This window comes from Roseovarius dicentrarchi, assembly GCF_003316635.1.
In the GTDB taxonomy this organism is placed as follows: Bacteria; Pseudomonadota; Alphaproteobacteria; order Rhodobacterales; family Rhodobacteraceae; genus Roseovarius; species Roseovarius dicentrarchi.
The window spans coordinates 57,672-112,115 of the sequence record NZ_QNQP01000004.1 but is presented as its reverse complement, the minus strand read 5'-3'; the positions used below and the strand labels follow the sequence as shown (position 1 = coordinate 112,115).

Here is a 54,444-nt window from a genome sequence, read left to right as displayed (position 1 = left end):
CGCGAATGGGCGCGCCGCCATTGACGCGCCCGGTAAAGCTGCCGTCGACGCCGCGCGCCAGATCCAGATTGGCGCGGAACGCCGTCAGCGCCAGCGTATCCGTCACGGTCAGCCGGTCCAGCGCCAGCGCCACGGGCCCGCCGGCATTTGCCCCCGCGCCGCCGCCTGACAGATCCGCCTGCCGCAGATCAATCGTGCCGCCCGTCACCTCGATCCGGGGCGCCGCGCCCTTGCCGCGCCCCACAAGCGCAACCGGCGCGTCCAGCCAGCCGCCCACCCGCACGCGCGAGAACAGCGCGCGCCCCAGCTGGCCGCCGGGCGTCAACGTCACGCTGCCCAACGCGTTCAGCCCCGGCGCGTTCAGCGAAAGCCTGTCAATCTGTGGCGGCGTGCCCAGCCGCCCCCGCACCTCCAGCGCGCCGCGCGTGTCGCGGCCAAGGCGCCAGTTCAGCTGCGGCAGGGACAGGCCCAGCCCCGCCAGATCGGATGTCAGCGTGAATTCCGCCGCACCTTCCGGCCCCAGATCAACCCTGATCTGCCCCGGCGCGCTGCCCGTAAAACTGCCCGGCGGCAATCCGATACCGAACGCATCCGCAAAGCCCTGACTTAGCAGGATCGTCCCGTCGACCCGGCTGCCCTTGGCATCAGGGCCCAGCGCCGCGGTCCAGTGCCCGTCAAACGGCACACCGTCCAGCTGCCCCTCGCCGCCCACGCGCAACTGGCCATCGGCAAGCCGCAGCTCCATCTTGTCGGAGGTCAGAATTCGGCCCGGCACCAGCACATCGCTGCGCATATCATAAATGTGGCCGGCCACAGCCACGCGCACATCTTCGGTCTTCAAATCCCGCACCAAGGGGAACCCCAGATCCGCCGCCACCTCGGCACGCCCTTGCGCCAATGTAACGGGACGGCCTTGCTTGGTCAGGAACCTGAACGGTTCCTGATCGATCAGCGACAATGCGGCGGTGATGGTGCTGGCGGTTCTTACCGCGACCTCGGCAGGGCTTCCCTTGATATCAATGTCCGGCACGACAAAGCTGGTGCCGGCGATATCGATAAACCCGTCCCGAGGCGCCTTTACCCGGCCTGCCTCTGCCTCGATCGCAAAGCGGTTGCCCACCAGCACCGCCTTGCCGGACATCCCCTCGATCATCGGCATCTGTTTCATGAACCGGGTATCCAACCCGGCAAAATCGAATGACAGCGCCACCTGCGGCGGCTGCTGCGGGCGCACCCGCACCGCCAGGTCAATGTCGCGCAAATCGGCGGTCTGCACATTTTCATCCACCCATCTGCGCGTATTGGGCACCGCCGCTTCCGGCCAAAGCTGCAACAGCCGCGCGCGGCCCATGCCATCCAGCCGCCCGTCCAGCGCCAGATCCCAGCCGACGTTGCTGCCGCGCAATTCGCCGTCCAGCACCAGATGGCGGCCCTGATCGGACAGGCTCAGCTGCCCAAGGCTCAGATGAAACGGATTCAGCCGCAGCCGCAGATCCAGCGCCGCACTGTCCACATGCACCGGCGCATCATATAGATCGGCCGGATCGGCGGTAATATCGCTGACACGCAACTGCGCCTGCAATTCGTCCGGCCAGCCATCGGCGCCGCCAATCAGATGCGCGGTGCCTTCGGCGCTGGCCTTGACCCATTTGCTGTCAATGGACAGCGTGCCGATTTCAATCTTCTGATCCACCGGATCATAGGTAAAATAGGCGCGCGCCGCCTCGAAGGCGATGGGCTTGGTCGCGGGGTTGGGTTGCAGCACGCCGCGCCCGATCTGAAGCGTCGCGTTAAGCGGCCCCAGCCGGCCCTGCGCATCCAGCCGCGCCCGCAGCGCGCCCGAAATCGGCGCGTCCAGTGCATCCAGCACCGTCAGCGCCGGCGATTGCATCGCCACCTCGCCGGCCGGCAAATCCGAGAAGTTCAGCCCCAGCTGCGCCGCCGTGCTGCCGATACGGCTGGAGAAGTTAAACTCCAGCGTGCTGGGATAGGATCGCGCACCCAGCACGGTAAAATCGCCGCGCGCGCGCAAAACACCGCTCTCGCGCGTCACGGCCACCTTGCCGCCATCCACCGTCCAGGCGCGGCCCGTGCGGGCATCTTCATAGCGCAGCGTCATGTTGTCAGCGCGCACCTGATCCAGCGACGCCAGCGCCGGGCGCCCCAGCGCCGCATCGATCTGCGCAATCAGCGATGGCACATCTCGCGCGCGCCCGGCGCCGCCCCCCATCCCCATATCCGCGCCCAGCTGAACGCCCAGGCTGCCGCTGTCATCGCGCCGCAGATGCACCTGCAACCCGGACAGCCGGATCCCGCCCGGCTGCACCTGACCCTGCAACAGGGGCCGCAGCGCAAACGTCCCGCCCAGCTCGCCCAGCGTCGCGATCACGCGCCGGTCCGCGCCGCGCAGCGTCACGGCCCGCAGGGCAAGCCGCGGAGTCCATCCCTTCTCGATGACCACCACCATCTGCCCCAGCTCGACCTGCATCGCACCCGTCTGGCTGTTGATCCGTTCGGTGATGCGCGCTCGCAGCCAGTCCGGCAGCACTATCGGCGTGCCCAGATAGGACAGCACGACCAGCGCCAACGCGCCGGAAAGCGCGGCCATGCTCAGCAAGGACCACAGCCCGGCCTTGCGCCGCCTGCGCCGCCGCCGGGCGCGGTGCGCGTCTGCCGATCGCGCATCCGGCGCGTCTGCATCCGCACCGGGCGGCTGTGGCTTCTTGTCGCTCATCTGCTCCTGCGGAGGCTTCTTGCGCCTCTCTTGACTGTATCGCTGCGAATTCTCAGCCACGTCCCTTTCATCAGGCACGCGCTGCGGTACTATAGCACCCTTGCAGCCATGACCAAGGACACCCAATGCCCGATATCTCTGACTTTGCCCCTGATTTCACCCTTCCCGTCACCGGGGGCGGCGAAATTCAGCTTAGCGCACTGCGCGGCGCACCAGTCGTCATATTCTTCTACCCGCGCGATGACACCTCCGGCTGCACCCGCGAGGCGCTTGATTTCACCGCGCTCGCGCCTGAATTCGCGCAGATCGATGCGCGCGTCGTCGGCATATCCAAGGATACGCTCACCAAACACGACAAGTTCCGCGAGAAACACGGACTGACCATCCCCCTCGCCTCTGACGCCGATGACACCACCTGCGAGGATTACGGCGTCTGGACCGAAAAGAAGATGTACGGCAAAACCTTCATGGGCATCGAGCGCAGCACATTCCTGATCGCGGCAGATGGCCGGATCGCCCGCGTCTGGCGCAAGGTCAAGGTGCCCGGCCACGCCGAAGAGGTGCTGAAAGCCGCCCGCGCCGAGGCGGAAAATACCGCCACGTCCTAGCGCGAGCGCACCTGTTTTTTCTTGGTTGAAATACCCAGAATCGCAACGCGCGTCTCGAAGCGCACCGATAGAGGGTAACGCGCAAACCCCTGCGCCCTGCGGCATCCGGGCGCAGGGCAACATGCAAAACGCCGCCCAGTGCGTTGCAAATCGGCGATAATCTGCCGTTATCGGCGCTCATGCGGCGATTCCGGGAACCGCTTTGCCCAAAACTGTTGCTCACAGTCCGCGCGCTGTCTAAGCAAAACCCGCAAGGCGCCGCGCCACGGAACGAATGCGCGCCACGATGGGATGGACACGGATAATGTAAGGACGGGACACTTGCGGACACTGATCGCAATAAAGATACACTCTTTTCTAGAGCGCCACTTTCCTGAACGCCGCCTTTTTCTGCGTTCCGATACCGACACGCGCTTCATCCGGCTGCGCCCTGCCACTCAGCTGATTGCCTTCAGCGGCATATCCCTGGTTGTCGCATGGTCGATCATCGCAACGGCGATCCTGCTGATGGACAGTATCGGATCGGGCAATTTCCGCGAACAGGCCAAGCGGGATCAGCGCACCTACGAAGCCCGTCTGAACGACCTGAGCACCGAGCGCGACAAGCGCGCCGTCGAAGCCCGCGAGGCGCAAGAGCGTTTCAACTCCGCGCTTGAGCAGATCTCGATCATGCAATCCGAACTTTTGGCCTCCGAAACGCGTCGCCGCGAGATGGAGACCGGCATCGGCGTGATCCAGTCCACCCTGCGCCGCACCATGCGCGAACGCGACGAGGCCCGCGGCAAGGCCGAGACCCTGACAGCCGAGCTGGAGACATCCGGCGAAGGCGATGCGCTCTCCTCGGCCAATGGTGCCGCCGGCAATGCCGTCGATTTCCTGACCCAGGCGCTGGCCGACACCGCCGCCGAGCGCGATCAGGTGACAGCAGACGCGCAGGATGCGCTGACACAGGCCGACGAGATGCAGCATCAGATTCGCCTGATGCAGGACCAGAACGATCAGATTTTCCGCCAGCTTGAAGATGCCATGACAATCTCGGTCGAGCCGCTGGACAAAATGTTCCGCTCCGCCGGGATGAGCACCGACACGATCCTGAACACTGTCCGCAAGGGATATTCCGGTCAGGGCGGCCCGCTCATGCCGCTCAGCTTCTCCACCCGCGGCGAGGAACCCTCCCCCGATGCGGTACGCGCCAATCGCCTGCTGAACCAGCTGGACCGCCTGAACCTGTATCGCATCGCCGCCGAAAAAGCGCCGTTCGCGATGCCTTTGAAGGGCGCATTCCGCTACACTTCCGGCTACGGTCAGCGCTGGGGCCGCATGCATAGCGGCACCGATATGGCCGGCGATCACGGCTCGCCCATCTATGCAACCGCCGATGGCGTCGTCACGCATGCGGGCTGGCAGTCGGGCTATGGCAGGCTGGTCAAGATCCAGCACGCCTTTGGGATTGAGACACGCTATGCGCATCAATCGAAAATCCGCGTGAAGAAGGGGCAAAGGGTCTCGCGCGGGGATCATATCGGTGATATGGGAAACTCTGGACGATCCACCGGCACCCATCTACACTATGAAATCAGGGTGGACGGCAACGCCATCAACGCAATGACATTCATCAAGGCTGGTAGAAATGTTTTCTAAGAGCAAAATCAACGAACCTGCCCCGCAAAAGGGCGACGCGCCCAAACCGGCAGGCTATGACAAACCTCTGGACGCACCCAAGCCTGCGGTGCCTCAGGGCGGCGATTTCAAGGCGGCTGCGCCCAAGGCGAAACCGCCGGCGTCGGTGCTGTCCTCGGATCTGCATGTCACCGGCAACATGAAGACAACCGGCGACATTCAAGTCGAAGGCGTGGTCGAGGGCGACATTCGCGCCCACCTGCTGACCATCGGCGAAACGGCCACGATCAAGGGCGAAGTGGTTGCCGATGACGTGGTCATCAATGGCCGCATCGTTGGCCGTGTACGCGGCCTGAAGGTGCGCCTGACGTCCACAGCGCGGGTTGAGGGTGACATCATCCACAAGACGATCGCGATCGAATCCGGCGCCCATTTCGAAGGCTCCGTTCAGCGCCAGGACGATCCGCTCAACCCCAAGGGCAAGGCACCCGAAGCAAAACCGGCCGAGCCCAAGCCCGCTGCGGCCGACCAAAAGCCCGGCTGATTCGGGCAACAGTTCCGCAACCGCGCTGTGGCTAACACGCGCGGGCAAGCCTACCGGCCCGCAAGGCAAAGATTGATCGCCGGAAACAGCTGCTGCCCCTCACCGTTCGGTTTGGGGCAGTTTTCATTGGGCATACGGGGCGCCTGATCGCCACACCAGACCTCGCCACAAAAAAGGACGGCCCAGCCGGACCGCCCTTTTCGTGTCTGTCAGCTGAGCAACACCAGCAACCGCGCTCAGTAGCACCCCTTGGCACCCGCGGGGCAATTCGGGCGGGCGCTGTAGTGACGCACCTTGCCATGCCGCTTGCGCTGCACCGGATGCTTCATCGCCTGCTGGTATGTCTGGTAGCGATTTGGCGTGCCGCAGCTGAACGATCCGTCCATCGAAACCGGCTGCAACCCGGCCGGGCAATGGTTTTCATGTGTCTCGTAGCGGCGAATGCCCAGCTCCCCCGCGGAAGGCGCCATGAATGCCGGCGCGTAAGCTTGGTTCGACGTAATCACTACAACCCGCTGATGCTCAATTATAGTAACTTGCTGCTGTGCCATCGCCGGCGCGCCCAGCAGCATCGCTGCTGCTCCCGTCATCACCACGCGCGCTGCGCTTCCAATTATATTCATTCTGTCCCTCTTGATCTGGCCATGCAGCCTTGGCTTGCTACCCGATATGGTACGCACGCAGGCGCAGCTGTCAATTTTAATTGGGCGTTTCAGCAAATCAGGCGAAGATCAGCGATTGTCCCACAACTGCCGTGCGACAAGCCAAGTCACTGGAAAACTGACGATAAAGCCGAGCGCTGCGGCAATCAGCACCCCGTTCATATCGTCATATCCCATAACCAGCCCGGCGACGATGGCGCTCCCTGCAAGGGTCGAACCGATGAAAAGATGTAGAATACCGGCCAATCGCCACATGGTCCCGCTCCGTCTAAGGGGTCAATTTTCGCTACCTTGATCGGTGCAGCGCATTGTCGCCTTGATCCATGTCAGACCAGGAAAACAATGCTGTCCGATCGGAACCCATTCCTAATCCGGGCGTTCATATCTGGCAACGATAAAGGGAATGTGAAAATGTTGAAAGCAACCTTTGTGCTGATAGCCGCTCTGGGCCTTGCAGCCTGCGAGACGACCGAAGGCTTTGGTCGTGACGTCCAGAAAGCAGGTCAGGCAATCGAAGAAGAAGCCGATTGAAGCTGCCGGACCCCATCGCAGTTTGTACCAAAGATCAAAGGCGATCCCTCCGATGGGTCGCCTTTAATTTTTCGGATCAGCATCAAAAATAACCGTCGGTTAAGATGCTTGCGCGATGATGGGGCATGATCAATATCCAAACACCACGCTGCGGCAGCGTGACGGTCCACCTCACGCTGCGCGCCCGCTGCCCTCGCAGGTTGCACCGGCATCTATGGATGGCGGCGCTCTGGGCCGCGCAATGCGATGTCTCCTTGAAACACGGCGCGATCTGCCACGCTGCGACGGCACTTCCCGACAGGGTGATTGCCGTTTGGACCCTACCCCAACAGCATTTGAGGCCGGACTTTGGCCAGTTCGAAGGCGATTTCGCCGCGAGCATTCATGCCAGCGACAACATCGGCGATATAGAGAGGATAGCGCTGAAGCTAAGGCCCATTCGGCACAAGTCACACATCCTGCGTTACGTGGACGACTGCCATTTCGCGCCGGTCAGGTATGGCTGGGCCAAAACCCCTGATGACTGGCCCCTGTCGACATTCGACAAGGCGCGTTCCTCCGAGATGATCCTGTCGTGAGACGCCTGCGCGCCTCAGCTATCCATCTTGAGCGCCGAGATGAACGCTTCCTGCGGAATGTCGACGCGACCAAACTGGCGCATCTTCTTCTTGCCCGCTTTCTGCTTCTCCAGCAGCTTCTTCTTTCGGCTTGCATCGCCGCCGTAACATTTTGCCGTCACGTCCTTGCGCATCGCCGAAAGCGTTTCCCGCGCGATCACCTTGCCACCGATGGCGGCCTGGATCGGTATCTTGAACATATGCCGCGGGATCAGATCCTTGAGCTTTTCCACCATCGCGCGCCCGCGCGCCTCGGCCCGGTCGCGGTGGACCATCATGGACAGGGCGTCGACCGGTTCGTCGTTCACCAGTATCGACATCTTTACCAGATGATCGGTGCGGTAGCCGATGATCTGATAATCAAAGCTGGCATACCCCTTGGTCACCGATTTCAGCCGGTCATAGAAGTCGAACACAACCTCGTTCAGCGGCAGATCGTAAACCACCATGGCGCGGCTGCCCGCATAGGTCAGGTCCATCTGGATGCCGCGGCGATCCTGGCACAGTTTCAGGACGTCGCCCAGATATTCATCAGGCACCAGAATTGTCGCCTTGATCCGCGGCTCTTCCACATGTTCCACAATCGACATATCCGGCATATCCGCCGGGTTGTGCAGCGGCAGCAACGTGCCATCGCGCATGTAGACGTTGTAGATGACCGAGGGCGCCGTCGTGATCAGCTCGATGTCATATTCACGCTCCACGCGGTCGCGGATCACTTCCAGATGCAGCAGCCCAAGAAATCCGCAGCGAAAGCCAAAGCCAAGCGCCGCGGATGTCTCCATTTCATACGTAAAGGAGGCGTCGTTCAGCGCCAGCTTTTCAATGGCATCGCGCAGGTCTTCGAACTCGGACGAGTCGACCGGGAAAAGCCCGCAAAACACCACCGGAACCGATGGCTTGAACCCCGGCAACGGCGCGGCGCAAGGTGCCTTGTCCAGCGTGATCGTATCGCCGACCTTGGTATCGCGGACCTGTTTGATCGACGCGGTGATGAATCCGATCTCGCCCGGCTCGAGCTGATCGACAACCGTCATCGCAGGGCGGAATACCCCGATTCGCTCGACCTGATGCACGCTGCCGTTCTGCATCATGCGGACGCGGTCGCCTTTCTTCAGGATGCCGTCCATGATGCGCACCAGAACGATGACGCCCAGATAGGCATCATACCAGCTATCGACCAGCATCGCCTTGAGCGGTGCATTGCGGTCACCGGTGGGCGGCGGCAGATGGGTGATGATCGCCTCCAGCGTTTCGACGATGCCCTGCCCCGTCTTGGCGCTGACGCGGATCGCGCCGCTGGCGTCGATGCCGATCACATCCTCGATCTGCTCGGCCACGCGGTCGCAATCTGTGGCGGGCAAGTCGATCTTGTTCAGGACCGGAATAATCTCGTGGCCCGCGTCGATGGCGGTGTAGACATTGGCCAGCGTCTGCGCCTCGACCCCTTGGGTCGAATCCACCACCAGCAGCGATCCCTCGACCGCACGCATGGAGCGGCTGACCTCATAGGCGAAATCGACATGGCCGGGCGTGTCGATCAGGTTCAGCACGTATTCCTCGCCATTCAGCGCGGTATAGTTGATGCGGACGGTCTGCGCCTTGATGGTGATACCGCGCTCGCGCTCGATATCCATGCTGTCCAGCATCTGTTCTTTCATGTCGCGCTCGGCAACCGTATTGGTCTGCTGGATCAGCCGATCGGCAAGCGTGGATTTCCCGTGATCGATATGTGCCACGATCGAGAAATTGCGAATATGTGCGAGGTCTGTCATGGCGCTGATATGATGCGTTACGCCCATTTGGTCAAGCTGGATCGCGTGGCGCGATACGATTGGGCATGGCCATCTTGTGAATTGAAAAATGCGGCTGAATCGGGCAGACAAGGCGCAAACAGGCAAGCCGGGGAGCGAACCCCGCATCAAAAACGAGGCAGCAGCGATGAAGAATCTCCTAATCCTTGGCATGATAGTGGTACTGGCCGGGTGTGGCGGCAACCGGTCCAAGGGCAACTCCGGGCGCGGCGCCGCGCCGCTATATGCGCCAACTGCGAGCGGCCCGATCAAGTCTGCCTGCCTTGCGTCGGATCGCAAGGCGCGCTCGAACCACCTGTGCGGCTGCATTCAGGCGGTTGCCGATCGCCACCTGACAGGCGGCGAGCAAAGACGCGCCGTTTCATTTTATGCCAACCCGCAATCCGCGCAGGACATTCGCCAATCCAAAAGCGCAAATGACGAGCGATTCTGGAAATCCTACTCCGAATACGCCAAGCAGGCCGAACGTATCTGCACCTGACCCTGCGCTGTCTTGAGCTGTCAGAGAGTGGCCGCACGGCCCGCTATGGCAACCGCACATCGCGGCCAGTGGCGCCGCACACAAAGCTGCGATATAGCGGCCCAATCACAGCAGGGAGCGCCGGACATGACCGATCAAGAGCAGCCACAGATCTATCTGATTACCCCGGCGGAGTTTGACGCGCGCCAGTTTCAGGACAGTCTGGCCAGCGTACTGGATGCGCATCCTGTCGCCTGTCTGCGCGTTGCCCTTTCCACCCATGACGAGGACCGCATTGCGCGTGCCGCCGATGCCTGCCGCGAGGTTTGCCACGCCCGCGAGGTCGCCGTCGTGATCGACAGCCACATCGCGCTGGCCGAGCGTCTGGGCCTTGACGGCGTCCATCTGACCGACGGCGCGCGCTCGGTCCGCAAGGCGCGCAAGACGTTGGGGCCCGACGCGATCATCGGCGCGTTTTGCGCCCAGTCACGGCATGAGGGCATGAATGCTGGCGAGGCTGGCGCGGATTACATTGCGTTTGGTCCGGTGGGCGCCACCGGCCTTGGCGATGGCGCACAGGCCGAGCCTGAGCTGTTCGGCTGGTGGAGCGAGATGATCGAGCTGCCCGTGGTGGCCGAGGGCGCGCTGACCGCCGATCTGCTGGCCGCGCTGGCACCGGTCACGGACTTCTTCGGCATCGGACAAGAGATTTGGGGTCGGGACGATCCCGCTGCCGCCCTGGGCCAGATGATCCGCGCGATGGGCTAGCCCGGTCAGCCTTGCCGCTCCGGCGGCATCGCGCTGCGCACTGTTCTCTCCGCTTCAGCGGCCAGCACCTTGCGGTTGGCATAGTCTGCCACGCGCAAGGGCGGGTGGTACGTCAGCGCGACACCCCCGCCGCGCCGTGCGGCAAAGACCCGCGCGGCATGCGGGGCAAAATCCATGTCGCCATACCAGCCATAAAACGCCGCATCTTCGCCCTTTGGCGCGCGATAGACCACCGTCACCGGCTGAACATACAGCGCATGTTTGGGGGCAAAAAACGCCTGAAACAGCGTCGGCTTGAAGGCGAGTACACGCAGGCCGTCGGTTGATGTCCCTTCGGGAAAGAACGCCAGTTGTTGGCCGGCCTCCAGCCGCGCCTCCAGCGCGGCGGTCTGGGCCTGTGCATCGCGCGCGTCCCGGCGGATGAACAACGTGCCGGCCGCGCGGGCCAGGTAGCCGATGACGGGCCAGTCGGCGACCTCGGATTTGGACACGAACACAATGCGGTGCCGGGCGTTCAGAACGAAAATATCCAACCACGATGCATGGTTGGCCACCACCGCACCCGGCTGCGCCATTGGCGTGCCAATGACGGTCAGCCGCAGCCCTGCAATGGCAAGGCAGGCCCGAAAGAAGCCCTGCACGACATAACCCGATACTGGCCTGCGCAGCCCTGCCAACGGACGCTCGACCGCGCGGACGAGCAGCAGGAGCGGCAAAAGCACGGCCAGCACGACCAGCAGCAACACGATGCGCAGCGCGATGCGCAGCCGCCCCGCCATACCGGGCGGCGGCAGCTCCGGCTCGGGCCGCGGCCAAGGGGGGACAGTCACGGGCGGCCCGCCGGGGCATAGAGCGCCCGATGCAGCGGCCCCAAACGTGCGGTATCCATGATCAGACAAACATCCGTTGTGTTGAATTTATGGTCGATGAATGCCCCGTCGCCCGCATATCCGCCAAGCCGCAGATAGGCCTTGATCAGCGGCGGCATCTGCAACATCGCGGCCCGCCTGTCCAGATCAGGCGGCGCGATCAGGTTCATCGGCTGGTAGCACAGCGACCGCGCGGTCAGATGCTCAGGGGCGCTGTGGCGGTGATGCAGCAATGACAGCGGCGCAGCCAGCGCGCCCGGATCCGTGCCGTGAAAACTGGCCACGCCAAACAACACCTCGGCGCCGTGATCGGCAACGTAATTCGCCAATCCCTGCCACAGATGCAGCAAGGCCGGCCCGCCGCGATACCGCGCATCCACGCAAGAGCGGCCCAGTTCCAGCAGGCGGCGACCGGAGGCGCGCAGCGTTGTCAGGTCATATTCGTCCTCGGAATAAAACTGACCGGCGCGCGCCGCCTGATCGGCGCGCAGCACGCGGTAGACGCCGATGACCTGATCGTCCGGCCCCTCCGGCAAGGTCCGGTCGCGCAGCAGCAAATGGTCAAACCATGCGTCGAACCGATCCGCCTCGATTCCGGCGTCATGGTCGACCATCAGGCCGCCGCTGCCCAGCTCTTGCACAAAGACACGGTAACGCAGGCGCTGCGCCGCGCGAATATCAGGCGCGCCGCTGGCCAAAGTGACCTCGAAGTCAGGAGAGGGGCTGCTGCGGGCCGCGCGCGTTGTCATTCTGTCCTCGGGGAGCGGGAAGCTGGCCGCTTTCTATGGGCCATGACGCTCAAAGGCAAGATCGGGGGATTGCAACCGTCAGGGTTGAACAGATCGGCGTTAATCATATGGTAACCCGGATCATGGATCAAAGACAGGCAGCAGCATGACGCGGCTGGTCTCTATCACCATCTTGCCGGTATCGGGGAAATTGACCGTGACCTTGCCCGCCACATTCGACTGCACCTGCCCCACGCCCCATTCGGGGTGGTCCGGCGCCTCGACCCGCATGCCGGGTTCCAGAAATGCCGCGAAATCACTCATCCATTGCCCTCGATGCCGAAAGGAATACCATGACCCAGCCTAACCGCAATTTTGGCGCGCTGATAGGCTCGCGTATATGCCACGATCTGATCAGCCCCGTCGGCGCCATATCGAACGGGCTGGAGCTGCTGGGATTGGCCGGTGTCCCCGACGGGCCAGAGCTGGCGCTGGTGGCCGATAGCGCGGCCCATGCCAACGCCCGGCTAAGGTTTTTCCGCGTGGCCTTCGGGCTGTCCAGTGATGCGCAGACAATGGGCGTGCAGGAAATCCGCAGCATCCTTGGCGATGTCTATACGGCCAAGTTGCGCTGCGACTGGCAGGTTGAGGCCCCCCTGCCCCCGCCGCGTGGTGCAAGCGGCCTTTCTGGCGCTGCTGTGCGGCGAACAGGCGGCGCCGTTTGGCGGTGTCATGGCCGTCACGGGGACGCCGGACGCGCTGTCGCTGGTCGTGACCGGCGACAAACTGGCACCAAGACCCGAACACTGGGGCTGGCTGACGGACGCGTTGCCGGGGGATCTGGATGATCTGCCGACCGCGCAGGTGCAATTCGCGCTGTTGCCGGATCTGCTGGCGGATCTTGGCCGCCCGGCGTCCGTCTCGCTGGGCGATCCTGTCACGCTGGCGTTTTAGCGGCGATCAGGCGCGCACGGCGCCATCCCCGGTTACCAGATACTTGAAGCTGGTAAGCTGCGCCGCCCCGACCGGGCCGCGCGCATGCAGCTTGCCGGTGGCGATACCGATTTCGGCACCCATGCCAAATTCGCCGCCATCTGCAAACTGGGTCGAGGTGTTGTGCATCAAAATGGCACTGTCGACCTGCGCAAAGAAGGCCTGCACCGCTGCCGGATCTTCGGAAATGATGCAATCCGTGTGGTGCGAGCCATATTCCTCGATATGGCCAATCGCCAGACCCAGATCGCCGACGACACGCGCGGCGATGGTGCTGTCCAGATATTCGTGGCCCCAATCATCCTGCTTTGCCGGCACAGTCCCGTCGATTGCCGACAGCGTTTCGTCCGCGCGCACCTCAACCCCCGCCGCAATCAGGGCGCGGATCAGATCACTGGCAAGGCCGCCCACCAGATCGCGGTGAAGCAACAGGCATTCGGCAGCGCCGCAAATGCCGGTGCGCCGCGTCTTGGCATTCATCACCACGCGCATCGCCTTTTCCGCATCCGCCGCCGCGTCCACGTAGACGTGAACGATGCCCTCGAGATGGGCAAAGACCGGCACGCGCGCCTCGCGCTGCACCAGCCCGACCAGATCCTTGCCGCCGCGCGGTACGATCACATCGATGGTGCCGGTCATCTTCAGCATTTCATGCACGGCGGCGCGATCGCGGGTCGGAACCAGCTGAATCGCCTCCTCGGGCAGGCCGGCCTCGCGCAAACCCTGCTTCAGGCAGGCGTGAATGGCCCGGCTGCTGTGATAGCTTTCCGATCCGCCGCGCAGGATCACCGCATTGCCCGCCTTCAGGCACAGCGCGCCGGCATCCGCCGTGACGTTCGGACGGCTCTCGTAAATGACGCCGATCACGCCCAGGGGCGTGCGCACGCGCCGGATGTGAATTCCGCTGGGCTGGCTCCATTCGGCCAGAACCTCGCCCACCGGATCGGGCTGATCGGCCACGGCCCGCAGGCCGTCCGCAATGGCGCGAATGCGCGTCTCGTCCAGCAGCAGGCGGTCGATCATCGCGTCGCTCAGGCCCTTGTCGCGGGCGGCGGTGACGTCCTTGGCGTTCGCCTCGATAATGGCGGCGCGGCGGGCCCAGACGGCATCGGCGGCGCCGCGCAGGGCGGTATCCTTGCGGTCGGGCTCGGTCACGGCCAACTCGGTGGCGGCGGTGCGGGCGCACGCGCCGATGCGGGCCATCAGGGCGGGAATATCAGGGGTATCGGTCATGGAACGGCTCCTTGCCGGATCTTTGGTCGGCGCGTCAGAACGCCATGTCATCACGGTGAATCAGCGCGGCACGCGCAGGGTAGCCCAGAACCGCGGCAATGGCATCCGAGCGCAGGCCGCGCACCGACGCCGCCTCCTGCGCGTCGTACCGCGTCAGGCCAAGGCCCAGCCGCGCGCCGTCGGGGCCGCTGATCTCAACCGGGTCGCCGCGCCCAAAATCGCCCTCCACCCCGGTCACGCCGGCCGGCAGCAGGCTGCTGCCCTGCGCCATTGCCTGCGCCGCGCCCGCATCGACGTGCAGCCGGCCGCGGGCCTTCATGCCGCCGATCCACGCCTTGCGACGCTGCTGCGGCGTGCCTTGGGCGGTGAACCATGTTGTCCGTGCGCCGCCCTCGATTGCGGCCAGAGGTTGCAGGACAAAGCCATTGGCAATCGCCATATCGCATCCCGCCGCCATGGCCGTCTTGGCCGCCATCAGCTTGGTCTTCATGCCGCCCTTGCTAAGCCCTGATTCGGCGTCGCCGGCCATAGCCTCGATTTCGGGCGTGATGGCGTCGATCGTATCGAAATGGCGCGCGTTGCTGTCCTGCGAGGGGTTGCCGGAATAAAACCCGTCGATATCGCTCAGCAGGATCAACTGATCCGCGCCCGCCGTTACCGCCACCTGGGCGGCGAGCCGGTCATTGTCGCCATATCGAATCTCGTCCGTGGCAACGGTGTCGTTTTCATTGACGATTGGCACGGCGCCCAGACGCACCAGCTGCTCCAGCGTGGCGCGGGTGTTGAGGTATCGGCGCCGGTCAATGCTGTCCTCCAGCGTCAGCAAAACCTGCGCCGAAATCAGCCCGCGCGCGGCCAGCGCGGCGTCATAGGCCCCGGCCAGCCGGATCTGTCCCACGGCTGCGGCGGCCTGGCTTTGCTCCAGCGTCAGCGTGCCGGGGGGCAGGCCCAGCGTGCCGCGCCCCAGTGCGATGGACCCCGACGATACGAGCAGCACATCGGTGCCGCGCCGACGCAGGCGTGCCACATCCTCGGCCAGACCGTTCAGCCATTCGGCGCGCAGATCGCCGGTGTCCCGGTCGACCAGCAGCGCCGAGCCGATCTTGACCACCAGCCGTTTGGCATCTGTCAGGGCTGCCACGGTGCGGGCTCTTCTTCTGTGTCGGTGCGGTGGCGCAGCCGATCGTCGTCAATCTCGGCGCGCAGCGCGCGCAGCACATCTGTCACGCCCTCGCCCGAGACGCCTGACATGGTCATCACCGGCCCGCCGGATGCCTGCTCCAGCGCCGCTTTCGCCTCGGACAGTTCATCCTCGTCCAGCGCGTCGATCTTGTTCAGGACGGTCAGGCGCGGCTTGGCGGCCAGCGGGCCGTCATAGGCTTCGATTTCGGTAATGATGGTCTGATAATCCTCGGCAATGGTTTGGGATGTGCCATCGACCAGATGCAGCAGGATCGCGCAACGCTCCACATGGCCAAGAAACAGATCCCCCAGCCCCTTGCCCTCGCTTGCGCCACCGATCAGGCCGGGAATGTCGGCAACCACGAATTCCACCTTGTCCACGCCGACAACGCCCAGATTGGGATGCAGCGTGGTGAAGGGGTAATCGGCGATTTTAGGACGTGCATTCGATGTGGCCGCCAGAAACGTCGATTTACCGGCATTCGGCAGACCCAGCAGGCCGACATCGGCAATCAGTTTCAGGCGTAGCCAGATTGTCCGCTCGACCCCCTCCTGCCCCGGATTGGCGCGGCGCGGCGCTTGGTTGGTCGAGGATTTGAAGTGCAGGTTGCCCCAGCCGCCATTGCCGCCGCGCGCCAGCTCGACCCGCTGGCCCAGTTCGGTCATGTCCGCGATGACGGTTTCCTGATCCTCGTCCAGGATTTCGGTGCCGACGGGCACGCGCAGCACGATGTCGTCGCCTGTCTTGCCGGTGCGCTGCTTGCCCATGCCGGGCTGTCCGCTGCGGGCAAAGAAATGCTGTTGATAGCGAAAATCAATCAGCGTGTTCAGCCCATCCACCGCCTCGGCATAGACCGAGCCGCCATTGCCGCCATCGCCGCCATCGGGACCGCCGAATTCAATGTATTTCTCGCGGCGAAAGCTGACGCAACCGCCGCCGCCGCCGCCCGAGCGGATGTAAACTTTGGCGAGATCGAGAAATTTCATGGCCGGTTCCCTACATGCGCGGGCAGAAATGCCCGGCGCCTTGCTGTGCCCTCCATACGCAATGCGCAGGCGCGGCTCAATCCAGTTTTCGGCAATATGTCCATGTCGGAACCGTGTGACCCCGCGCAAGGCAATACGATTCCGCATCCCCCAGATAGACAAAGCCGCAATTCGTCAAAACCCGCGCCGATGCCGGGTTGCCCTGCTGCACCATGGCAAAGATCGTCCTGCACGCCTGAGGATTTGCCGCAACCAGCGCGCTGACCGCCGCCGATGCCACGCCCGAATTCCAGAACAGCGGCGCGACCCAGTAACCGATTTCCGATTGCCCCACATCCAGCCGGGTCAGGCTGATCACGCCGACCAGCTCGCCCGTGCCGGCGCGCGTGCCGTCAATGGCCCACGCATCCTCGATCCGGTTGTCATCCATGCAGCGGGCGATGAATGCCTCGGTCGCGCCGGGCGGCAACGGGTGCGCAATGGAGGAGGTGGTTTGCGCAACGCGAATGTCGCTGGTGTACAGCGTCATCAGCCCTGCATCCGAAGGACGCAAGGGCCGCAGATCGTAAAGGCCTGCCGAAATGACAGGCTGCGAATAGATAGAGGAAAGACCCATTGAGAGTCTCCTTTCCGGAAACTTTGCTCAAAACACTGCTGCATTCGCCACATTTCCCGCGTGACGCGGTCATGTGCGCTTCGCTCCACGCGAAGGATTAGCAGTAATGCTTCAACCATCAAGTGTGAAAAAGGTTTCACATACCTGTATCAAATATAGGCGGGCATCAGGAAAAATGCAGCCCGAACAACAAAAAGGACCGGCAGTTGCCCGCCGATCCTTAAAACCTTGGGCCTGTATCAGGCGCTCTTTATTCTGCGGCCTCGGCCACCGGCTGAACCGAGATAAACTTGCGGCCTTTGAACCCGGTGTGAAACTTCACGTTTCCCTCAACCGTGGCATAGATCGTGTGATCCTTGCCCAGGCCAACGCCCTCGCCCGGCCACATCTTTGTGCCGCGCTGGCGCATGATGATGTTGCCCGGAACAACGGATTCGCCACCGTATTTCTTGACGCCAAGACGACGACCCGCGCTGTCGCGGCCGTTACGGGATGAACCGCCTGCTTTTTTATGTGCCATCTGGTCTCTCCTTAACCTTTGGTCAGTTCTTTGGCCTGGTCGATCCAGCCTTCACGCTCGATCCGGCCCTTGAACGACAGTTTTTCGTCCATTTCCGCCACGTCTGCATCGGTCCAGCCGGCGATCTGTGCAAAGCTGGTCACGCCAGCCTCGTGCAGTTTCTTCTCAAGCGCGGGGCCAACGCCCGACAGCTTTTTCAGATCGTCGCCACCAGCGGAAGCAGCCGCCTTGGACTTGGCTTTCTCGGCTGATTTTTCTTCGGCCTGACCTTCGACCACGCGCTTGGCCATTTCGGCCTGCTGGGTCTTGTTCTTGGCATACTGGCCGTCCGACTTGACAGCCGCGCCAGACACGGACCCCGCGCCGATCGCTGCCTTGACGCCGGATTTATCCGCGCCCTCGCCCAGAATATCGGTCACGCGCAGCAAAGTCAGCTGCTGGCGGTGGCCCTTCGTGCGCTGCGAGCCGTGCTTGCGGCGGCGCTTGACGAAGTGGATGACCTTCTCGCCCTTGATCTGGTCGATGACCTCGGCCTGTACGCCGGCGCCGTCAATCATCGGTGCGCCGACAACAGGGCTGTCGCCGCCCAGCATCAGAATCTCGTTGAACTGAACTGTCTCGCCTGCTTCGGCAGCCAGTTTCTCGACACGCAGCATATCGCCGGACTTGACCCGATACTGCTTGCCTCCGGTTTTCAGAACCGCAAACATTCGTCATTCCTTCAAATTTCCGCGTCCGTTGGTCCCCTTGCGGGTGTTCGCGGCCTGTTTGGCCACCTTGGACAGCGCGCCGTTCATGGCGTCATGTAATATAACCCGGTGCAAGGCTCGCCCTTGCCGGGATGCGGGCTTATCGGGCGCCAGCCGCCCGGAGTCAACCCTGTTATGCCCAAATCAGAGCGGCGCGCTGTTCATCCATGCGCCGGTGGCGCGGCCCAGAAGATAGGCCATCTGGTCATACATCGCGTTGAATGCGTCAAACAGCGCCGCATTCAGCACGCGGCCATCGCTAGATTGAAAAAACGTCGCGTATTCATCCATCTGCGCGGGGGTAAGCGGCCCGCAGGCCACCATAAGGAAGGCTGTGATCCAGATTTCCGTCTCGCGGCGCGTCTCCTCCAGCGTTGCGGTTACGATATCGGCCAGATCGGCCTCTTCGCCCTCCTCACCTGCCGGGGCGGGGCCGCCGCCATCCATGACGCCGCGCCAGAACATCATGTCGGCGTTCAGCGATGCGGTCACGTTCCGCTCGATCAGGTCGCCCCCTTCGATCAGGCGCCCGGCGCGATGCAAAAGCTCGGGCTGCGCGCTTGGGGGTTGCTGCATGGCGCGCAGGGCGGCTTCCCGCGCCGCATCCTCGGCCGCGGGATCAAGGAAGGCGCGCCGCGCCGCCAGCTCCAGCTCGACAGCACGGCGGCCGGCCTCGCTGTTATAAAAGGCCAGCATCGGCGCCAGATCTGCGCCCTCCAGCGCCTTTTCCAGCCCCTGAAGCACCAGCGCCTCCATGCGGCCGGCATCATACAGCTGCTCGATCTGCTGCTGCCAGCCGGCGGTCGGCCCGCCCTCCAGCATCGCCTCGGCGACCTGATCGGCATAATCCAGCCCCTCGTCATACATGATGGCGATCGTATCGGTGAGGCGCAGCGCGTCCGCCAGCGCCGCGATGTCATCGCTGTGGTCCTGCGCAGCGGCCGGGGCGGCGATCAACGCAAACGCCGCAAGCGCGATCCAGCGAAGCGCACGCGCCGGAAGTTCCGTGTGGCACCGGGCCATGTTCATCGCAGCTCTCCCTTTCCGTCAGTGCAGCTTGCTCGGCTATCATAGGCATGCACGGCTGGCGGCGCACCCGGAAAAACGGCAGCAGCTTATGGGGGCCGCGCGGGCGGTAATGATTGATCTGGACATATCAACGCGATACCCAGATCCCGATAACCAAACGCGGCACGCACCCCGAAAGGCCGGCGGCACAGCAACAGGCCAGCCTCTCTCACGCGCCGCCAGGCACCGGAGCCAGACGATGAACAGCATCCTGAAAATCCCCCTGTACCTATCCGCTGTGCCGCTGGCGTTTCTGGCCGCCTGCGGAACGCCGGAATATCGCGCCGAGCGGCAACATTGCGAGGCGGAATGGATGATGAAGATCCCGCCAGTGTACCGGCAGGAAATCGTCACAAAGTACCGCAGCGAAGAACGGCTGACCGGGCAGACCACCTGCCAGACGGTCGGCACCGTCACCAACTGCACGCAGTTGACGCGGACAGTCACGGTTCCCTATACCGATGTTGAAACCGTCGACATCCGCGCAGCGCAGCGCAATCCGCAGATCGCCTCCTGCACGGCCCGCGCCTGCACCGCAAAATACGGCAACAGCAAATGTGAATAGCGCCTGCGCTTGATCTCTGCGGCGGGCGCGTATAGGAACGAAGGCGGAACATGCGCCTAAGCCGCTCGTGTCACACCCCGCAAAACCCGGCCCCGCCTACGGACAAAAGGAACCTGCCAGATGCTGACATCCGTGGAATTATGCGCCGGCGCGGGCGGTCAGGCCCTCGGGCTGGAGGCGGCGGGATACGCCCATACCGCGCTGGTCGAAATTGACAAGCATTGCTGCAACACCCTGCGCCACAACCGCCCCGAATGGAACGTGCTGGAAGAGGACGTGCGCCTGTTCAAGGAACGCGCCGCAGATTACCGCGGCATGGACCTGCTGGCCGGCGGCCTGCCCTGCCCGCCGTTTTCGGTCGCGGGCAAGCAGCTGGGCGAACAGGACGAGCGCAATCTGTTCAACGACGCGCTGGATATCGTCGACGCCGCCCGCCCCCGCGCGGTGATGATCGAAAACGTGCGCGGCTTTCTGGACGCGGTATTTCACGACTACCGCGAGCGGCTGAAGACCCAGCTTGGCAAACTTGGCTATGTGACGGACTGGCGCCTGCTGAACGCCTCTGACTACGGGGTGCCGCAACTGCGCCCGCGCGTGGTGATCGTGGCCGTGCAAAAAGAGCGGGCCGATCTTTTTGGCTGGCCCGAACCGAACCCCCACAACCCGCCCACCGTGGGCGAAACGCTGCGCGATCTGATGGCAGCGGGCGGCTGGCAAGGGGCGGATGACTGGGCGAGCAAAGCCGACGAGATTGCGCCGACCATCGTTGGCGGTTCGAAAAAACATGGCGGCCCGGACCTTGGCCCGACGCGCGCGCGCGCGGCATGGGCCAGCCTGGGCGTCGAGGGGCGCACGATCGCGCCTGCGCCGCCCGAACGCGGCCACAATGGCATGCCCCGCCTGACCGTGCCAATGGTGGCGCGGATTCAGGGGTTTCCCGATGACTGGCATTTTACCGGCGCCAAGACGAACGCCTACCGGCAGGTCGGCAACGCCTTTCCGCCGCCCGTCGCGCAGGCCGTTTCGGCACAGATCGCCGGCGCGCTGCGCAAACGGGTGCTGCACCGCGTTGCCGGCTGAGCGCGCGGGCCGATGAAGCAGACCCTGCCCGATAGCTGCGTTTTGCCGGGGCATCCCGATCACGCTCTGCTCGGCGCCATTGCGGGCGATATCACCGCGCGCGCGGGCGGCGCCGAGGCACTGGCCGGCGCGATGGGCAGATTGCTGCGCGGCTGCATTGACGACGTGATCATGACCGCCAAAACCGGGCGGCGCAGCTACGACGAGCTGGAGAAGACCGAAAAGACCTATATCGGCACCCGCGTCGAGATCGAGCTGCGCGCGCTGCTGGGCTTATCCAAGGGGCGGCTGGACACGGTCATCCTAGGCCATGACGTTGACATCAAGCACACTTGCGGCGGCAACTGGATGATCCCGACCGAGGCGGTGGGCCATCCCTGCATCCTTGTTGCCACGGATGAGGCGCGCGCAATCTGCCATCTGGCCCTGATCGTGGCGCGCCGCGACTACCTGACCGAAGGGCAGAACAAGGACGCCAAGCGCACGATCTGCGCCGCTGCATTTGCCAACATCCTGTGGCTGTTGGCGCAGCAGCCCTATCCGCGCAATTTCTGGCAGACCGTGCCGCCCGACGCGGTGGCGCGCATCTTTGCGGAAAAATCCGGCAACCGGCGCATGGCCGCCCTGTTCCGCGAGGTGCAGGGCCGCCCCATCGCGCGCAATATCGTCGAGGCGGTCGCGCAGCAGCGCGATTTCATGCGCCGCATCCGCGCCGATGGCGGCAGCGGCACGCGCGACCAGCTGGCGCGCGAGGGCGTTCTGCTGCTGTCGGGGCAGTATGACGCCGCGCTGATCGCCGCATTGGGCCTGCGCAGCTGCACCGGCGCCGAGTTTATCTCGTACCGGCCCAAATCAGGCGCGCAGGCGCAGATGGCGGCGGATCATGGCCTTGCGCTGACCCCGACGGGCATCTAGCCGGTCGCCCCTTGGCGGCGCGGCATCATCTGCCTATAACGCCTGCAAACCTGAAAGCGAGACAGCGACATGCGCAGCGCCACCATCACCCGCCAGACCGCCGAAACCGATATCAGCGTGACCATCGCGCTGGACGGCACCGGCAGCTATGACAACCAGACCGGCGTGGGGTTTTTCGATCACATGCTGGACCAGCTCGCGCGCCACGCGCTGATTGACATGGAGGTGCGCTGCACCGGCGATCTGCATATCGACGACCACCACACGGTCGAGGATGTGGGCATCGCGCTGGGTCAGGCGCTCGCGCAGGCGCTGGGGGATAAACGCGGTATTCGCCGTTACGGCGCCTGCCTGTTGCCGATGGATGACGCGCTGGTGCGCGCCGCGCTGGATCTGTCGGGGCGGCCCTACATGGTGTGGAACATGGACCTGCCCACCGCCAAGATCGGCACGTTCGACACCGAACTGGTGCGCGAGTTTTTCCAAGCGTTTTCAACCCAGTCCGGCATGACGCTGCATCTGGATTGCCTGCACGGCATCAACAGTCACCACATGGCCGAGGCCGCGTTCAAATCCGTCGCCCGCGCCCTGCGCGACGCGGTCGAGACGGACCCGCGCAAGGCCGACGCGATCCCCTCGACCAAGGGGATGCTCTAGCCCCATGCGCACCGTCATCGTCGATTATGAAAGCGGCAATCTGCATTCGGCCGAAAAAGCATTTCAGCGCATGGCGCGCGAGGGCGATGCGGGCGAGGTGATCGTCACGTCCGATCCCGACACCGTGCGCCGCGCTGATCGCATCGTGCTGCCCGGCGATGGTGCATTCGCGGCCTGCCGCGCGCAGCTATACGATCATCGCGGCCTGTTCGAGGCGATGCGCGAAGCGGTCCTTGATCACGCCCGCCCCTTCATGGGCATCTGCATCGGCATGCAGATGCTGGCCACCACCGGGCTGGAACACGGGCAGACCGAGGGTTTTGACTGGATCGGCGGCACAGTTGGCCCGATCCGGCCCGACGACAAAACCCTGAAGGTTCCGCATATGGGCTGGAACGATCTGGTACTGGACCGGCCGCATCCTGTCTTTGACGGGATCGAGACAGGCCATCACGCCTATTTCGTTCACTCCTATCAGTTCCACGTCGATGATTCCGCCCATCTGCTGGCCCACGCCGAATACGGCGGACCGGTCACGGCGGTCGTGGGGCGTGACAACCTGATCGGCACGCAGTTTCACCCCGAGAAAAGCCAGGCAACCGGTCTGGAGATGATCGCAAACTTTCTGCGCTGGATGCCCTGATCCGGCTTTTTTATCAATAGGTTAACCCATGATCCTTTACCCCGCCATCGACCTCAAGGACGGCCAGGCCGTGCGCCTTTTGCGCGGCGAAATGGACGCGGCGACCGTGTTCAACGACGATCCCGCCGCACAGGCCGAAGCCTTCGTCGCGGCGGGTTGCGAATGGTTGCATCTGGTGGATCTGAACGGCGCCTTCGCCGGCGCGCCTGTCAATGCGGCCCCGGTGGAGGAAATCCTGAAACGCTGCAAAGTTCCCGCGCAGCTGGGCGGCGGCATCCGCGACATGGCCACGATTGAGGGCTGGCTATCCAAGGGGTTGGCGCGCGTCATCCTTGGCACGGTGGCGGTGGAGAACCCCGCGCTGGTGCTCGAGGCGGCCCGCGCGTTCCCCGGACAGGTGGCCGTTGGCATCGACGCGCGGAATGGCCGCGTGGCGACCAAGGGCTGGGCGGAGGAAACCGAAGTGATGGTTACCGACCTCGCCCGCAGCTTCGAGGATGCGGGCGTGGCTGCGATCATCTACACCGACATCGACCGCGACGGCGCCATGCAGGGGCCAAATGTCGAGGCGACGGCGGCGCTGGCCAATGCCGTCAGCATCCCGGTGATCGCGTCCGGCGGCGTCAGTTCGCTGGCTGATCTGATTGCCCTGCGCGATTGCGGCGCGCCCCTGAACGGTGCCATTTCGGGCCGCGCGCTGTATGACGGAGCGCTGGATCTGCGCGCAGCGCTGGCTGCGCTGGCGGATTAACCGCCCGCCGCCTTGGTGGTGAGGGTCTTCAGGCCCTTGGTCATTGATTGCACGAATTCGGCATCATCGGGGATATCGTAATCGTCAAACATCTCGGCAACGTCCTGATATACCAGCCACGTCTGGCCATCTGCATCCTCATAGACCAGCACCTTCATCGGCAGCAGCAGCCCGGTCAGCGGATCGGCCTGCATGGCCTGCGTGCCATGCTCGGGCTTGCCGAAAATCAGCACCTGCTCGGGGGCCAGATCCATGCCTGCGCCCTTGGCGCCTTCGGCGTGGTCGATGCGGGCAAACACGGTGACGCCTGCCCCCTCTACCGCCTGCACCAGCGCGTCCATCGTTGTGGCAACGTCGCCGCCGGCCTTGACGCGGATCAGACCGTCCGGTCCGGCCCATGCCGGGGCCGTCATCGCGGTGAATGCCGTCAGCGCGGCGGCTGTGATAAGAGGTCGCATCAGCTGTCTCCTTTTGGAAATTACGTGAATTTGCGGTGGCCACCCACTGGCCCCCAACGGCAAATGGACCTAAACGTTCCGTAACGCAGTACAAAGGCGCGGCGCATAATGCTGAAAACCCGTATCATTCCCTGCCTTGACGTGGCCGATGGCCGCGTGGTCAAGGGCGTCAACTTTGTCGATCTGCGCGATGCGGGCGATCCGGTGGATGCGGCGCGCGCCTATGATGCGGCTGGCGCGGATGAGCTGTGTTTTCTCGATATCCACGCCACGCATGAGAATCGCGGCACCATGTTCGACGTCGTGCGCCGCACCGCCGAGCAGTGCTATATCCCCCTGACCGTGGGAGGCGGCGTGCGAACGCCGGGCGATGTCCGCGCCTTGCTGCTCGCGGGCGCGGACAAGGTCAGCTTCAACTCCGCCGCGGTGGCGAATCCCGATGTGGTGCGCGCCGCGTCGGACCAGTTTGGCAGCCAGTGCATCGTGGTGGCCATCGACGCCAAGACGGTATCGCCCGGAAAATGGGAGATTTTCACCCATGGCGGGCGCCGCGCAACCGGTATCGACGCGGTGGAATTCGCACGTCTGGTGGCGAGCAACGGCGCCGGGGAAATTCTGCTGACCTCGATGGACCGCGACGGCACGCGGGCGGGGTTCAACCTGCCGCTGACACGCGCGATCAGCGATGCGGTGGATATTCCGGTGATCGCATCCGGCGGGGTCGGCACGCTGGATCACCTGGTAGAAGGCGTGACGCAAGGGGGGGCCAGCGCGGTGCTGGCCGCGTCGATTTTCCACTTTGGCGAATTTACGATCGGCGAGGCCAAGGCCCATATGCAGGCCGCCGGTATTCCGATGAGGATGGGCCGATGACCCTGGACGATCTGGCAGCCACAATCGCCGCGCGCGCGGCAGCCGACCCCGACAGCAGCTGGACCGCCCGCTTGCTGGCGAAAGGCCCGGAAAAATGCGCGGAAAAATTCGGCGAAGAGGCGATTGAGGCCATCATCGAAGCGGTCAGGGATGACCGCGCCGCATTGACCCGCGAAGCGGCGGATGTGCTGTTTCACCTGCTGGTGATGCTGCACTCGCGCGGCATCGCGCTGAGCGACGTGATGGACGAACTTGGCCGCCGTCAGGGGCAGTCGGGGCTTGCTGAAAAAGCCGCGCGCCCAAATCCCTGAGACCATCCTGAGACCATAAGGAGGGCAGACATGATCCGCCACATCGTTTTCTTTTCGGCCGCCGAAGGCCAATCTGTCGAAACCGTGCGCGAGGGTTTGATGATGCTGGCCACCATCCCCCACGCCGATCATTTCGAGGTGGGTCGCAATTTCCAGACCGACGCCATCACCGCTGACGCGCCCGATCTGGTCGTCTATGCCGAATTTGCCGACGAGGCCGCGCTGGCCGCGTTCAAGGCGCATCCGACCTATTCGGCCTGCACCGCGCATGTGCGCCCCATGCGCGAAATGCGAATCGCCGCAGACTTTCAGGCAGTGTGACACCGGGCGCAGAAGAAAATTCGCGAATTTTCTCAGGCGCCCGGCATCTGATGTTACCGCATAAGGCGCGGGTAGTCGATTTTGGGGCAGCGATCCATGACGACATCAACGCCGCGCGCGCGGGCTGTCTGGGCCGCGCCGTCGTGCATGACGCCCAGCTGCATCCAGATCGTATGAAGCCGGGGAAACTGCGCCAGCGCCTCCTCCACCAATGCGGGGACATGGGCCGATTGCCGGAAAATGTCGATCATGTCGATATCGCCGTCTATATCGCGCAAGCTGGCCACCACCGGCTGGCCGAGCAAGGTCTGCCCCGCAAGGCCGGGATTGACGGGCACCACGTCATACCCTTTTTCCAGCAGGAACTTCATCACATCATGGCTGGGGCGCGCGGGATTGGCCGATGCGCCGACCAATGCGATGCGGCGGGTCCGGGTGAGGATATCTTTGATCTGGGTATCTGTTGTCATGCCCCCGACCATTCCGCGATTGCGGCGCACGCGCAAGGGGTGCCGCACGCCAGATCCGAACAATCCCAAAGAAAAATGCGCCCAAGGTACAAACCTTGAGCGCAAGTGCGGAACGAGGGACAGTGAAATGAAGCGTCGAAGTTCCAGTGCGCCGCTTCTGACACTCAATCTGGGGTGTCTTCTGCCATTTGAAAGGGCGGTAATGGATCTGTGATCATCTTGTGATCTGCCCGCGCCGGGGCTGCGCCCTGCGTCAGTCAAAGATATCTTCGACAACGTCCCATATTTCCTCGAACGCCTTGCTTAGAAAGCGGCTGCCGGATTTGCGGCGGCGCGGCGCGCGGCGGTCATCGTCATGGTCGTCGTCATATCTGGGCAGTTTGCGCCGCTGCCGCGGCTTTGCTGCGACCTTGGCGGGGGTGGCCCTGCTGCCAGGTGCCTTGCCCGGCGCCCGGCGCCGCGTCCCCTGCCCGGCCGCCGAGCTGCGCGTTGCCGCGTCGCTGCGCGATTGCGGGATTGCCTTCATGTCATGCAGAGGGGCGCCGCAGGCCGCGCAAGACAGCTCGTGCCGTCCTTCGCCGCGCAGCACCAGCGCCGCGCGCGTTCCGCAGTAACAACATGTGGCGATCTTGTGCATCAGCCCCCCGGTGCCGCAGCGCCGATCAGTCCGGCGCCTGAGAGGCATATAGGGCGACTGCCGCCGCATTTGAGACGTTCAGGGACCCGAATGCGCCGAAATATGCGATTTTCACCAAAACGTCACAGGTTTCACGGGTTTTCTGGCGCAGCCCCGGCCCCTCTGCCCCCAGCACCAGCGCAATGGGGCGGTCGCGTCGCCCGTCCAGCGCCTGTTCGATCGTCTGATCGGCCTCTCCGTCCAGCCCCACCACGAGATAGCCCATTTTCTGCAACTGCCGGATCGCGTCCGACAGGTTGCGCACCTGCTTGTAGGGCTGCCGTTCCAGCGCGCCGCTGGCGGTTTTGGCAAGCGCGCCGGTTTCGGGCGCCGCATGATGGCGCGGCGCGATCACCGCGCAGGCGCCAAATACTTCGGCCGAGCGCAGGATTGCGCCCACGTTATGCGGATCCGTCACGCGATCCAGCAAGATCATGCGTGGCGCGCGCGCGCCGTCGCCCAGCGCCAGCGTCTCCAGATCGCCCCAGTCCAGCGGCTTGACCTCCAGCGCGGCGCCCTGATGCACCGATCCCGGATCAAGCGGCGCGGTAAACCTGCGTGGATCGGCCTCTTCGGGGGTCATACCGGATGCGGTGATGGCATCGGCCAGTTTGTTCTGCGCGTTGAGCGTCACAATCAGCCGCAATTTTTCGCGCGCCGGGTTCAGCAGCGCATCACGCACCGCATGCAGGCCGAACAGCCAGACGGTTTCAGCGTCAGCGGCCTTCTTGGCCTGTTCCTTTTCGACCACCCATTTCGGTTTCTTCACGGCGCACGCCCCCCGGTATTTTCAGCTGCGCAAGATGCGCCGCAAGCCGGGCGCGCGCAAGCCGATATCGGACCGCGATTTTTGCGGTTGACGCCTGCGGTATCCGCTAGTAATCAGCGGCCCACGCTAGGTATTCAACCACCCGGCGCAGTGGGCGACAGGCCGCAAGGTGTGGCAGGGGACTGTAACTCCCTCGCGGAGACGCACGCTAGGTTCGATTCCTAGGTCGCCCACCACTTCTAACAATTAGTCACGCATCTGTGTCAAGTTTGCCTTCTGCATGTGCAGGGCGCGATCTATAGTCGCCCCGATCTGATTGCCCAAGCAGGAATGATATGACCAGCCACCCCGCGCCCGGACCCGATTTCAACGTAATGATCGTCGGTCAGGGCGGGCGGTTGCAATATGAGGCGCTGCTGTTTTGCCTGTCCTTGCGCAGCTTCAGCCCGGATTTTACCGGGCGTCTTTTCGTGGCCGAACCGCAACCCGGCCCGCTATGGCCGGACGATCCGCGCATGCGCGGCGACGACACCGCCGACCTGCTGGCAGAGCTGGGCGCCGAGATTCCGCCCTTCGACAACCATCATTTCGGCCACAGCTACCCTTACGGCAACAAGATAGAGGCGCTCGCCGCCCTGCCCGCGGGCGAGCCGTTCGTGTTTTTCGACACTGACACGCTGATCACCGGCGATCTGGCATCGGTGCCGTTCGATTTCGCCCGCCCCTCCGCCTCCCTGCGGCGCGAGGGGACGTGGCCCAAGCCCGAGCTTTATGGGCCGGGCTATGGCGCGATATGGAAATCGCTTTATGACAGGTTCGGGCTGGATTACCGCAGCTCGCTGGACCTGTCGCAGCCCGATGAGTTCTGGAAACGCTATCTTTATTTCAACGCCGGGTTTTTCTATTACAAATGCCCGCAGATTTTCGGCCAGCGGTTTCTGGACTACGCGCTGGCGATCCGCGACACTCCCCCCGATGAGCTGATTTGCCAGGAAATGGACCCGTGGCTGGACCAGGTGGCACTGCCCTTGGTGATCCATTCGCTGGGCGGCGGACGCGATGCGCTGCCCCAGGGGTATCTGGACGGCGCCGTCAGCTGTCACTACCGCATGCTGCCGCTGCTTTATGCCCGCGAGGGCGATCACGTGGTGGATGCGCTGCACCGCATCAGCGCGCATAACCGGGTGAAAAAGGTGCTGAAGGAATACGAGCCGATCAAGCGCATGGTGTATCAGGGGCGCGGCATGAAAGTGCGCGCGTTGTTCGATCAAAACGACCTGCCCCGCCGCGAACAGGCGATCCGCAACACGATCAAGCGGAACGGGTTCTGGATGCGCTGACGCCGCGCGGCTCATAATTATCCTGCGCCGTATGATCGTTGCCCAAATCGGTGCGATCCCCTACAAATCCGGCCAAACGCATTTCCCCGAAAGGACAGCCCATGACACTTGGCTTTGAAACATTGCAGGTCCACGCAGGCGCCAAGCCTGATCCGGCAACCGGCGCGCGCCAGACCCCGATCTATCAGACCACCGCCTATTGCTTTCGCGATGCCGATCACGCGGCGAAACTGTTTAACCTGCAAGAGGTCGGCTATATCTATTCGCGCCTGACCAACCCGACCGTTGCCGCGCTTCAGGACCGGATCGCGGCGCTGGAGGGTGGCGCGGGCGCTGTGTGCTGCTCGACCGGACATGCGGCGCAGATCATGGCGCTGTTCCCGCTGATGGGTCCGGGCAAGAATGTGGTCGTGTCCTCGCGGCTTTATGGCGGGTCGATCACCCAGTTCAGCCAGACGATCAAGCGGTTTGGCTGGTCCGCGAAATTCGTCGACATTGACGATATGGAGGCGATTGCGGCGGCGATTGATGACGATACCCGCGCCGTTTTCTGCGAATCCATCGCCAACCCCGGCGGCCATATCGCCGATCTGCGCAGCGTCGCGGATGTGGCGGACAAGGCCGGCCTGCCGCTGATCGTCGACAACACCACTGCCACGCCGTACCTGTGCCGCCCGATCGAGCATGGCGCGACGCTGGTTGTGCATTCGCTGACCAAATACCTGACCGGCAACGGCACGGTCATGGGCGGCGCTGTGATTGATTCGGGCAAATTCGACTGGTCCGCGTCGGACAAGTTCCCGTCCCTGTCACAGCCCGAGCCGGCCTATCACGGCACCACGTTTCACGAAACATTCGGTCCGCTGGCCTTTACCTTTCACGGCATTGCCATCGGCCTGCGCGATCTGGGCATGACGCTGAACCCGCAGGCGGCGCATTATACGCTGATGGGGATCGAAACGCTGTCCCTGCGGATGGAGCGGCACTGCGAAAACGCGCAGAAAATCGCCGAATGGCTGGAGGGGCATGACGCCGTGTCGTCGGTCACCTATGCCGGCCTTGCCTCCTCGCCCTATAACGCGCGGATGGCGCAGGTCTGCCCCAAGGGGGCCAGCGGGCTGTTCACCGTGTCGCTGAAAGGTGGCTATGATGCCTGCGTCAAATTCGTTGAAAACCTTGAGCTTTTCAGCCATGTCGCCAATCTGGGCGACACGCGGTCGCTGGTCATTCACCCCGCTTCGACCACACACCGCCAGTTGACGCCCGAGCAGCAGACCGCCTCCGGTTCGGGCCCCGAGGTCGTGCGCATTTCCATCGGCATCGAAACCGCCGATGATCTGATCGCGGATCTGGACAAGGCGCTGAAGGCCGCCGGTTAAACCGTAACGGGGCGGCGCCGCGCGCGCCGCTCCGATTTCGGGGGCGTCTGGCTTGGTCTTTTCCTCGGCGTGAACCTGCTATAAAATCGCAAGATGGGCTGTGGCGACTCCCGCAGCGGATATTTGGGTGCTAAAGACGTCTGATGAAACCGAATTTCGCACTTAACCTCTCCGCCGAAGGCGCCAGCCTTTTGTACCGGTCCGGCAATGGCTGGGTCCGTGTGGGCAATGTCCCGTTCGATGACAGCGACATGGCCCGCGCGCTGAAAGCGTTGAAAACCCGCGCCGCGCGTCTGCCGGGCGATCTGACCTGCAAGCTGGTCATTCCGAACGACCAGATAAAATACCTGTCGATCGAGGCGGAAAATGACCCCGAGGCGTCCGTGCGCGCCGCATTGGAAGGCGCCACGCCCTACGCGGTCGAGGAACTGGAATACGACTGGACCGCCGCGGATGGGGTCATTCAGGTGGCCGCCGTCGCGCTTGAGACACTGGCCGAGGCCGAGGCATTTGCGGCCGAGCACGGGTTCGATGCTGTCAGTTTTGCCGCGATTCCCGTCAAAGATGCGTTTCGGGGCGAGCCGTTTTTTGGCGTCACCCGCCGCGCGGGCGAAATCCTGCCCCACGGCACGATTGTCGAGCGTGACGATACCGCGATTCGCATAACCGGCGACGCGGAAATACCACCGCAGCCCATGCCCAAGGCGCCCGAGGCCAAGCCCGAGCCAGCAGCACCACCAGCGGACGCCCCCGTCGCCAGCGCCGCCGCTGAGGCCGTTGCAAGCGCGCCGCCCGCCCCCAAACAGCCAGCCGCCAAGGCAGAGGCCACGGCCAAACCCGCGCCCGACAAAAAACCGGACACGCCGAAACCCGCGCCCGAATCGCAGCCTGCAAAACCTGCCACCCCGGCGCCCGAGAAACCAAAGGCAGCCGCGCCCAAGGTCGCGCCGCCCACGTCAGCCGCGCTGTCTGCACCGCCGGTCAAGGGCGCAGCGCCCTTGGGCCCGGTGCCAAGGCCGCGTGCACCGGCGAAGGACGACGAACCGTCGAAACCGGCGCCCGTCGCGGCCTTCAGCTCGATCCGGGCGTCGCGCGACGGTGATGCTGTCCGCGCCACACCGCCACTGGCCGGGGATGCGCGCGCCAAAAACACGAATGGCACCGACACGGCGCCGCCGCTGCCCAGCCCGGCCAGCGATGACGTTGCCGACCCGGCGCGTCTGGCGGAACTGGCGGCCAGCCTGCACCCCGATCCGTCCGAGCGTCTGAACCGCGATGCCGCCGATGCCGCCCGCACCACCGAGGCGCCGACCGAAAAACCCGGCCTGCTGAGCCGCAAGACCAAAGCCGCCTCCAAAAGCGCCCCGCGCCCCACGCGCGAGGATGAAAAGCAGCGCATGACCGTCTTTGGCGCGCGCAAAAGCCCGGTGCGCGGCAAGCCACGCTTTCTGGGCCTGATCCTGACCGCGCTGTTGCTGCTGTTCCTTGTCGGTGTCGCGGCCTGGGCCTCGGTCTTTCTCGAGGATGGGCTGTCGCGCTTCTTTGGCAGGGGCGACGATATCAAGCTTGCCGATGTGCCGGCCGAAGACGAGGCGGAGCCAGGCGCCGAAATCGACGCGCCCGCGATCGAGCCGCTTCCCGAAATCGCCGCGCTGCCGGGTGGCTCGGACCGGCCCGAAGTTGTGGCCCTGCCCGATCTGCCCGCGCCGCTGGCCCCGGACGAGGCGCTGGCCCGCTATGCGGCGACCGGGATCTGGCAGATGGCCCCGACATCGCCCGAGATCCCCGTCGCCGGCGCGCCGCTTTCGGATATTTACGAGGTGTCGCTCGATCCCGGTCTGGGGCTGGGCGATCCGGCGTCAATGCCGCGCCGCGCCCCGGATGCGCGCGACGTGCGGCCCGAAACGCCGGTGGATCCGCCCCCTGCCGGGACGCGGTTCGACTTTGACGACCGCGGCTTTGTTCGCGCCACGCCCGGCGGTGTTGTGACACCGCAGGGCGTTCGTGTTTTCGCGGGCAGCCCGCCGATGACGCCGCCGCAGAACATGCCGCAGACCGTCACCGTGACTGCAACGCCCGAAACGGCCGAGCCTGATCTGGCGCCCGGCACCACCTTTACCGGCGATCCGGCGCTGGCCGGCACCCGCCCCCGTGTGCGGCCGGACAGCATCATGGCCGCCACACCGCCAACCCCGGCAGAGGCCGCGCCCGAAACGCGCGAGGATGGCCAAAACACCGTTACCGGCGCCGGTGATGACGTTCAGACTGCCGAGGCAACCGCAGCGGATGCCGCGCTGGCTGCGTTGCGCCCGCGCCTGCGCCCGGCACAGATTGCGGCCCTTGCCGCCACATTGCAAAGCGCTCAGACCGCCGCCGCCGCACCGCTGGTGGACGGCGCATCGCTGAACCGCGCCCTTGCCGCCGCGACCGCCGCCGATACAGACCCCGAAGAAGAGGCGGATGAGGACAGCTTCGAGAATGCCACAGCACAGGCTGTAACGGCCTCCCTGACACCGCTGCGCCGTCCCGGCGACTTTGAAAAGATCATCAAGCGCACCCAGCAAAGCGCGGCTGCGCAGCCGGTTCCGGCGGCCCAGCGGCTACAGCCCAGCATTCCGTCCAGCGCATCGGTATCGCAGCAGGCAACCCTGAAGGATGCGATCAACCTGCGCCAGGTCAATCTGATCGGCGTCTATGGCAGTACCGCCAGCCGCCGCGCGCTGGTGCGGCTGGGCAATGGCCGCTACCAAAAGGTGCGCATTGGCGATGCGCTGGATGGTGGCCAGGTCGCCGCGATTGGCGACAGTGAACTGCGCTATATCAAGCGTGGCAAAAACGTGGTTCTGCGCATCCCGCAAAGCTGAACCGCGACCCGCCGCAGCGCCTGATACCGTGGTTGGACAAAAACATCGGTGTCGGGTGCCCGTAACGCCAATAATCGCGTTATCAGGCGTTGATAGATTTTGATCTGCCAGTATGCTTGACCCTCACATATCAGGGACTTGCGCCCGCCCGGTGCCGTTCCCTGCTGCCATGGCTGCCCTGCCCCCGCCGACACGAAGGATCCCACCACGATGGAAGGCTTCCTCTATCAGGCCTCGATCTACCTTGCCGCTGCGGTTATCGCGGTGCCCATTGCCGCGCGGCTGGGGCTGGGGTCGGTTCTGGGCTACCTGATGGCGGGTATCATGATCGGCCCGGCGCTGGGGCTGGTCGGACAGGAAACCGCCGATTTGCAGCATTTTGCCGAATTCGGCGTGGTGATGATGCTGTTCCTCATCGGGCTGGAGCTGGAGCCGCGCGCGCTGTGGGATATGCGCCACCGCCTGCTGGGGCTGGGCGGGATGCAGGTGGTACTGACCACGCTGGTCATCATGGGCGGCGTCATGGCCATGGGCCATGAATGGAGCGTCAGCCTGGCCGTGGGCCTGATCTTTGCGCTGTCATCAACGGCCATCGTGCTGCAAACCCTGTCCGAAAAGGGCCTGATGCAGACCAAGGGCGGACGCTCGGCCTTTTCGGTGCTGCTGACACAGGACATCGCGGTGATCCCGATGCTGGCGCTGCTGCCACTGCTGGCCATGCCCGGCAGCCTGCGCAGCCGCGTGAGCGAGGCGACAGATCATGACGACACGGGCCTGATTGACAGCGCCGTGGCGCATAGCGCAGACAACATGTCACTGGTCGCGGGCCTGCCCGGCTGGGGTGTGACGCTGGTCACGCTGGCCGCCGTTGGCGGTATCATCCTGACCGGTATCTACCTGACGCGGCCCGTCTTTCGCTATATTCACGTCGCCCGCCTGCGCGAGATGTACACGGCGCTGGCGCTGCTGATCGTCTGCGGCATCAGCTTCATCATGTATCTGGTCGGCCTCTCGCCCGCCTTGGGCGCGTTTCTGGCCGGTGTGGTTCTGGCCAACAGTGAATTCCGGCACGAGCTGGAATCGGATATCGAGCCGTTCAAGGGCCTGCTGCTGGGCCTGTTTTTCATCACGGTGGGCGCCGGCATCAATTTTGGCCTGCTGTTCGGGCAGCCGTTTCTGGTGCTGGGTCTGGCGCTGGCGGTGATCTTCCTCAAGGGCGTGGTGCTTTATGTCTTGGGCCGGATTTTCAGCCTGCGGGGCCGCGATCTGTGGCTGTTTACACTGTCGCTGGCGCAGGCCGGCGAATTCGGCTTTGTCCTGATTTCCTTTTCCGGCCAACAAAATGTCGTGCCCGGCGACATGACCGAAATGTTGCTGTTGATCGTGGCAATGTCGATGCTGATCACACCGCTGCTGTTCATCCTATACGATGCGCTGTCCAAACGAATGGAGGAGGCGGACGAGCCGCTGGCCCATGATGACGTGGACCAGCAGGCCGGCATCATCATCGTCGGCATCGGCCGTTTTGGCCAGATCGTCAACCGGCTGGTGCGGTCCTCGGGCTATGAGACGGTGGTTCTGGACCACAATCTGGCCGCGATCCAGCGAATGCGCCGGTTTGGCGTCAAGGGGTTCTTTGGCGATCCGACCCGGCCCGAAATGCTGCACGCGGCGGGCCTCAAGGATGCCAAGGTGCTGGTGGCGGCGCTGGATGATCCCGATGCCGCCGTGCGGCTGGTGACGTTTGCCCGGCGCGAGCGGCCCGATCTGCACATCATCGCCCGCGCACGCGATCGCACGCAAGTGTTCCGGCTGTTTCAGGCAGGCGCCAATGACATCGTGCGCGAAATGTTCGATTCGTCCCTGCGCGCCGGCCGGTATGTGCTGGAAAACATGGGGGTCAGCGAATTCGAGGCGTCCGAGCTGATGAAAACCTTTTACAGGCATGACCGCCATTCGGTGCGCGAACTGGCGGCGCTGTGGGATCCGGAAAAGCCGACGGTCGAAAATCAGGAATATATCGCCCGCGCCCGCGAGCTGGAGGCGGAATTGCAGACCATGCTTCTGTCGCAACTGGAGGAATCCAGCGACACGGATACCGACCGCAAAAGCGCCTGACCGGCGCCGTCAGGCGCCTGCGATCCCCGCCTCGTCAAAGGTGGCCATGCCGCTGTGACAGGCCAGCGCGCCCTGCACGATGCCCAAGGCCAGCGCGGCGCCCGACCCCTCGCCCAGACGCATCCCCAGCGCCAACAGCGGCGCCTTGCCCAGCTGGGCCAGCGCCCTTTCATGCCCCGGCTCGGCGCTGACATGGCCCGCGATGCAATGATCCAGCGCGCCGGGATGCGCCTGCTCAAGGCAGGCCGCGGCCATGGTGCAGATGAACCCGTCCAGGATCACCGGCACGGACAGGTGCCGCGCGCGCAGGATCGCCCCCGCCATCGCGGCCAGTTCGCGGCCACCCAGACAGCGCAGCACGTCCAGCGGGCTGTGCAGACTATCCGCATGGCGGCGCACGCCGGCAGCCACGACGCGGGCCTTTGCCTCCAGCCCGCGCGCATCGACGCCGGTGCCGCACCCGGTCCAGTCCGGCGCCGTCCCGCCCCACAGGCCAAGCGCGATGGCCGACGCGCAGGTGGTATTTCCAATTCCCATCTCGCCCACCACCAGCAGATCCGACCCTGGATCAACCGCGTTCCACCCGGCGCCAAGCGCCGCCAGAAAATCGGGCGCGTCCATCGCGGGCCCTTGCGTGAAATCGTGGGTGGGGCGGTCCAGTTCCAGCGCATGCACATCCATACGCGCGCCAAACTGCCGGGCCAGCTGATTGACCGCCGCGCCGCCACTGCGGAAATTCGCCACCATCTGCGCGGTCACCTCGGCGGGGAAGGCAGAGACGCCCTGCGCCGCAACGCCGTGGTTTCCGGCAAAGATAATCACCTGCGGCGCGGATACCTGCGCCCGTTCGTTCCCGCGCCAACCGCAATACCACTCGGCAATCTGCTCCAACCGGCCCAGCGCGCCGGGCGGCTTGGTCAATGCCGCATCCCGCAACCGCGCGGCTGCCTGCGCCGCCGCATCGGGCGCCGGACAGGTTTCAAGCCGCGCGCTGAACTCGGCCAGAGTGTTGAAAGTCTGCGCCATACCGGCCCCCGTTTGCAAATGATCCGTCCAGCGGTATATGCCGGGGATACATCCCGGCCGCACCCTTGAAAAGGTCCATCCCCATGCGCGACAGCCCCCTTTTTGACGCACACCTGGCCGACATTCGCGCCGCGTTTGGCCTGCTGACCCGGCTGCCCATAGGCGATACCGCGCCGCGTGGCGCACCTGCGGCGTGGGCCTATCCGCTGGTGGGTCTGGCAATCGGGCTAATCGCCGGGATCGCGGGCTTGGTGGCGCAATGGTTCGGCCTGCCTGCCGCACTGGCGGCGCTGATCGCACTCAGCGCGCAGATCATTCTGACCGGCGCGATGCACGAGGACGGTCTGGCCGACACTGTCGATGGGCTGTGGGGCGGCTGGACGCGCGCCCGGCGGCTTGAGATCATGAAGGACAGCCAGATCGGCACCTACGGAACCTTGGCGCTGATGCTGTCGGTCGCGGCCCGCTGGGCCGCGCTGTGGTGGCTGCTTGAGCAAGGCGGCATGGGCGCGCTGGCCGCGCTGATTGCGGCGGGCGCCCTGTCGCGGACCGTCATGCCGGTGCTGATGCGCGCATTGCCAAACGCGCGCAGCGCCGGTTTGTCGCAGGGCGTCGGGCGTCCTGACTGGCGCATTGCCTGGGCCGCAGCAGGCATCGCTGGGGTGATCGCGATCCTTTGCACCGGCTGGTCAGGCGTGGGCGCGATGATCTGCGCCCTGCTGGCGGCAATCACCATCGGATGGGTTGCCCGGCGCAAAATCGGCGGCCAGACCGGCGATATTCTGGGCGCTGCCCAGCAGATCACCGAGATCGCCGTGCTTCTGTCGATTATCGCCTGAACGCCGGCGGGCAACGCCAAGGGCCGCATCCAATTCGGATACGGTCCTTGAGAAACACAGATTTTGACGCCGGATTACGCGGCGCGTGAAATCAGCACATCGCCGACCTGCTTGGCGGCCTGCACCTCGTCGTCGCCGCTGACTGCGGCCACTTCGCGCGTCAGACGCTCCAGCGCGGCCTCGTATAGCTGGCGCTCGGAATAGCTCTGCTCGCGCTGGTCGTCGGTGCGGTGCAGGTCGCGGACGACCTCCGCGATGGCGATCAGATCGCCCGAGTTGATCTTTTGCTCGTATTCCTGCGCGCGACGCGACCACATCGCCTTTTTGGCCTTGGCCTTGCCTTTGAGCGTGGTCATCGCCTTGGAAATGGTGTCGGGGCTGGACAGCGACCGCATGCCAATCTCGGCAGCCTTGTTGGTGGGCACGCGCAGCGTCATCTTGTCCTTTTCAAAGGAAATGACGAACAGCTCCAATTCGATCCCGGCGATCTCCTGGCTTTCGATCGAGACGATCTTGCCGACGCCATGCGCGGGGTAGACGACGAAATCATTGGGGCTAAAATCGGGCTTTCTGGACTTGCTCATCTGGGTTTTCCTTTTTCCGGCCACGTCCGAGTGGTGCGAACACAAATAGATCGCCCCGGCACAACGCCGACAGCAACGAGGATCAATGTACTGACACAAAAACGATCACCCGAGCTGTAGCAGGGGCAATGGATATCGGGCATGGCGTTACATTCCCGAACATCATACCATAAAATTCGCCTTGGCGGAAGTCTGTCTGTTATCAGCCGGACACTCCACGCGTTTGCCAATGAAATATGGGGATCGCGCAGCGTTTACCGGTCAACATACTTGCGCGATCCTGCGCGAATCACGGTGCCGCTGGCATGGATCAATCGCCTTCGCCGGGAGCCTCGGAGAAGTATTTCTCCAACTTGCCGGTTTCGCCGTCACGCTCCTGCGCCTCGGGCAACTCGTCTTTCTTGGTGACGATCACCGGCCACATTTCGGAGTATTTGCGGTTGAATTCGACCCAGCCCTCCATGTCCGGCTCGGTATCGGGGCGGATCGCGTCGGCGGGGCATTCAGGCTCGCAAACGCCGCAGTCGATGCACTCATCCGGGTGGATGACCAGCATGTTTTCGCCTTCATAGAAGCAATCGACGGGGCAGACCTCTACGCAGTCGGTATATTTGCAGGCGATGCAGTTATCGGTGACGATATAGGTCATGTCGGCCCCCTGAATGGATGCCCGTGACTTAATCCACGCCACCCGATCATTCAAGCGCCTCGGCGGCATTCTGGTCCAGTTTGCGCCGGTCTCTTTTGGTGGGGCGCCCTTTTCCCTCGAAACGCGGATTTTGTGAAACAATCGTTTCGCTTTGTGGCGGGGGCGGCGGGGTCAGATCGTCATACAGCGCCTGCGCCTCGGGCGCCGGGCCGCGTCTGGTGCCGATAGCGGTGATACAGATGACGCGCACCACCTTGGCCTGAGGGAAGGTCAGAACATCGCCGGGGCGCACCAGCTGCGACGCCTTGCCCGCGCGATTGCCATTCACACGCAGGTGGCCACCCTTTACGACAGCTGCCGCGATGCCGCGCGTCTTGAAGAACCGCGCCTGCCAAAGCCACTTGTCGAGGCGGATTTTCTCTGCCTCGACAGTGGATTGCGGCGCAGGCTTCACTTGCCGCTCTTGAGGCCCATGAGGGCTGCGGCAAAGGGATTGTCCGGGTCGATCCGGTCCTTCTTGGGGGCAGGCCCTGCGCTGTGGCTCTTGGCCGTATCAGGCTTGCCACCACTGCGCGGCTTGCCGCCCTGCGGTTTGCCGCCCTTGGGTTTGCCGCTGCGGTCCTTGCCGCCCTGCGGTTTGCCGCGCGCGCGGGGCTTGTCATCCCGGCCCTCGGGGGCGGCATTGCGGCGGGGACGGCCCGCCCACGTGAAGACGTAGAACACCTCCGCCTCGGCCTCGGGCGCGATGGGATCGGCGGGGGTGCCCGGCGCGACCTCGGTCTCGCTCATCTCGGGGATTTCGGCGGCAACCTCGGCCGCGTCTTCGGGCGTTTCGGCGATTGGCGCGATGCCCTCGGCTTCGATCTGCTCGACTACGTCCTGAGCGGTTTCGGGTTCAGGCTCGACACCCGGCACGTCGTCCATGATCTTGTCGACGGCCTTGACCTTGGGCCGCTCCCCGCGCTCGGCCTTGTAGCCAAGGCCGGTCATCAGATCTGCAAACTGCTCCAGCGTCATGCCGGTGATCGACAGCATGTCGGCCTTGGCCTCGAACCCGCCGCGGCTGTCCTCGGCGCGCAGCATGTCGGCCAGACGTTCCAGCATATCGATACGGATTGCGCGGGCGCCGGCGGCGCGGTAACCGGCCATCGTATAATAGCCCTGCGGCATCCGCGTGGCGGGAACCGTGACCAGACCGGGGGGCGGCGCCTCGGGGAAATCATCCATGCCATTCGCCAGCGCCCACAGCACCAGACGCAGCCGCGTTGGTGCCGGTTTCAGCAGCAAGGGCATGAAGACGGTAAACTGGCCAAAGCGCACGCCATGCTTGCGCAGCGCGCCGCGCGCGTCCTGCTCCAGCGACTTTACCTCGTCGGCGACTTCGCCGCGCGGGATGATGCCCAAGCCCTCGGTCATGCGGAAGCCAAAGCCCCGCGCGAGGCCTGTCAGCGTTTCGTCCCGGCCGATATTCAGCAGCGGCTCGAACAGGGTGGCGATCTTGCGGTCGATGAAATGTTGCAGGCGGCGCTCGACCTTTTGGGTCACGTCAGGGCCGGCCACATCGTCAACAAACACCTTGATACCGGGTTTGAGCGGATCAGAGCCGGGGGTCAGCTTGCCGACCGCATCCTTGCCCCACATCAGGCCGCCCTGCTCGGTAAAATCAATCTCGGTATCGGGGGCGTTATAAAAACGGTCCGCGCGCAGATTGAAATGCGGTGCCAGCGCCGAGACGCTGGCCTGGCTCAGCATCTTCGCCTCCGCCCCGCTGGCCGTCTTGTCCTGAACAAAACGGAACCCATCCAAGCGGCCGACAAATTCGCCTTCGACCGTTACTTCACCAGTATCGTTAACCTCTGCCACAATGGCTTCCTTCTGCTTGAGCCGGCGCAACAGCACGGATGTGCGCCGATCCACAAATCTTTGAGTCAACGCCCCATGCAGCGCGTCCGACAATCGGTCTTCTACAGCGCGCGTTGCCCCGCGCCAATGCGTTTCGTCATCCACCCAGCCTTTTCGCTGGGCGACGTATGTCCATGTGCGAATAAACGCCAGACGTTTAGATAACGTATCAATGTCACCATCGGTTCGATCAATACGCTTGATTTGTCCGGCCAGCCAGTCATCTGGGATGCGGCCAAATTCATGCAGATCGCAAAATATCGTCTCCAGCAGGCTGGCATGTTCGCCCCGGCTGATGCCGCGAAAGTCGGGGATGCGGCACACATCCCACAGCAATTTCACCGCGTTACCGTTGGTTGCGCGCATCTTGATTTCCGGCGCCTCGGCCAGACTGCGCAAGGCGGTCAGGTCATCGCCATCGCGCACACGCGTCAGCAGATCGTTCTGCGGCTTTTGCTCCAGCGAATTTATCAGCGCGCCGATCGTGCCCGTGCGCAGCGCGGCATTTCGCCACTCAAGCTTTCGGATGGGGGCAAAGCGATGCTCCATGATCGCCTCGGCCACGTCCAGAGGCAGATCCGGCGCCTCGCCGGTGACGCCGAAGGTGCCGTTGCTCATGCCCCTGCCCGCGCGGCCGGCGATCTGTGCCAGCTCGTTCGGCATCAGATCGCGCATGCGGCGCCCGTCGAATTTGGTCAGCGACGAGAATGCGACGTGGTCAATATCCAGGTTCAGCCCCATGCCGATGGCATCTGTCGCCACCAGATAATCAACGTCACCGTTTTGATACAGATCCACCTGCGCATTGCGCGTGCGCGGGCTGAGCGCGCCCATGACCACCGCCGCGCCGCCCTTTTGACGGCGCAAAAGCTCGGCGATGGCATAGACATTATCAACCGAAAACCCGACAATCGCACTGCGTTCCGGCATGCGGCTTATCTTTTTCGAACCTGAATAGGTGAGCTGCGACATACGCTGCCGCGTGATGAACTCTGCCTCGGGCACCAGCGCGGCAATCGCGTTGCGCATGGTGGCCGCGCCCAAAAACTGCGTCTCGCGCAGGCCGCGCATCCTCAGCAGGCGGTCGGTGAAGACATGGCCGCGCTCCGGATCGGCGCAGAGCTGGATTTCGTCAATGGCGACGAAATCGGCGCCGATCCCCTCGGGCATCGCCTCGACCGTGCAGACCCAGTATTTGACGCGGGGCGGCACAATCCGCTCCTCCCCGGTGACCAGCGCCACCACGGACGGGCCGCGCGCCAGCACGATCTTGTCATAAACCTCGCGCGCCAGCAGGCGCAGCGGCAGGCCGATCACGCCGGTCGGATAGCCCAGCATACGCTCGATCGCGTAATGCGTCTTGCCTGTGTTCGTCGGTCCCAAGACCGCAAGGATCCGTGGCTGTTCGGCCATAAGCCATGTCTCCTGTCGAAGGGATTGCGCGTCAGAGGTCAGTGCCGCGGGTCTGGGCGTTCAGCCGCTCCAGCGCAAGGGTGACATCATCGAAATACGGATGAATGGCGGCCACATGGCCATAAGCCTCTGCCGCAAGCGCGGGCTGGCCGACCTCCTCAAGCAATGCGCCAAGGCTGTAGATCGCGGCAAAGTTACGCGGATCCAGCGCCAGGCTGCGCGTCAGATCGTCCAGCGCCGGGCCCATCAGCCCGGCCCGCGCATACGCGACAGACCGCGCATGCCAGCCCTCGGCAAACTCCGGCGCGTGGTCTGTCAAAGCGCCGAGCAGCTCAATCGCCAGATCCGCATCCCCGGCCGCCATCGCATCGCGCCCGCGTTTCAGCAGCAGGTTCATCGCGGGCGATCCGGAATTGGACAAGCGCAGGCGAATATCCTCGCCCAGCCGCACAGCCTCAGCCGCAGGCGCGCTGCGCAGCGCCTGATACATCTCGTCCAGGCGCGCATCGGATGCAAACGCGCCACCCGCGCAAAGGACCGCAGCGCAGGCCGCAAGCAAAGGATTGAGATTGAACCGCTGAACGCTCATAACACCCTCAAGTTTAGCGCCTCCGGCGGGAAAGCAAACCCCCGCCAACATCAATTTTGAAAGGCCAAGCCATGAGCGACAGAATAGACGCGGCAATCACTGCCCTCAACGCCAAGCTGAACGGGGCTGCGCTGGACGGCACCGCGAAATTCGTGGTGCGCGGCGACGGCGTGATTTTGGTGGACAGCGATGGCGCACGCACAGGTGATGCGGCGTCCGATGTCACGCTCACGGCAGATGGCGATGTTTTCGAGGCGATCGTGATGGGCGATCTGGACCCTGCGTCGGCATTCATGACCGGTAAGCTGGATATAGACGGGGATATGGGGCTGGCGCTGCAACTGGCCGGCGCCCTTAGCTGATGCAGGCAGCGCCGTTTTTTGACGACATCGCACTGGGTCCACCGGGGGGCCGTGCGATGTGGCGCCGCGCGCAGGACGGTGTGCGGCTACGCATCGGCCACTGGCCGTCGGGTGGCGACAAGGGAACCATTCTGCTGTTTCCCGGCAGAACCGAATTTATCGAAAAATACGGGGCAACGGCATCGAAATTTGCGGGCGCGGGGTATGACACCCTTGCGATTGACTGGCGCGGTCAGGGGCTGTCGGATCGCGCGCTGGACGATCCGATGTCTGGCCATGTCGCCGATTTTGCAGAATATCAGATGGATGTCGCCGCAATGATCGCAGGTGCAGAAGCGTTGGACCTGCCGCGCCCCTGGCATTTGCTGGGCCACTCCATGGGCGGGTGCATTGGACTGCGCGCCGCGTGCAATGGCCTGCCCGTCACCAGCTGCGCGTTCTCGGCGCCCATGTGGGGCATCGCCATGAAGCCGGCCTTGCGCCCGCTTGCGTGGTCGCTCAGCTGGGCCAGCCGCCCGGCCGGGCTTGGCCACCTGTTTTCACCTGGAACCCTGCGCGGCAATTACGTGCTGGAGGCGCCTTTCGAGGCGAACGCGCTGACCCGCGACAGGGAAGTGTACGCGCACATGCGCGCCCAGCTTCGGGCCTATCCCCAGCTCGCCCTGGGCGGGCCCAGCCTGCACTGGCTGTTCGCGGCCCTGCTCGAATGCAAGCGATTGGCGCGCCTGCCATCGCCGCCGCTGCCCTGCCTCACATGCGTCGGAAGCAAGGAAGCGATTGTCAGCCGCGCGCCGATTGAGGCGCGCATGTCCCGCTGGCCCGGCGCACGGCTGGAAACGGTCGATGGCGGGCGGCACGAGTTGCTGATGGACACGCCCGAAACGCGCACCCGCGTCACGGACATGTTGCTGGGTTTCTGGGCCGGCGCCGCGCGGGATTAACTGTCGCGCAGAACCTCCTGCCGCTGGGTGCCAAGGCCGCTGATCGCCAGTTCCATCACATCGCCTTCGCGCAGGAAACGCGGCGGTTTCATCCCCATTCCCACGCCGGGCGGTGTGCCGGTGGCGATGATGTCACCCGGACGCAGCGACATCATCTGGCTGAGATAGGACACGATGAACGCGACGCTGAACACCATCGACGAGGTATTGCCGCGCTGCGCCTTTTCGCCGTTCAGATCCAGCGACAGATCCATCGACTGCGGATCACCGGCCTCGTCCGGCGTCACCAGCCACGGCCCGATGGGGCCAAAGCTGTCGCAGCTTTTGCCCTTGGTCCACTGGCCTTTCCGCTCGGTCTGGAAATGCCGCTCGGACACGTCATTGACGATTGTGTAACCGGCGACATAATTCAACGCCTCGTCCTCGGACACGTACTTGGCATGGCGTCCGATCACGACGCCCAACTCCACCTCCCAATCGGATTTTTCGGACCCGCGCGGCAGATAAACAGGGTCATTCGGACCGGTGATCGACGACGTCGCCTTCATGAATACAATCGGCTCCGGCGGCGGTTTCAGCCCGGCCTCGGCGGCGTGGTCGGAGTAGTTCAGACCGATCCCGATCAGCTTGCCCACATGGCCGACAGGCGCACCCAGGCGCGGCGTACCGCCCACCTTCGGCAGGCCTTCCGGATCAATCTGGCCCAGCGACGCCAGCGCATCGCCCGCGATGTCCGGCACGACACCGGACAGATCGCGCAGCTGGCCATCACCATCAAGGACACCGGGCTTTTCCGCCCCAGCCTCGCCAAATCTTACAAATTTCATGCTCTGCTCCCTGTCGCAATTTGCGTGCAGACTATCCGCTTTGGGCAACGGTGCAAGGGGCTGGCAAACTGCAACCGGCGATCTACTATTCCATCATGGTTCTTCAGTTCAAACCCCAGGGCATTTATTGCCCGGCAGGCGATTTCTACATCGACCCGTGGCGCCCGGTTGACCGGGCGCTGATTACGCACGGCCACGCCGATCACGCCCGGCCCGGACACAGCCGATATCTGGCCACCGATATTGCCGTGCCGGTCATGCGGCACCGCTTGGGCGATATAGCCATTGATTCGATAACATATGGTGAAGATCGCCAGATCGGCGGCGCCAAAGTATCCTTTCATCCGGCCGGCCACATCCCCGGTTCGGCGCAGATCCGGGTGGAGGTTGGCGGCGAAGTCTGGGTTGTGTCGGGCGATTACAAGACGACACCGGATGCCATTTCAACCCCGTTCGAGCCTGTGACATGCCATAGTTTCATCACCGAATGCACCTTTGGCCTGCCCGTGTTTGAATGGCCCGACGAGGCCGATGTCGCCCGCGAGATCAATGACTGGTGGGCAGCGAACGCGGCCAACGGACAATTCAGCCTGCTTGGCGCCTACTCACTGGGCAAGGCGCAGCGCGTCCTGTCGATGCTGGACGCGTCCATCGGCCCGATCCTGACCCACGGCGCGGTGGCGGCTACAAATGACATTCTGCGCGAACAGGGGTTTGACCTGCCAGCCACCCGCCGCGTCACGCCCGAGCTGGTGCCCAAGGACCATCCCGGCGCCATGGTCATCGCGCCCCCCGGTGCCATGGGCAGCGACTGGGCGCGCCGCTTCAAACCGGCGGCAACCGGTTTTGCCAGCGGCTGGATGCGCCTGCGCGGTGTGCGCAGGCGGCGCACGGTGGATCGCGGTTTTGTCGTGTCCGACCATGCCGACTGGACCGGGCTGAATACGGCGATCAAGGCGACGGGCGCAGAAAACATATACGCAACACATGGTTACACTGACATCTTCGCGCGTTGGTTGAAGAGCGAAGGATATAACGCCGAGGCGCTGACAACAGAATTTACCGGCGAATCCGCCAGCGGCGCGGCGGAGGATGGCGAATGAAGAGGTTCACCGCGCTATACGCCGCCATCGACCAGACGACCAAAACCAGCGCGAAGGTCGCCGCGCTTGCCGCTTATTTCGACGCGGCGCCCGAGGCGGATCGCCTTTGGACCATCGCGCTGTTTTCCGGTCGGCGCCCGCGCCGGGCGATCACCACGACCAAACTGCGCGTCTGGGCCGCCGAACAAGCGGGCATTCCGCTATGGCTGTTCGAGGAGGCGTATCCGATTGTCGGCGATCTGGCGGAAACCATCGCGCTGGTGCTGCCGCCACCCACACGGGGCCATGACCGCAGTCTGACAGACTGGATCGCCTTTCTGCGCGGCCTTGACGGTGCGGAGGAGGAGACGCGCCGCGCCGCCGTGCTGGACGCGTGGGACCAGATGGACGCGGCAGAGCGGCTGGTCTTCAACAAGCTGCTCACCGGCGGCTTTCGCGTGGGTATCAGCCGCAAACTGATGACGCGCGCGCTGGCGCAGTCCACCGGTCAGGACGAGGCGGAGCTGGCCCACCGTCTGATGGGCGACTGGACCCCCGACACGACGACTTTCGCCCGTCTGATCGAGGCGCCGGACCCCGAGGCGGCGCAATCGCGGCCCTACCCGTTCTGTCTGGCCTACGCGCTGGAGGAGGGGCCGGGCGCGCTGGGGCCGCCAGAGGATTGGCTGGCCGAATGGAAGTGGGACGGCATCCGGGGGCAGCTGATCGCGCGCGGGGATGCGCATTTCGTCTGGTCGCGCGGCGAAGAGCTGATGACCGACCGCTTTCCTGAATTTGCGGGCGCGGCAGAGTTTTTGCCCGGTGGCACCGTTCTGGACGGCGAAATCGTGGCATGGGACGGCGCCGCGCCCCTGCCCTTCAACGCGCTGCAAAAGCGGATCGGCCGCAAGACCGTGCCGAAAAAACTGCTGGCCGAGGCGCCCGTCATCCTGCTGGCCTATGACCTGTTGGAGGAGGGCGGCAAGGATCTGCGCGCCCTGCCCTTTGCCCGGCGCCGCGCCCGGATGGATGCGCTGCTGGGCGCGCTGCCCGATGCCGCGCCCATCCGTCCGTCGCATCTGATCGGGTTCGACAGCTGGGACACTCTGGCGCAGATCCGCAGCACCGCGCGCGACAATCGCGCCGAAGGTTTGATGCTGAAATCTGCCGCCAGCCCGTATCATGCGGGTCGCAAAAAGGGCGACTGGTGGAAATGGAAGCTGGACCCGCTGACCATCGACGCGGTGATGATCTACGCGCAGCAAGGGTCGGGGCGGCGCGCGAACCTGTTCACCGATTTCACCTTTGCCGTGTGGAGCGGCAATGATCTGGTCCCCTTCACCAAGGCGTATTCCGGTCTGACCGACGAGGAGTTCCGCAAGATAACCGCATGGGTCCGCCGCCACACGCTTCAGCGGTTTGGCCCTGTGCGGCAAGTCACGCCCGAGCATGTGTTCGAAATCGCGTTCGAGGGGATCGCGCCGTCGCCGCGCCATAAATCCGGCGTCGCGCTGCGGTTTCCGCGAATGAAGCGCTGGCGCCATGACAAGCCGCTGGCAGAGGCGAACACGCTGGACGACCTGCACGAAATGCTGCGGCAATACGGCTGATCGCCGCGCCGCCCTTGAGCGCGGCGCGCGCGCCGCCTATGTCAGGGTAGAAAGTTAAAGGAGCCATCCCATGATCCACCTGCCCCAGCCCGCCCATGATGCCAACGCAAACGCCAAGGGGGGCGATCTGGGCAATCTACCCGAATGGGACCTGAGCGATCTCTACACCGCCCCCGACGCGCCAGAGCTGGCCCGCGATATGACGTGGCTGGAGCAGGAATGCGCCGCCTTTGCCGCCGATTACGAGGGCAAGCTGGCCGATCTGGATGCCGCCGGCCTGCTGAAATGCATTCACCGCGACGAGGCGATCAGCAATATCGCCGGGCGCATCATGTCCTATGCCGGCCTGCGCTATCATCAACTGACGACAGACCCGGCGCGCACCAAATTCCTGTCAGACTGTCAGGAAAAGATTACCAATTTCACTACGCCGCTGGTGTTTTTCACGCTGGAGCTGAACCGGCTGGAGGATGACCACCTGGCTGGCCTGCTGAGCGAAAACGCCGATCTGGCCCGCTACAAGCCTGTTCTGGACCGCATTCGCGCGATGAAGCCCTACCAGCTGTCCGACGAGATGGAGAAATTCCTGCACGATCTGGGCGTCGTTGGCGACGCGTGGGAACGTTTGTTCGATGAAACCATCGCCGGGCTGAGCTTTACCGTGGATGGCGAGGAGCTGGGCATCGAGGGCACGCTGAACCTGCTGACCGAACAGGACCGCGCCAAGCGCGAGGCGGCCACGCGCGAATTGGCGCGCGTTTTCGGCGAGAATATCCGCACGTTTGCCCGCGTCCACAACACATCGGCCAAGGAAAAAGAGGTGATCGACCGCTGGCGCGGCATGCCCACCGCGCAAACCGGCCGCCACCTCAGCAACGATGTGGAACCCGAGGTGGTCGAGGCGCTGCGCGACGCCGTTGTCGCCGCCTACCCCAAGCTGAGCCACCGCTATTACGCGCTAAAAGCGAAATGGCTGGGGCTGGAGCGGATGCAGGTCTGGGATCGCAACGCGCCGCTGCCGATGGAGGAAACCAAGGTGGTCGGCTGGGACGACGCGCGCGACACGGTGATGAACGCCTACAGCGAATTCGATCCGCGCATGGGCGATCTGGCGCAGCCGTTCTTTGACAAGGGCTGGATCGATGCGGGCGTAAAGAAGGGCAAGGCGCCCGGCGCGTTCGCCCACCCGACCGTGACCAATGTGCATCCTTACGTGATGCTCAATTACCTCGGCAAACCGCGCGACGTGATGACGCTGGCGCATGAGCTGGGCCACGGAGTGCATCAGGTATTGGCGGCGGGGCAAGGTGAATTGCTGTCCTCGACGCCGCTGACCTTGGCCGAAACTGCCAGCGTTTTCGGCGAAATGCTGACCTTCCGCCGCATGCTGGACAATGCAAAGGACGATGCCGAGCGCAAGGTGATGCTGGCCGGCAAGGTCGAGGATATGATCAACACCGTCGTGCGCCAGATCGCGTTTTACGATTTCGAATGCAAGTTGCATGCCGCGCGCCGCGAGGGCGAGCTGACACCCGACGATATCAACGCGCTTTGGATGTCGGTACAGGCCGAATCGCTGGGGCCTGTGTTTGATTTCGCGGACGGATACGAGACGTTCTGGGCCTATATCCCGCATTTCGTGCATTCGCCGTTCTACGTGTATGCCTACGCGTTCGGCGACGGTTTGGTTAACGCACTTTACGCGGTGTACGAAGAAAATCCTGAAGGATTTCAGGACAAATACTTCGACATGCTCAAGGCGGGCGGGTCCAAGCATCACTCCGACCTGTTGAAACCTTTTGGCCTTGATGCCAGCGATCCCAAATTCTGGGACAAGGGCCTGAACATGATTTCCGGCATGATCGACGAACTGGAAGCGATGGAAGACTGAAACCGCCCAGCAGGCGGCGAGACAACAAAAATCCGGCGGGATGTCCCGCCGGATCAGTCCGTATCAAAATGGCAGACGCGTTATGCGTCCTCCATCATTCCCTTTTCCTGCGCCAGGCTGCGCATGCGTGCCTGCAACTTCTCAAACGCGCGCACTTCGATCTGGCGAATGCGTTCGCGGCTGACATCATACTGGCTGCTGAGATCCTCCAGCGTGATCGTCTGATCGCTGAGGCGACGCTGAGTCAGAATGTCCTTTTCGCGGTCGTTCAACACGTCCATCGCCTCGGCCAGCATCTCGCGGCGGGCGGTCAACTCGTCCATTTCCTCGTAATCAGTTGCCTGATCTGCGCCCTCATCCTCCAGCCAGTCCTGCCATTGCATCGTGCCTTCGCCTTCGGAGCCGACCGTGGCGTTCAGCGATGCATCCCCGCCCGACATGCGCCGGTTCATCGAGATGACTTCCTTCTCGGTCACGCCCAGCTGGGTCGCGATGATCTTGACGTTTTCGGGGCGCAAGTCGCCCTCTTCCAACGCGCCGATCTTGTTCTTGGCCTTGCGCAGGTTGAAGAACAGCTTCTTCTGCGCCGATGTGGTGCCCATCTTGACCAGTGACCAGCTGCGCAGGATGTATTCCTGAATGCTGGCGCGGATCCACCACATCGCATAGGTCGCAAGGCGGAACCCCTTTTCAGGATCGAACCGCTTGACCGCCTGCATCAGGCCGACATTCGCCTCGGAAATCACCTCGGCCTGCGGCAGGCCGTAACCGCGATAGCCCATCGCGATTTTAGCCGCCAGACGCAGGTGTGATGTCACCATGCGGTGCGCCGCTTCGGTATCTTCCTGCTCGACCCAGCGTTTGGCCAGCATGTATTCTTCTTCGAGCTCGAGCAGCGGAAATTTGCGGATTTCCTGCATGTATCGGTTCAGCCCGCCTTCCGGCGTCGGTGCCGGCAGATTTGCATAGTTTGCCATCTGGTTGCCCCCTCGGATGCCGCAATGTTTACGGCTTTAACATCTATTTGGGCGCAGATGCGCCGCTTTTCAATGCTTCTTGCATGTTTCGGTTAAACTACCATGAACGCCGGTCGTTCCCTGTGCCAGCCATGTGTCGGCGGGATCACGCGACTGTGCTATCCGCGCCCGGCGGCGTGAGCGCCGCAATCAGCGAGGTCATGTCGTCGGGCAATGAGGCCTCGAACATCAGTTCCCTGCCGCTGACCGGATGCACGAACCCCAGACTGGCCGCATGCAACGCCTGCCGCGGAAACGCCTGCGCCATCGCCAGTCCAAGCGGCGGCAGCACCTTGTGCGGCAGTTTGCGTTTGCCGCCATAGACCGGATCGCCGATCAGCCCATGCCCGGCATAGGCCATATGCACCCGGATCTGATGGGTGCGCCCCGTCTCAAGCCAGCATTCCAGCAGCGCGCAGGCGGCAGGCGCCCCGAACCGCTCCACCACGCGGGCGCGCGTCACGGCATGGCGCCCGCCGGACCAGCCGACAGCCTGCTTTTGCCGGTCCGTGCGGTGGCGGCCCAGATGGGTGGCAATCCGCAGGATATTGCCCGGCTCGAACGTAACGCCGCGCAAGCCGCGCAGGCGCGGGTCGGACGCGTCCGGCACCCCGTTGCACAGCGCCAGATACCGCCGCTGCGCGCTGTGTTTTTCAAACTGCGCGGCAAGGCCGTGATGCGCCGCGTCCGATTTTGCCACCACCAGCAGCCCGCTGGTATCCTTGTCGATCCGGTGAACGATGCCGGGCCGCTTGGCCCCGCCAACGCCGGACAGATCGCCGCCGAAATGATGCAGCAGCGCATTGACCAGCGTGCCGGTGGGCGTGCCGGGCGCGGGATGCACAACCATGCCGGCGGGCTTGTTGACCACCACCAGATCAGCATCCTCATAAACGATGTCCAGCGCGATATCCTCGGGCAGGATATGGCTTTCTTCAGCCTCCGGCACGGTGATGGCCACCTCGTCGCCCTCCTCGATCCGCGCCTTGCCGTCGGTGATGACAGCGCCGTTGACGGTGACCTGCCCGCCTTCGATCAGCCGGGCAAGCCGGGTGCGCGACAGCGCGGCGTCCTCGGGCACATCACGCGCCAATGCCTTGTCAAGGCGGGGCGGCGGGTCCATACCGATACGCACAGTCAAAAGGCTTAACCCCATGGATGATGATCCCCAGATGCAGCCGGTCGATCCGGCAATGGTGAAATACTTGCGCGTGCTGGTCACGACATTGACCGGGACGATGATCATCGGGTTCATAATCATCACCGCACTGTTTGTCACCCGCTTCGCAGGGGGCGATGATGTGACGCTGCCGGCGTCAATCACCCTGCCCGATGGCACGGCGGCCAGCGCCTTTACCCAAGGGGGCGATTGGTATGCGGTGGTGACGGATGCGGATGAAATCCTCATCTTTGACCGACTGACAGGCAACCTGCGCCAGACGATCCGCATCGAGAACTGAAAGGTAAAGGGTGGTACCACCTCCTGGTCTCGAACCAGGGACCTCTTGATCCACAATCAAGCGCTCTAACCAACTGAGCTAAGGCGGCACTGCCTGCGATTTAGCGCCGGGTGCGCACGATTGCAACCCTTATCCAGCGGATTTTTACCCCCTAAAATGCGGCAATGCCAGACAGGCCGGAACGATCCGGCCCGCGCGATCCGGGTTGCCAAGCCATGCAGGCCGGGCTATCCCGGCGCCGACCATCAAAGGAGCGGGATCATGGGCATCAACAGCGAACGCGACGTCGAAGCCAACATGCAGATCGGCCCGACGGATCAGGGCATGGTGCGCATCTATATCGAATCGCAAGGTGTCGAAATCCCGATGGACTTCTCCCCCGAAGAAGCCGAGGAGATCGCCGCCGAGATCGTGGCCGCCGCCAAAAGCGCCGCCAAGATCGGCTGACGCTCAGCCCCGATTACCCGGATCCCGCCAGCCTTGCAGGCGCCGCGCCGCATCGCGCGCGAATTTGCGGGTGATAGCACTGCGCCGCGCACCGGGCAGCCGCGTTTCCGGCCCCATGCGCATGATTTCGGCGCCATACCCGTCGGCCATGATCAGCCCGGTTTCAGCCGGCAGGATATCTGCCGGAAAATCGGCATCGACCGCCCAGAAAAACCGGTCGGCCCAGTCCAGATAGCCCTGCCATTTGCTGTCTGACATGAAATCCGCGCGGCTGGATTTACATTCGATCACCCACAGCTCGCCCTTGGGGCCCAGCGCCATGACATCGACGCGCCGCCCCCGCTCGGGCACGTATTCCTCAAGCGCGGCAAAGTCCATCTCGGCCAGGTGGCGGCACACGCCCCGCGCCAGAATCTGCCCCGGAAGCAGCTGATCCAATACCGTTACTGTGGGTTTCTGCATGGCGTCTGGCGGCACCGATCAATGGGCAATCAAGCGCCTGACTACCTCATTCCGCCGGCCATGAACACCGCATAGCCCGCGACGATACCGCACATTTCAGAGGGTCGGCATGAGCCTGCTCAGCCGCGCCTAGATGAGAATAATTCGCAATACCGCTTGACAGTTGCGACTGACTTGCATCTACAGCATGGTAGCTCAACAAGGAGGCGCCCGAATGCTGGCTCGATTCTTCAAAACAACGTCCACTCTTGCGCTTGCAACTTTCTGCGCGCAGGCAGCCCTGGCCGAGGACCGGATGAAGGTGGTTACAACCTTCACCGTACTGGCCGACATGGCGGCAAATGTGGCGGGCGACGCGGCCGACGTGGTGTCCATCACCAAACCCGGTGCCGAAATCCACGGCTACGAGCCGACACCGCAGGACATCGTGCGCGCCATGGATGCCGATCTGATCCTGTGGAACGGCATGAATCTGGAACTATGGTTCGAGCAGTTTCTGACCAACATGAAGGACGTGCCATCGGCCACCCTGACCGACGGGATCGACCCCATATCCATCGCATCGGGCAGCTATGAGGGGATGCCGAACCCCCACGCGTGGATGGGCCTTGATAACGCGCTGATCTATATCGACAATATCGAGAAATCCTTTGCCCGGCATGATCCGGACAACGCCGCCGTCTATGCCGAAAACGCCGCCGCCTACAAACAGCAACTGCGCGCCACGATCGAGCCGCTGCGCGACGCAATCGCCGCCATCCCCGAGGACCGGCGCTGGCTGGTCACCTGCGAAGGCGCGTTCAGCTATCTGGCCCGCGATTTCGGCCTGCAAGAGCTGTATCTGTGGCCGATGAATGCCGATCAGGTGGGCACCCCGCAGCAGGTTCGCGCCGTGATTGACGGCGTGAGGGGCAACGACATTCCCGCCGTATTCTGTGAAACCACGGTCAACACCGCCCCTGCCGAACAGGTCGCGCGTGAAACCGGCGCGCGATACGGCGGCGTTTTGTATGTCGACAGCCTCAGCGCGCCGGACGGGCCGGTGCCGACCTATCTGGACCTGCTGCGCGTGACGTCCAGCACCGTCGCAACCGGCCTGACCGCCGCAGCAGAATGAGGCCCGCCCGGTGCGGCCCGCCAAAGGAGACGACATGCGCCATGATCCGATAGTGCCGCAAGGCAAAGACAGCACCGCTCGCGCCGGACTGATGGCGCGGGATGTGACTGTGACCTACCGCAACGGCCACACCGCCCTGTGGGACGCCAGCTTCGAGATCCCGCGCGGCACGATCACCGCGCTGGTTGGTGTGAACGGCGCCGGCAAATCCACGCTGTTCAAGGCGATCATGGGTTTCGTTCCCGCCGCAAAGGGCCGCATCGAAATTCTGGGCATGGATGTCAAACAGGCGCTGGCGAAAAACCTTGTCGCCTATGTCCCCCAGTCCGAGGAGGTCGATTGGGCTTTCCCCGTGCTGGTCGAGGATGTGGTGATGATGGGCCGCTATGGCCATATGGGGTTCCTGCGCCGCCCGAAACAGGCCGACCGCGACGCGGTGGATCAGGCGCTGAGCCGCGTCAGCATGCAGGATTTCCGCCACCGCCAGATTGGCGAGCTGTCGGGCGGCCAGCGCAAGCGGGTCTTTCTGGCCCGCGCGCTGGCGCAGGACGGGCAGGTCATCCTGCTGGACGAGCCATTCACCGGCGTCGATGTCAAAACCGAAGAGCAGATCATCGCCCTTCTGCGCGAATTGCGCGATGAGGGCCGCGTGATGCTGGTATCCACCCACAACCTAGGATCTGTGCCCGAATTTTGCGACCGCACCGTTCTGGTCAAGGGCACCGTGCTCAGCT

General features: G+C 63.9%; 59 protein-coding genes and 2 tRNA genes (2 of these 61 running past the window's edge). 32 read left to right on the top strand and 29 right to left on the bottom strand.

Features of this window, described 5'->3' with window-relative positions; translation table 11 throughout:
• Positions 1-2,734 carry the 5' portion of an AsmA-like C-terminal region-containing protein gene (locus DQ230_RS04150; RefSeq protein ID WP_113911243.1) on the bottom strand. The gene continues 677 nt to the left of window position 1, outside the view, so only the first 2,734 of its 3,411 coding nucleotides appear in the window; it begins with the start codon at positions 2,732-2,734; the stop codon falls past the left edge of the window.
• Between the two features lie 125 nt (positions 2,735-2,859).
• Here DQ230_RS04150 and DQ230_RS04145 point away from each other — a divergent pair, with 125 nt between their 5' ends.
• The 3 genes from DQ230_RS04145 (at position 2,860) to DQ230_RS04135 (ending at position 5,506) form a co-directional block, all read left to right on the top strand.
• A complete protein-coding gene (locus tag DQ230_RS04145) occupies positions 2,860-3,342 on the top strand; it encodes a peroxiredoxin (RefSeq protein WP_113911242.1) in 483 nt (160 codons plus the stop codon).
• A gap of 321 nt (positions 3,343-3,663) precedes the next feature.
• On the top strand, positions 3,664-4,983 hold the full coding sequence (locus DQ230_RS04140) for a M23 family metallopeptidase (protein ID WP_203227991.1): 1,320 nt from the start codon (positions 3,664-3,666) through the stop codon (positions 4,981-4,983).
• Positions 4,973-5,506: a bactofilin family protein gene (locus tag DQ230_RS04135; protein WP_113911241.1), complete on the top strand. Its 534-nt coding sequence runs from the start codon at positions 4,973-4,975 to the stop codon at positions 5,504-5,506. Before DQ230_RS04140 ends, DQ230_RS04135 begins: the two co-directional genes overlap by 11 nt.
• A gap of 236 nt (positions 5,507-5,742) precedes the next feature.
• On the opposite strand, the gene DQ230_RS04130 is transcribed toward DQ230_RS04135, so the two are convergent.
• Together DQ230_RS04130 and DQ230_RS04125 are read right to left on the bottom strand one after the other, a co-directional pair.
• Positions 5,743-6,129: a hypothetical protein gene (locus DQ230_RS04130; RefSeq protein WP_238987415.1), complete on the bottom strand. Its 387-nt coding sequence runs from the start codon at positions 6,127-6,129 to the stop codon at positions 5,743-5,745.
• Between the two features lie 108 nt (positions 6,130-6,237).
• Complete coding sequence (locus DQ230_RS04125) at positions 6,238-6,423, bottom strand: CTP synthetase (RefSeq protein ID WP_113911240.1); 186 nt, start codon at positions 6,421-6,423, stop codon at positions 6,238-6,240.
• Between the two features lie 156 nt (positions 6,424-6,579).
• Between DQ230_RS04125 and DQ230_RS04120 the strand changes: the two genes are divergently transcribed.
• On the top strand, positions 6,580-6,699 hold the full coding sequence (locus tag DQ230_RS04120) for an entericidin A/B family lipoprotein (protein ID WP_113911346.1): 120 nt from the start codon (positions 6,580-6,582) through the stop codon (positions 6,697-6,699).
• Between the two features lie 125 nt (positions 6,700-6,824).
• Complete coding sequence (locus tag DQ230_RS04115) at positions 6,825-7,277, top strand: hypothetical protein (protein ID WP_162497356.1); 453 nt, start codon at positions 6,825-6,827, stop codon at positions 7,275-7,277.
• 14 nt (positions 7,278-7,291) lie between these two features.
• On the opposite strand, the gene lepA is transcribed toward DQ230_RS04115, so the two are convergent.
• The gene (gene lepA / locus DQ230_RS04110) at positions 7,292-9,091 is read right to left on the bottom strand and encodes a translation elongation factor 4 (protein ID WP_113911238.1); all 1,800 of its coding nucleotides are present in this window, start codon (positions 9,089-9,091) and stop codon (positions 7,292-7,294) included.
• Positions 9,092-9,257: 166 nt separating this feature from the next.
• Between lepA and DQ230_RS04105 the strand changes: the two genes are divergently transcribed.
• Positions 9,258-9,611, top strand: a complete 354-nt coding sequence (locus DQ230_RS04105) for a hypothetical protein (RefSeq protein WP_113911345.1) — start codon at positions 9,258-9,260, stop codon at positions 9,609-9,611.
• 126 nt (positions 9,612-9,737) lie between these two features.
• On the top strand, positions 9,738-10,358 hold the full coding sequence (locus DQ230_RS04100; protein ID WP_113911237.1) for a thiamine phosphate synthase: 621 nt from the start codon (positions 9,738-9,740) through the stop codon (positions 10,356-10,358).
• 5 nt (positions 10,359-10,363) lie between these two features.
• Here the strand turns inward: DQ230_RS04100 and olsA are convergent, their stop codons facing one another.
• The 3 genes from olsA to DQ230_RS04085 form a co-directional block, all read right to left on the bottom strand.
• Positions 10,364-11,188: a lyso-ornithine lipid O-acyltransferase gene (olsA, locus tag DQ230_RS04095; protein ID WP_476705472.1), complete on the bottom strand. Its 825-nt coding sequence runs from the start codon at positions 11,186-11,188 to the stop codon at positions 10,364-10,366.
• The gene (gene olsB, locus DQ230_RS04090; protein ID WP_113911235.1) at positions 11,185-11,976 is read right to left on the bottom strand and encodes an L-ornithine N(alpha)-acyltransferase; all 792 of its coding nucleotides are present in this window, start codon (positions 11,974-11,976) and stop codon (positions 11,185-11,187) included. Before olsB ends, olsA begins: the two co-directional genes overlap by 4 nt.
• A 120-nt stretch (positions 11,977-12,096) precedes the next feature.
• Positions 12,097-12,279, bottom strand: a complete 183-nt coding sequence (locus tag DQ230_RS04085; protein ID WP_113911234.1) for a DUF3553 domain-containing protein — start codon at positions 12,277-12,279, stop codon at positions 12,097-12,099.
• A 345-nt stretch (positions 12,280-12,624) separates the two neighbouring features.
• Between DQ230_RS04085 and DQ230_RS17315 the strand changes: the two genes are divergently transcribed.
• Positions 12,625-12,909 (top strand): histidine phosphotransferase family protein, encoded by a 285-nt coding sequence (locus tag DQ230_RS17315; protein ID WP_238987414.1) that lies wholly within the window; start codon positions 12,625-12,627, stop codon positions 12,907-12,909.
• Between the two features lie 6 nt (positions 12,910-12,915).
• Here DQ230_RS17315 and DQ230_RS04075 read toward each other — a convergent pair whose 3' ends face one another.
• The 7 genes from DQ230_RS04075 to DQ230_RS04045 form a co-directional block, all read right to left on the bottom strand.
• Complete coding sequence (locus tag DQ230_RS04075) at positions 12,916-14,181, bottom strand: glutamate-5-semialdehyde dehydrogenase (RefSeq protein ID WP_113911233.1); 1,266 nt, start codon at positions 14,179-14,181, stop codon at positions 12,916-12,918.
• Between the two features lie 34 nt (positions 14,182-14,215).
• The gene (gene proB, locus DQ230_RS04070) at positions 14,216-15,322 is read right to left on the bottom strand and encodes a glutamate 5-kinase (protein ID WP_113911232.1); all 1,107 of its coding nucleotides are present in this window, start codon (positions 15,320-15,322) and stop codon (positions 14,216-14,218) included.
• A complete protein-coding gene (obgE, locus tag DQ230_RS04065; RefSeq protein ID WP_113911231.1) occupies positions 15,310-16,350 on the bottom strand; it encodes a GTPase ObgE in 1,041 nt (346 codons plus the stop codon). Before obgE ends, proB begins: the two co-directional genes overlap by 13 nt.
• A gap of 76 nt (positions 16,351-16,426) precedes the next feature.
• Complete coding sequence (locus tag DQ230_RS04060; protein ID WP_113911230.1) at positions 16,427-16,966, bottom strand: GNAT family N-acetyltransferase; 540 nt, start codon at positions 16,964-16,966, stop codon at positions 16,427-16,429.
• 250 nt (positions 16,967-17,216) lie between these two features.
• Positions 17,217-17,486: a 50S ribosomal protein L27 gene (gene rpmA, locus DQ230_RS04055; RefSeq protein WP_113911229.1), complete on the bottom strand. Its 270-nt coding sequence runs from the start codon at positions 17,484-17,486 to the stop codon at positions 17,217-17,219.
• Positions 17,487-17,497: 11 nt separating this feature from the next.
• Entirely contained in the window at positions 17,498-18,196 is a 699-nt protein-coding gene (locus DQ230_RS04050) for a 50S ribosomal protein L21 (RefSeq protein ID WP_113911228.1), read from the bottom strand.
• 183 nt (positions 18,197-18,379) lie between these two features.
• Positions 18,380-19,264, bottom strand: a complete 885-nt coding sequence (locus DQ230_RS04045; protein ID WP_113911227.1) for a DUF2059 domain-containing protein — start codon at positions 19,262-19,264, stop codon at positions 18,380-18,382.
• A 238-nt stretch (positions 19,265-19,502) separates the two neighbouring features.
• On the opposite strand from DQ230_RS04045, the gene DQ230_RS04040 reads away from it, so the two are divergent.
• From DQ230_RS04040 to hisA, 6 genes are all read left to right on the top strand, one after another.
• On the top strand, positions 19,503-19,868 hold the full coding sequence (locus tag DQ230_RS04040) for a hypothetical protein (RefSeq protein ID WP_113911226.1): 366 nt from the start codon (positions 19,503-19,505) through the stop codon (positions 19,866-19,868).
• Between the two features lie 120 nt (positions 19,869-19,988).
• Positions 19,989-20,948: a DNA cytosine methyltransferase gene (locus DQ230_RS04035; RefSeq protein WP_113911225.1), complete on the top strand. Its 960-nt coding sequence runs from the start codon at positions 19,989-19,991 to the stop codon at positions 20,946-20,948.
• Positions 20,949-20,960: 12 nt separating this feature from the next.
• Positions 20,961-21,863 carry a NaeI family type II restriction endonuclease gene (locus DQ230_RS04030; RefSeq protein ID WP_113911224.1) on the top strand — a complete coding sequence of 301 codons (903 nt, stop codon included), beginning with the start codon at positions 20,961-20,963 and terminating at the stop codon, positions 21,861-21,863.
• A 69-nt stretch (positions 21,864-21,932) separates the two neighbouring features.
• Positions 21,933-22,520 (top strand): imidazoleglycerol-phosphate dehydratase HisB, encoded by a 588-nt coding sequence (hisB, locus tag DQ230_RS04025; RefSeq protein WP_113911223.1) that lies wholly within the window; start codon positions 21,933-21,935, stop codon positions 22,518-22,520.
• A gap of 4 nt (positions 22,521-22,524) precedes the next feature.
• Positions 22,525-23,163 (top strand): imidazole glycerol phosphate synthase subunit HisH, encoded by a 639-nt coding sequence (gene hisH, locus DQ230_RS04020; protein WP_113911222.1) that lies wholly within the window; start codon positions 22,525-22,527, stop codon positions 23,161-23,163.
• A gap of 28 nt (positions 23,164-23,191) precedes the next feature.
• Positions 23,192-23,914 (top strand): 1-(5-phosphoribosyl)-5-[(5-phosphoribosylamino)methylideneamino]imidazole-4-carboxamide isomerase, encoded by a 723-nt coding sequence (hisA, locus tag DQ230_RS04015; protein WP_113911221.1) that lies wholly within the window; start codon positions 23,192-23,194, stop codon positions 23,912-23,914.
• Here the strand turns inward: hisA and DQ230_RS04010 are convergent.
• Positions 23,911-24,372 (bottom strand): DUF302 domain-containing protein, encoded by a 462-nt coding sequence (locus DQ230_RS04010; RefSeq protein WP_113911220.1) that lies wholly within the window; start codon positions 24,370-24,372, stop codon positions 23,911-23,913. The genes hisA and DQ230_RS04010 overlap by 4 nt on opposite strands.
• Before the next feature lie 108 nt (positions 24,373-24,480).
• On the opposite strand from DQ230_RS04010, the gene hisF reads away from it, so the two are divergent.
• The 3 genes from hisF to DQ230_RS03995 are packed head-to-tail and all read left to right on the top strand — an operon-like array spanning position 24,481 to position 25,877.
• Positions 24,481-25,245, top strand: a complete 765-nt coding sequence (gene hisF, locus DQ230_RS04005; protein ID WP_113911219.1) for an imidazole glycerol phosphate synthase subunit HisF — start codon at positions 24,481-24,483, stop codon at positions 25,243-25,245.
• Entirely contained in the window at positions 25,242-25,556 is a 315-nt protein-coding gene (locus DQ230_RS04000) for a phosphoribosyl-ATP diphosphatase (protein WP_113911218.1), read from the top strand. The genes hisF and DQ230_RS04000 overlap by 4 nt, the downstream gene beginning before the upstream one ends.
• 30 nt (positions 25,557-25,586) lie before the next feature.
• Positions 25,587-25,877: a Dabb family protein gene (locus DQ230_RS03995; RefSeq protein WP_113911217.1), complete on the top strand. Its 291-nt coding sequence runs from the start codon at positions 25,587-25,589 to the stop codon at positions 25,875-25,877.
• A gap of 53 nt (positions 25,878-25,930) precedes the next feature.
• Here the strand turns inward: DQ230_RS03995 and DQ230_RS03990 are convergent, their stop codons facing one another.
• From DQ230_RS03990 to rlmB, 3 genes are all read right to left on the bottom strand, one after another.
• Positions 25,931-26,347: a CoA-binding protein gene (locus DQ230_RS03990; RefSeq protein ID WP_113911216.1), complete on the bottom strand. Its 417-nt coding sequence runs from the start codon at positions 26,345-26,347 to the stop codon at positions 25,931-25,933.
• Positions 26,348-26,600: 253 nt separating this feature from the next.
• Entirely contained in the window at positions 26,601-26,984 is a 384-nt protein-coding gene (locus DQ230_RS03985) for a hypothetical protein (protein ID WP_113911215.1), read from the bottom strand.
• Between the two features lie 25 nt (positions 26,985-27,009).
• Positions 27,010-27,792 carry a 23S rRNA (guanosine(2251)-2'-O)-methyltransferase RlmB gene (gene rlmB / locus DQ230_RS03980; protein ID WP_113911214.1) on the bottom strand — a complete coding sequence of 261 codons (783 nt, stop codon included), beginning with the start codon at positions 27,790-27,792 and terminating at the stop codon, positions 27,010-27,012.
• Positions 27,793-27,944: 152 nt separating this feature from the next.
• Here rlmB and DQ230_RS17025 point away from each other — a divergent pair.
• From DQ230_RS17025 to DQ230_RS03960, 5 genes are all read left to right on the top strand, one after another.
• Positions 27,945-28,028: transfer RNA gene (locus DQ230_RS17025), tRNA-Tyr, on the top strand.
• 99 nt (positions 28,029-28,127) lie between these two features.
• Entirely contained in the window at positions 28,128-29,132 is a 1,005-nt protein-coding gene (locus tag DQ230_RS03975; RefSeq protein ID WP_113911213.1) for a hypothetical protein, read from the top strand.
• A 101-nt stretch (positions 29,133-29,233) separates the two neighbouring features.
• Entirely contained in the window at positions 29,234-30,511 is a 1,278-nt protein-coding gene (locus tag DQ230_RS03970; protein WP_113911212.1) for an O-acetylhomoserine aminocarboxypropyltransferase/cysteine synthase family protein, read from the top strand.
• A 143-nt stretch (positions 30,512-30,654) separates the two neighbouring features.
• Positions 30,655-33,375, top strand: a complete 2,721-nt coding sequence (locus DQ230_RS03965; RefSeq protein WP_113911211.1) for a hypothetical protein — start codon at positions 30,655-30,657, stop codon at positions 33,373-33,375.
• Between the two features lie 210 nt (positions 33,376-33,585).
• Positions 33,586-35,493, top strand: coding sequence for a cation:proton antiporter domain-containing protein (locus DQ230_RS03960; protein ID WP_113911210.1), 1,908 nt, complete (start codon positions 33,586-33,588; stop codon positions 35,491-35,493).
• A 9-nt stretch (positions 35,494-35,502) separates the two neighbouring features.
• Here DQ230_RS03960 and cobT read toward each other — a convergent pair whose 3' ends face one another.
• Positions 35,503-36,519, bottom strand: a complete 1,017-nt coding sequence (gene cobT, locus DQ230_RS03955) for a nicotinate-nucleotide--dimethylbenzimidazole phosphoribosyltransferase (RefSeq protein WP_113911209.1) — start codon at positions 36,517-36,519, stop codon at positions 35,503-35,505.
• A gap of 83 nt (positions 36,520-36,602) precedes the next feature.
• On the opposite strand from cobT, the gene cobS reads away from it, so the two are divergent.
• A complete protein-coding gene (gene cobS, locus DQ230_RS03950; protein ID WP_113911208.1) occupies positions 36,603-37,358 on the top strand; it encodes an adenosylcobinamide-GDP ribazoletransferase in 756 nt (251 codons plus the stop codon).
• Positions 37,359-37,432: 74 nt separating this feature from the next.
• Here cobS and DQ230_RS03945 read toward each other — a convergent pair whose 3' ends face one another.
• The 5 genes from DQ230_RS03945 to DQ230_RS03925 form a co-directional block, all read right to left on the bottom strand.
• Positions 37,433-37,942: a CarD family transcriptional regulator gene (locus DQ230_RS03945; RefSeq protein ID WP_113911207.1), complete on the bottom strand. Its 510-nt coding sequence runs from the start codon at positions 37,940-37,942 to the stop codon at positions 37,433-37,435.
• Positions 37,943-38,252: 310 nt separating this feature from the next.
• Positions 38,253-38,591, bottom strand: coding sequence for a ferredoxin FdxA (gene fdxA / locus DQ230_RS03940; protein WP_113911206.1), 339 nt, complete (start codon positions 38,589-38,591; stop codon positions 38,253-38,255).
• Between the two features lie 46 nt (positions 38,592-38,637).
• Positions 38,638-39,045 carry an RNA-binding S4 domain-containing protein gene (locus tag DQ230_RS03935; RefSeq protein WP_238987413.1) on the bottom strand — a complete coding sequence of 136 codons (408 nt, stop codon included), beginning with the start codon at positions 39,043-39,045 and terminating at the stop codon, positions 38,638-38,640.
• Positions 39,042-41,906: a helicase-related protein gene (locus DQ230_RS03930; protein WP_113911205.1), complete on the bottom strand. Its 2,865-nt coding sequence runs from the start codon at positions 41,904-41,906 to the stop codon at positions 39,042-39,044. The genes DQ230_RS03935 and DQ230_RS03930 overlap by 4 nt, the downstream gene beginning before the upstream one ends.
• Before the next feature lie 31 nt (positions 41,907-41,937).
• A complete protein-coding gene (locus DQ230_RS03925; RefSeq protein WP_238987412.1) occupies positions 41,938-42,495 on the bottom strand; it encodes a tetratricopeptide repeat protein in 558 nt (185 codons plus the stop codon).
• 71 nt (positions 42,496-42,566) lie between these two features.
• Between DQ230_RS03925 and DQ230_RS03920 the strand changes: the two genes are divergently transcribed.
• The gene (locus DQ230_RS03920; RefSeq protein ID WP_113911204.1) at positions 42,567-42,857 is read left to right on the top strand and encodes an SCP2 sterol-binding domain-containing protein; all 291 of its coding nucleotides are present in this window, start codon (positions 42,567-42,569) and stop codon (positions 42,855-42,857) included.
• Positions 42,857-43,798, top strand: coding sequence for an alpha/beta fold hydrolase (locus tag DQ230_RS03915; RefSeq protein ID WP_113911203.1), 942 nt, complete (start codon positions 42,857-42,859; stop codon positions 43,796-43,798). Before DQ230_RS03920 ends, DQ230_RS03915 begins: the two co-directional genes overlap by 1 nt.
• Here DQ230_RS03915 and DQ230_RS03910 read toward each other — a convergent pair.
• Complete coding sequence (locus DQ230_RS03910; RefSeq protein ID WP_113911202.1) at positions 43,795-44,625, bottom strand: fumarylacetoacetate hydrolase family protein; 831 nt, start codon at positions 44,623-44,625, stop codon at positions 43,795-43,797. The two genes, DQ230_RS03915 and DQ230_RS03910, sit on opposite strands and share 4 nt — an antisense overlap.
• 95 nt (positions 44,626-44,720) lie before the next feature.
• Here DQ230_RS03910 and DQ230_RS03905 point away from each other — a divergent pair, with 95 nt between their 5' ends.
• From DQ230_RS03905 to DQ230_RS03895, 3 genes are all read left to right on the top strand, one after another.
• On the top strand, positions 44,721-45,728 hold the full coding sequence (locus DQ230_RS03905; RefSeq protein ID WP_113911201.1) for a ligase-associated DNA damage response exonuclease: 1,008 nt from the start codon (positions 44,721-44,723) through the stop codon (positions 45,726-45,728).
• Positions 45,725-47,317 carry an ATP-dependent DNA ligase gene (locus DQ230_RS03900; RefSeq protein ID WP_113911200.1) on the top strand — a complete coding sequence of 531 codons (1,593 nt, stop codon included), beginning with the start codon at positions 45,725-45,727 and terminating at the stop codon, positions 47,315-47,317. Before DQ230_RS03905 ends, DQ230_RS03900 begins: the two co-directional genes overlap by 4 nt.
• A gap of 70 nt (positions 47,318-47,387) precedes the next feature.
• A complete protein-coding gene (locus DQ230_RS03895) occupies positions 47,388-49,208 on the top strand; it encodes a M3 family oligoendopeptidase (protein WP_113911199.1) in 1,821 nt (606 codons plus the stop codon).
• Positions 49,209-49,288: 80 nt separating this feature from the next.
• On the opposite strand, the gene rpoH is transcribed toward DQ230_RS03895, so the two are convergent.
• Positions 49,289-50,185 (bottom strand): RNA polymerase sigma factor RpoH, encoded by an 897-nt coding sequence (gene rpoH, locus DQ230_RS03890; RefSeq protein ID WP_113911198.1) that lies wholly within the window; start codon positions 50,183-50,185, stop codon positions 49,289-49,291.
• Between the two features lie 145 nt (positions 50,186-50,330).
• Positions 50,331-51,380, bottom strand: coding sequence for an RluA family pseudouridine synthase (locus DQ230_RS03885; protein WP_113911197.1), 1,050 nt, complete (start codon positions 51,378-51,380; stop codon positions 50,331-50,333).
• On the opposite strand from DQ230_RS03885, the gene DQ230_RS03880 reads away from it, so the two are divergent.
• Positions 51,379-51,684 (top strand): DUF6476 family protein, encoded by a 306-nt coding sequence (locus DQ230_RS03880; protein WP_113911196.1) that lies wholly within the window; start codon positions 51,379-51,381, stop codon positions 51,682-51,684. The two genes, DQ230_RS03885 and DQ230_RS03880, sit on opposite strands and share 2 nt — an antisense overlap.
• An 11-nt stretch (positions 51,685-51,695) precedes the next feature.
• Here DQ230_RS03880 and DQ230_RS03875 read toward each other — a convergent pair.
• A tRNA-His gene (locus DQ230_RS03875) sits at positions 51,696-51,772 on the bottom strand.
• Positions 51,773-51,945: 173 nt separating this feature from the next.
• Between DQ230_RS03875 and DQ230_RS03870 the strand changes: the two genes are divergently transcribed.
• Positions 51,946-52,131 (top strand): DUF6324 family protein, encoded by a 186-nt coding sequence (locus DQ230_RS03870; RefSeq protein ID WP_113911195.1) that lies wholly within the window; start codon positions 51,946-51,948, stop codon positions 52,129-52,131.
• Positions 52,132-52,134: 3 nt separating this feature from the next.
• Here DQ230_RS03870 and DQ230_RS03865 read toward each other — a convergent pair whose 3' ends face one another.
• Entirely contained in the window at positions 52,135-52,593 is a 459-nt protein-coding gene (locus DQ230_RS03865) for an MmcB family DNA repair protein (protein WP_113911342.1), read from the bottom strand.
• A 214-nt stretch (positions 52,594-52,807) separates the two neighbouring features.
• Here DQ230_RS03865 and DQ230_RS03860 point away from each other — a divergent pair, with 214 nt between their 5' ends.
• Together DQ230_RS03860 and DQ230_RS03855 are read left to right on the top strand one after the other, a co-directional pair.
• Positions 52,808-53,710, top strand: coding sequence for a metal ABC transporter substrate-binding protein (locus DQ230_RS03860; protein WP_113911194.1), 903 nt, complete (start codon positions 52,808-52,810; stop codon positions 53,708-53,710).
• 34 nt (positions 53,711-53,744) lie between these two features.
• Positions 53,745-54,444 carry the 5' portion of a manganese/iron ABC transporter ATP-binding protein gene (locus DQ230_RS03855; RefSeq protein WP_113911193.1) on the top strand. 194 nt of this gene lie beyond the right edge of the window, so the window shows 700 of its 894 coding nt (coding positions 1-700); the start codon lies at positions 53,745-53,747; its stop codon lies off the right edge, out of view.

What these genes read in the sequence shown, in the direction of transcription:
- DQ230_RS04145 (WP_113911242.1), top strand. Translation starts at nt 2,860, where the DNA reads ATGCCCGATATCTCTGACTTTGCCCCTGATTTCACCCTTCCCGTCACC.
- DQ230_RS04135 (WP_113911241.1), top strand. Translation starts at nt 4,973, where the DNA reads ATGTTTTCTAAGAGCAAAATCAACGAACCTGCCCCGCAAAAGGGCGAC.
- DQ230_RS04130 (WP_238987415.1), bottom strand. Translation starts at nt 6,129, where the DNA reads ATGAATATAATTGGAAGCGCAGCGCGCGTGGTGATGACGGGAGCAGCA.
- DQ230_RS04125 (WP_113911240.1), bottom strand. Translation starts at nt 6,423, where the DNA reads ATGTGGCGATTGGCCGGTATTCTACATCTTTTCATCGGTTCGACCCTT.
- DQ230_RS04120 (WP_113911346.1), top strand. Translation starts at nt 6,580, where the DNA reads ATGTTGAAAGCAACCTTTGTGCTGATAGCCGCTCTGGGCCTTGCAGCC.
- DQ230_RS04115 (WP_162497356.1), top strand. Translation starts at nt 6,825, where the DNA reads ATGATCAATATCCAAACACCACGCTGCGGCAGCGTGACGGTCCACCTC.
- lepA (WP_113911238.1), bottom strand. Translation starts at nt 9,091, where the DNA reads ATGACAGACCTCGCACATATTCGCAATTTCTCGATCGTGGCACATATC.
- DQ230_RS04105 (WP_113911345.1), top strand. Translation starts at nt 9,258, where the DNA reads ATGAAGAATCTCCTAATCCTTGGCATGATAGTGGTACTGGCCGGGTGT.
- DQ230_RS04100 (WP_113911237.1), top strand. Translation starts at nt 9,738, where the DNA reads ATGACCGATCAAGAGCAGCCACAGATCTATCTGATTACCCCGGCGGAG.
- olsB (WP_113911235.1), bottom strand. Translation starts at nt 11,976, where the DNA reads ATGACAACGCGCGCGGCCCGCAGCAGCCCCTCTCCTGACTTCGAGGTC.
- DQ230_RS04085 (WP_113911234.1), bottom strand. Translation starts at nt 12,279, where the DNA reads ATGAGTGATTTCGCGGCATTTCTGGAACCCGGCATGCGGGTCGAGGCG.
- DQ230_RS04075 (WP_113911233.1), bottom strand. Translation starts at nt 14,181, where the DNA reads ATGACCGATACCCCTGATATTCCCGCCCTGATGGCCCGCATCGGCGCG.
- obgE (WP_113911231.1), bottom strand. Translation starts at nt 16,350, where the DNA reads ATGAAATTTCTCGATCTCGCCAAAGTTTACATCCGCTCGGGCGGCGGC.
- DQ230_RS04060 (WP_113911230.1), bottom strand. Translation starts at nt 16,966, where the DNA reads ATGGGTCTTTCCTCTATCTATTCGCAGCCTGTCATTTCGGCAGGCCTT.
- rpmA (WP_113911229.1), bottom strand. Translation starts at nt 17,486, where the DNA reads ATGGCACATAAAAAAGCAGGCGGTTCATCCCGTAACGGCCGCGACAGC.
- DQ230_RS04050 (WP_113911228.1), bottom strand. Translation starts at nt 18,196, where the DNA reads ATGTTTGCGGTTCTGAAAACCGGAGGCAAGCAGTATCGGGTCAAGTCC.
- DQ230_RS04045 (WP_113911227.1), bottom strand. Translation starts at nt 19,264, where the DNA reads ATGAACATGGCCCGGTGCCACACGGAACTTCCGGCGCGTGCGCTTCGC.
- DQ230_RS04040 (WP_113911226.1), top strand. Translation starts at nt 19,503, where the DNA reads ATGAACAGCATCCTGAAAATCCCCCTGTACCTATCCGCTGTGCCGCTG.
- DQ230_RS04035 (WP_113911225.1), top strand. Translation starts at nt 19,989, where the DNA reads ATGCTGACATCCGTGGAATTATGCGCCGGCGCGGGCGGTCAGGCCCTC.
- DQ230_RS04030 (WP_113911224.1), top strand. Translation starts at nt 20,961, where the DNA reads ATGAAGCAGACCCTGCCCGATAGCTGCGTTTTGCCGGGGCATCCCGAT.
- hisB (WP_113911223.1), top strand. Translation starts at nt 21,933, where the DNA reads ATGCGCAGCGCCACCATCACCCGCCAGACCGCCGAAACCGATATCAGC.
- hisH (WP_113911222.1), top strand. Translation starts at nt 22,525, where the DNA reads ATGCGCACCGTCATCGTCGATTATGAAAGCGGCAATCTGCATTCGGCC.
- hisA (WP_113911221.1), top strand. Translation starts at nt 23,192, where the DNA reads ATGATCCTTTACCCCGCCATCGACCTCAAGGACGGCCAGGCCGTGCGC.
- DQ230_RS04010 (WP_113911220.1), bottom strand. Translation starts at nt 24,372, where the DNA reads ATGCGACCTCTTATCACAGCCGCCGCGCTGACGGCATTCACCGCGATG.
- hisF (WP_113911219.1), top strand. Translation starts at nt 24,481, where the DNA reads ATGCTGAAAACCCGTATCATTCCCTGCCTTGACGTGGCCGATGGCCGC.
- DQ230_RS04000 (WP_113911218.1), top strand. Translation starts at nt 25,242, where the DNA reads ATGACCCTGGACGATCTGGCAGCCACAATCGCCGCGCGCGCGGCAGCC.
- DQ230_RS03995 (WP_113911217.1), top strand. Translation starts at nt 25,587, where the DNA reads ATGATCCGCCACATCGTTTTCTTTTCGGCCGCCGAAGGCCAATCTGTC.
- DQ230_RS03990 (WP_113911216.1), bottom strand. Translation starts at nt 26,347, where the DNA reads ATGACAACAGATACCCAGATCAAAGATATCCTCACCCGGACCCGCCGC.
- DQ230_RS03985 (WP_113911215.1), bottom strand. Translation starts at nt 26,984, where the DNA reads ATGCACAAGATCGCCACATGTTGTTACTGCGGAACGCGCGCGGCGCTG.
- DQ230_RS03975 (WP_113911213.1), top strand. Translation starts at nt 28,128, where the DNA reads ATGACCAGCCACCCCGCGCCCGGACCCGATTTCAACGTAATGATCGTC.
- DQ230_RS03970 (WP_113911212.1), top strand. Translation starts at nt 29,234, where the DNA reads ATGACACTTGGCTTTGAAACATTGCAGGTCCACGCAGGCGCCAAGCCT.
- DQ230_RS03965 (WP_113911211.1), top strand. Translation starts at nt 30,655, where the DNA reads ATGAAACCGAATTTCGCACTTAACCTCTCCGCCGAAGGCGCCAGCCTT.
- DQ230_RS03960 (WP_113911210.1), top strand. Translation starts at nt 33,586, where the DNA reads ATGGAAGGCTTCCTCTATCAGGCCTCGATCTACCTTGCCGCTGCGGTT.
- cobT (WP_113911209.1), bottom strand. Translation starts at nt 36,519, where the DNA reads ATGGCGCAGACTTTCAACACTCTGGCCGAGTTCAGCGCGCGGCTTGAA.
- cobS (WP_113911208.1), top strand. Translation starts at nt 36,603, where the DNA reads ATGCGCGACAGCCCCCTTTTTGACGCACACCTGGCCGACATTCGCGCC.
- DQ230_RS03945 (WP_113911207.1), bottom strand. Translation starts at nt 37,942, where the DNA reads ATGAGCAAGTCCAGAAAGCCCGATTTTAGCCCCAATGATTTCGTCGTC.
- fdxA (WP_113911206.1), bottom strand. Translation starts at nt 38,591, where the DNA reads ATGACCTATATCGTCACCGATAACTGCATCGCCTGCAAATATACCGAC.
- DQ230_RS03930 (WP_113911205.1), bottom strand. Translation starts at nt 41,906, where the DNA reads ATGGCCGAACAGCCACGGATCCTTGCGGTCTTGGGACCGACGAACACA.
- DQ230_RS03925 (WP_238987412.1), bottom strand. Translation starts at nt 42,495, where the DNA reads ATGAGCGTTCAGCGGTTCAATCTCAATCCTTTGCTTGCGGCCTGCGCT.
- DQ230_RS03920 (WP_113911204.1), top strand. Translation starts at nt 42,567, where the DNA reads ATGAGCGACAGAATAGACGCGGCAATCACTGCCCTCAACGCCAAGCTG.
- DQ230_RS03915 (WP_113911203.1), top strand. Translation starts at nt 42,857, where the DNA reads ATGCAGGCAGCGCCGTTTTTTGACGACATCGCACTGGGTCCACCGGGG.
- DQ230_RS03910 (WP_113911202.1), bottom strand. Translation starts at nt 44,625, where the DNA reads ATGAAATTTGTAAGATTTGGCGAGGCTGGGGCGGAAAAGCCCGGTGTC.
- DQ230_RS03905 (WP_113911201.1), top strand. Translation starts at nt 44,721, where the DNA reads ATGGTTCTTCAGTTCAAACCCCAGGGCATTTATTGCCCGGCAGGCGAT.
- DQ230_RS03900 (WP_113911200.1), top strand. Translation starts at nt 45,725, where the DNA reads ATGAAGAGGTTCACCGCGCTATACGCCGCCATCGACCAGACGACCAAA.
- DQ230_RS03895 (WP_113911199.1), top strand. Translation starts at nt 47,388, where the DNA reads ATGATCCACCTGCCCCAGCCCGCCCATGATGCCAACGCAAACGCCAAG.
- rpoH (WP_113911198.1), bottom strand. Translation starts at nt 50,185, where the DNA reads ATGGCAAACTATGCAAATCTGCCGGCACCGACGCCGGAAGGCGGGCTG.
- DQ230_RS03880 (WP_113911196.1), top strand. Translation starts at nt 51,379, where the DNA reads ATGGATGATGATCCCCAGATGCAGCCGGTCGATCCGGCAATGGTGAAA.
- DQ230_RS03885 (WP_113911197.1), bottom strand. Translation starts at nt 51,380, where the DNA reads ATGGGGTTAAGCCTTTTGACTGTGCGTATCGGTATGGACCCGCCGCCC.
- DQ230_RS03870 (WP_113911195.1), top strand. Translation starts at nt 51,946, where the DNA reads ATGGGCATCAACAGCGAACGCGACGTCGAAGCCAACATGCAGATCGGC.
- DQ230_RS03865 (WP_113911342.1), bottom strand. Translation starts at nt 52,593, where the DNA reads ATGCAGAAACCCACAGTAACGGTATTGGATCAGCTGCTTCCGGGGCAG.
- DQ230_RS03860 (WP_113911194.1), top strand. Translation starts at nt 52,808, where the DNA reads ATGCTGGCTCGATTCTTCAAAACAACGTCCACTCTTGCGCTTGCAACT.